The organism is Pseudomonas sp. GW821-FHT02H06 (assembly GCF_059421525.1).
The window spans coordinates 1-57,272 of the sequence record NZ_JBWKVD010000015.1; the positions used below are offsets into that span (position 1 = coordinate 1).

Below are 57,272 nucleotides of genomic sequence, written 5' to 3' on the forward strand. Positions count from 1 at the left end.
TTCCCCATGTGAGAGTAGGTCATCGTCAAGATTAAATTCCAGAACCCCATTTGCGAAAGCAGATGGGGTTTTGTTTTAAGTGAAGGTCATACATTTTTGCTGGAACGTTACATCAGTAACGGATCGGCTACAGAATTTCTTGACGACCATAGAGTGCTGGAACCACCTGATCCCATCCCGAACTCAGCAGTGAAACGGTGCATCGCCGATGGTAGTGTGGGGTTTCCCCATGTGAGAGTAGGTCATCGTCAAGATTGAATTCCGAAACCCCAGTCTGCTTACGCAGACTGGGGTTTTGTCGTTTAAACCGCCGGCACTGAAACGCAGCAGGCCTAGGCTATGAGCGCATCACAGCTCCGGGCACGTTCTTCATCGCATCATCAGCAAAGTCCTGTAAAAACTTTCTGAATCCCTCAGCGCTTATCGGGTTGGCATCTGTAGGCTCGGCTACGATGGTCCAAGTAGCGACGCAGCTTGCACGGCCTTTGGGGGCGACCGTCATCGCGGCCCAGAGCCTGCTGACACCTAGATTGTTGTAGATGGTCGTCCATGTCATAAACATCTCGTCGTCGTCACGAGAGTTGAGTTGCTCGACAACCCGCAGACCACCCTCCTTGAATTTCTTGTAACGTATCGACCCCGGACCTTCGCCAACCACTTCGATGCTTTCCAGTTGCGGTATGAAATGGGTGAAACCACCGAAATCGCCTACGATCTTCCAGACCTCACGCGCAGGTGCGTTGATCGAGATTGCAGAAACCACAGGTTCTCCTCCAGGATTGGTAACCAGTGTATCGGGCGAAAGGGAGCCAAGGGTGTTGAGCGGCTGAATAGCGTTCATGTTGTTCTCCATAACTTAAGGGGGAGTTGCGTTGGGGTGTATCAGATGAAGGCAATCTCTTTCAGGTACTCGCAGCCTTTGCGCAGCAGTGCCGGGGTTTTCGAGGGGTAGCTTTCGCCCATCCGTTGAACACCCGCATGGGCGTTCTGGTAGGCGATCATTGATATGTCTCCGATGTCTTCCTCAAACCCATCGAGGTAAAAGCCGAGCACGCCGAATAAAGCGTTGTCGCTGTCCACGCGGTTCAATTGGGTTTGCCACTCACTGACGCTGACCATCTCGAAATCACTGCCCGCTTCACGGAACGCGCTGACGTAATTGCTCCAGCTCAACGGCTCCGGGTTGTGGAGGTTGAAGACTGCGTGTGCCGGCTGGTAACGACTGGCGTGAAAGCCAATGAATCGGGCGAGGAAGTCGACAGGCATCAAGTCGAAGGTCATGGAGAAATCCGGGACCTGGCCCAGTTGCATCGACCCCTTAAGCATCAGCATCAGGCGATTCTTGTGCGGCTGGCAGACACCGGTCGTGCTGTTGAAGGCGATATTGCCGGGCCGGTAGATGTTCACCCATGCGCCTCGATCACGGGCTTGCTGCAGGATCCGCTCGGCGACCCACTTGGAGAGGTTGTAGCCGTTCTTGATGTAGATTGGCGGAGTCTCGGCAGCAGGCGCTTCGAGGACGCGACCGTCAGTCCCGACGGCGCTTGAAGCAGAGAGCGTAGATACGAAGTTGAGCACCTTCTTGCTGCGCCCTTCACACAGCTTCAGGCATTCGAAAATCGGCTCGACGTTATCCTTGGCCAGCGTCTCGTAGTCCTGAACGTGGTTGACGTTGGCAGCGTTGTGCACCAGCGCGCCAAACTCGCGATCAAGCCGCTCATATACCTGGTTACTCAGCCCGAGCTGTGGCCGCGTGACGTCGGCGGCATAAACCCGTACGCGCGCCAGATCCAGATGATCGAGACGGTTTTCGCGCAGTGCCTGGATAAAGCGGTCTTGGGCCGTCATCCCTGCGCTTTCACGTACCAGACACGCAACCTCGGTTGCGCCCCATGCCAACAGCGCTTCGACGATGTGAACACCGAGAAAACCATTGGCGCCGGTGACGATGACTTTGTGTACGTCGCCCATGCGCTCCACAGGCAGTACCGGCAGCTCGAAGGGCGCCGAAGCATCCCGGAAGGCTTGCGGGCTGACGGTCCATGAGGTGGTGCCGTCGCTGTCGAGCAGCGACGCCAGATTGGTCAGCGTTGGCGCCTCAATGAAGCGGTTGATCGGAATGCTGCGGCCGAACCGTTCGCGAATCCCCAGCAGCATTTGCGACAGCAGGATCGAATGGCCACCCAGATTGAAGAAGCTCTCGTCAGTTGATATTTCGTCAGGCGGAAGCTCAAGCAGATCGGCCCAAAACGTAAGAAGAAGCCTCTCGTTTTCGGTGTCGGGCAAACGGCGTGGGGCTTGCTCCAGCAGGTTCACTGGCAGCTGCAACAGCGCCTTGCGATCGACCTTGCCGTTGCTGGCAAACGGCATGCTCGCCAACTCCGTGTAGGCGGTCGGCCGCATATAGTCGGGCAACAACCCTGCGACATGGTCCTTGAGCAAATGCCGGGCGGCGTCCGGCTCCACGCCGTGTGGTTGCGCGAGAAAAGCCAGGATGCGTCGCTGGTCGTCAATCACCACCGCGACTTGTCGGTACAGCTGGCTGTCGCGCAGGCAGTGCTCGATCTCCTCAGGCTCTACCCTGAATCCACGGATCTTCACCTGGTTGTCACGTCGCCCGGACAACTCGATGCCCGCGCTCGTCCATTTGCCGATGTCCCCGGTGCGATAGGCGCGCACGCTTTGGCCATCACCCAGCGCGACATTCACGTAGCGCTCATCGGTAAGTCCAGGATTGTTGATGTAACCCAGGCACACGCCTGGGCCGACGATGTAGAGCTCGCCGGGTGTCTGGTCCGCGACGGGCTGCATATCCTCGTCGAGGATCAGGACTTGGCTGTTGGCGATCGGGCGACCCAGGTTGCGGTTGCTGCCGCCGGGTTGGAACCGGCCGGCGGTGATCAACACCGTGGCCTCAGTCGGGCCGTACAGGTTGTGGAAGTGACATTGCGCTGCCAGGCGCTCAATCACGTAGGGCTCGCAGACATCACCGCCGGTGCACAAGTGCTTGAGCTTCAGCGGTCGGTCAATCGGCAGGATGCTCAACAACGCTGGAGGCAGAAACGCGTGGCTGAGATTCTGATCCAGCAGCTCGAACAGTTGCAGCGGATCACGACGCTGATCGTCGTTCGCCACGATCAGTTCAGCGCCGCTGAGCAGGGTGGGGAATATGTCGATGACCGACGAATCGAAGCTCAGCGTCGAGAACTGCAGCACCCGGCTGTGTTCGGACAGCTCGACATAGTGGGCGTACCAGGCCGTGAAGTGGCTCAGGTTGCGCTGGCTGAGCATCACGCCTTTTGGGTGTCCGGTCGTGCCCGAGGTGTAGAGCGCCATGCACGGCGCGTCGGTCTCCGGGCGATAGCGCATCAGCGACTGCGCCGTCGGCACGATCTCGATGTGGCTGATATCCAGCCCCGGCACAGCAACCCCCGCCAGCGGGTGAGTCCCATCGTGCAACAGTAAACAGGCATGCGCGTTTTCGAGGATGTACTGCTGACGCTGGAGAGGCTGGCTGGGATCCAGCGGCAGATACACCGCTCCATTGCCCAGAATGGCAAGTATCCCGGCGAACAGCGCCGCAGATTTCGGCATACAAATGCCAATCACCACCGGTTCAACTGAAGCGCGCGGCAGCATGGCCTGAATCTGCGCCTGGATCGCGACGCCGTGTGCGCGGAGTTGGTCGTAGCTGATGCGCTCGCCGTCGATACTCAGCGCAGTGCGCCCTGCGAATTCGCTAAAGCTCCGATCCAGACGTGCGACCAGCGTCTCCTCGGCAACACGCAGCAACTCTGGCGCCGCAGTGAAGTTGAAGCAATGCTCGAAGGCCAGTCGGTCCAGTCGTAGCAGGCTTTCCTGGCGCTCCCCGTGCGGCGGATCGATGCGTTCGGCACGCGCGAAGTACTCCGTATCACGCGAGAACCGGCTGATCAGCAGCGCTACGTTGTCCACCAGCGTTGCGACCGCCGCGTCCCGCAACCCGCGGCCGTTGCCGGAAAGCGTGGCAGCCACGGCATGGCGTGCGATCAAGCGCTGCGCCGTAGCTGTGCCGAGCCAGCACACTATTTCCAGTTCAGGCAGTGCCCGCTCGCTCCCCGGTGTAAGTCCTACCCGGAGACCAAGATGCACGGCTGCCTTGAACGCGCCCCATTCTGCATGGGGCAGTTCCAGCGTGCCGTCCTCAATGATGATCGACGCGTCCTTCAGCGCTGTCAGCTCCGGCGGGGTCACATCGCGCAGGAGGTGAATCGAATGCCCATGGGCGTCCAGTTCTGCACTTAGCTCACTCATCGCCCGGCTGTGACCGATGAGCACAATCTCCAGGCGCTTCATTGCAAGCCTCCGGCCGGCAGATAGTCGGCAAGGGCGTGCTGGACGCAGAGGGAGTCGAGCATCGAGCTTGAGGTGAAGAAGCGCATGATGTTGCCCACCAGCGGATGGTGGCGATTGATCGGGAAGCACATCGCCCGTGTTTCTTGCTTCAGCGCCTGCTTGATCGGCTCGATGACCGGCAGGCTGTCGATCAGAACGAAGTCAAAAGACTTCTGGATGTCATTGGTCAAATACTGAGCAATGAACACGGGGAGGATCTGCGCGATCACTTCCTTGTCCTGTTGGGGCGCTGCGTGCCAGTAGATCCTGACCAGCCGCGACCAGAAGCCGGAGTGCCGTCCTTCATCAAGAAGGTGGTCGGCCATGAGGCCTTTGACGGACTGCTTCACCGTGTCGTCCTTGGCGAACGCGGCTACGTCGTTGGTCACGGTGTTCTCGGCAATCGCTACGCAGATAAGCTCGACCGCGCTGCGCAAGTGGTCTGGCGCCAATGCCAGTGCAGCGGGGATGGCTCTGCTGAGTTCGATTTCCTCCGGCAAAGGGATCGGCTGGATGCCGGTCAATGCGATGGTTTGCTGCATGAAGTCCATTGCCACCAGCGCGTGGTAATCCTCGTCGACGACCACGGTCATGGCGTCGTAGCGGCAAGCGAAGGGGAAGCGAATGGCGAAGTTGTCTTTGGCGATGCTTCGCGCGGTCTTGTCGACGATCTCGGTCTCGAAAATCACGACGTCGTTGATGAACTTGTACAGGCTCTGTACCAGCGCCAGATCGCGCAGATGAGCGCATTCGCGAGTGAACGTCTCGCTTAGCACCAGTGGCTGGCGGCTGAGCGGGTAGATCAGTTTTTCATCGTTTTCGACGATGCGGCGCGGGCGTGTCCGAATCGTCGCACGACCTTCCCAGGCATCAACGAATGACAAGTAGTCTTCGGCTTTCATGATGGCGTCCTTGTGTGGGTATCGAGTCGGTGGCGGAGGAGGGAAGGGCTCATGCGCTGACTTCCCGCGCCGTTTCACGCAGGGTCAGTTGCACGGCGTCCCACAGCGCGATGCGGCTGTCGACTGCGGCGACGGCGGCGGCATAGACCTCGTGCTGGTGCTGTTCATTGCCCGCGACTAGTCTGGTCAGCAACGATTCCGCAGCCGGGCCGTGGTCTTCGGAGTCCACCTCAATGTGGCGTTCCAGGTAGTAGCGAAAGGTCGGTGCCTTGTCGGCAGTGATGCCCCAGTCGTCAAGAATCCGCTGGAACATCTGTGGGATAACGCTTTCGCGACCGTGCAGGAACGCGGCAGCCACGCAATGCGCCGGCGCATTCAGCGCGATGTCGAGGGTGTCCCGGACGAAGTGTGTGGCCGCTCGGCCTGCGCCGACGCTATCGAGCGCGGTTTTGTAGTGAATGCCTTCGCGCAACAGTTCGACGAAATGCTCGATGCGCGCGGTGCTTGCGCCGATCTCGCGCATGGCATCCAGGTAGAGCTCGAAGTGGCTGTAATGATCGTGGCGTCCGGGGCGATCATCCGACTCCTCACCCAACACGATTTCGTTGATGAGCCGTGCTGCCTTCGGGTCTCGCGGCGGCAACCAGGGGAGTCGGGTGCAGGTCAGTTCCTGCTGCAGCCGTTTGGTCAGCGACATAAAGTCCCAGACCGCGAACACATGCACCTCCATGAACCGCTGCAGGGCGTGCAGCGAATCAATTTCGGAAAAAACAGGGTGCGCGCCGAGTACTAATTTCTTTGCGATAAGTTGCTGTTTTAACAGATCCATTTTTACGTCCTTGATGAGATTGAGTGCGTCACACACTCTTTTAATTGCCGAAATTAGCGGTCGTGTTAAGTGCCCGTATAAGAGCGGCCGAAATGGACTCCCGTAACTATCGGGCAATAAGAGGCTGCGAACGTTACTTCGTTAATGGTCAACAATCGTGCAGGATTTACTAAGGCATGCTCACGTGGTCTATGCCCTCGCTGACCAGCGTTTGTGGGTAAATGGCCCATAAGCGTTGGCGGCCAGAAAACGTTAGAACAGTTTCAAATGGTTTCGCAAATACTTTTTAATATAATTAACGGCCTATCTAAATCGCGCGCGAGCGTAGGCGATAAAACTTCTTAGTTAAGTTTTATTAGGGCTAACGCACCCCTTCCGGCTCATTAAAGCCAGAATTGAAATTAATGAACGAATACCTCGTTCAGCGTTGCGCTTTATCGGGCTAATACAGTTTTTTGAGATTTTTTGGTTTGGGCGACATTCGGGGTTTCACTTCAATGTCTCCGCCTAGGGCAATGCTCCTTTTGCCGCTCCATGAGAACTGCTTTCCCTGAACCGGCTGCAGACCGATTCGTCGTTCGAGTGTGCCTGAACACGGCGGTGCACCGCGTCAACGACGGCCAAGTTTTACGATAGGTGCATTAGCGACGGCCGAGTGTGGGACGGCCGGCTTTTAGTCGTAGGAGAGATCAGAAAGGAGGGCGTGAGGAGTCGATGCAGAAGGAGAGGGCGGCGATGTTTCTTCAGCCGCCCAGCAAGCCGAGGTGCGTATTGATGATGTGCAGCAGGCGGTCGCGTTGCGAGCTGAGAAAGTCATGAGTGCCGCGGACTTCGATCAACTCGAACTCGCGACGCGTGAACTCCCGCCATTTCATCATGCTGGCGGCTGTAGCGACCGGATCATCGCTGCCGTACAGACCGGTCAACGGGATGTCCAGGCCCTCATCGGCGCAGTGCGACCAGATCTCCGACAGCTTTACGTCGCTGCGCACGACAGGCTCCAGCAGCTTGAGGCGTTTCTTATCCTGCGCGAACGTGTTCGGGAGCACGCCCAACTTGATAAGCGCTTGAATGAAGTCGTCTTGCGGCAGCGTGTGCAGATACGGCCAGGGTTGTCGGCTGTCAGGGCTGCGGCAGCCGGACACGAACAGATGGCGTGTCAGATTCGGGTAATGATTCTGCGCCAGCCTGGCCATTTCATAAGCGACCCGACCGCCGAAGCTATGGCCGTAAAACGCGTGGGGTTCGCTCAGATAGGGCTGCAAGGCGAAGAAGGTGTCTTGCAACAAGGGCGCCCACTGATCGTAGGGCGTTTCCTTGAGCCGACTGCCGTGACCGGGCAGGCGCAGCGTTACCAGCTCGATGTGATCGGCAAGTCCTTCGGACCAGTCACGAAAATGCTCAGGATCGCCTCCTACGTGAGGACAGCAAATCAGGCGTGTTCTGACGGGTTGTCCGGAATTGACGACCATCAGCCATTTGTTCTTTTCGGCTTGCACTCAGCTTCCCCGAGCCTTGATAAAGGCGTCATAACCGTGGAGCCGGGTCCTTCGGCGCATACGCCGTCATGAACGGCGTTCGTTGATCCCTTGTGCTTCTCGGCCGATTAGCCGGTAGCAAGCAAGGTCAAGATTGGATACAGCGGTGAATGTTACTGGGTGACGGCACGTTTTCGTGAGGCCGCTGCAGGTTTTGCCTCTTCCGCCTTACGGGCGCTCAAGTAGGCATTGATGGCCTCAACACCCCGATTCAAGTGATGAGTCAGCGCCTCGATCGTGGCGTCCACGTCACCGGCACCGGCCATTTCCAGCAATTCGTAGTGGTCGTGCTGGGACACCTTGCCCAGGTTCATTTGCTTGAGATTGAAGCGCAGGAAACGCTCTTCCTCGTTCAAGCCGTCCTCGACCAGTTTGAGCAGGCGGGTGTTGTGCGCCCTGGAATACAGCGCCATGTGGAACTGGCGGTTGAGCGTGCCCATGATGCTGTAGTCGGTTTCGACCTCAAGCTGTTCGATGTACCCACGCGCAGTGCTGATGTCTTCGGCGGTCAGGAGCGGGATCGACTGGCGCAAGGCCTCGGACTCCAACAGGATGCGCAACGCATAGGCATCCGTAGCATCCTCGTTGATCAACGGGGCAACGACCGCACCTTTGTGGGTCTCGACGCGCAGCAACGATTGCGCTTCCAGCTGACGCAGCGCCTCGCGGACGGGCATGCGGCTGACACCGAAAAGCGTCGCCAGCTCTTGCTGGCGCAGTGCGATGCCTGCCGGGAGGCGTCCTTCAAGAATGGCGCTGCGCAGTTTTTCTTCGATGATTGCACGCGCCAGATGCGCAGGCGGCTGCTCAGCACCCAGGGTTTCCCGCAGAAATTGCTCTTTCTCAGTCCTGCGCATGCTTGATCTTCTTCGGCTGACCAGTTATTGGATCCAATGTAACACTAGAGACCGCTGCTGTTCTTGTCAAACTTTGATACAAGTTTAGCAGGCGGTCTCGGCGCGGCATTCTACAAGGGATTGAGCGTACAGGTATTGCCATCAATCGGGGATTGAGAACGGGATGCCCGGCCTCGATGACGCAAGTCCTTCGCGGCAACCGAGGCTGGCTTCACAGTCAATCTGTGTCAGATATAACGGCCCGTCACGAAATGCTGCACATCATTGAAACCCGGCGTGGACGCATGCCCGGGTGTCACGAGGGAGTCGATGAACGCTTCGTCCTCGCCAGTGATGTTCACGCTGAGCGCTTTGGTGTAACTGTCCCATTGGTCCTCGGTGCGTGGCCCGACAATGGCAGAGGTCACGGCCTGATTGTTCAGCACCCAAGCGATCGCGAACTCCACCAGACCTACGCCTTTGGCCTGGGTATACGCCTGCAGTTTCTGGGCGATGTGCAACGACTCGCTGCGCCATTCGGTTTCCAGAATGCGCTTGTCCTGACGGCCGGCGCGGGTGCTGCTGTCCGGCGTAACGTCGGGGGCGTACTTGCCACTCAACACGCCGCGGGCCAGCGGGCTGTAGGGCACAACACCCAAGCCGTAGAACTTCGCCGCAGTGATCTGTTCCAGCTCGGCCTGACGGTTGACGATGTTGTACAGCGGTTGGCTGATCACCGGTTTGTCGACGCCCAGGCGCAGAGCGACGCTGACCACCTCAGCGATGCGCCAGCCGCGGAAGTTCGACACGCCCCAGTAACGGATCTTGCCCTCGCGGATCAGATCGCCGATGGCAGACACGGTCACCTCGAGTGGCGTGTTGTGGTCTTCCTTGTGCAGGTAATGAATGTCGATGTAATCGGTGTCGAGACGGCGCAGGCTGGATTCAATTTCATTGAAGATGTGCTTGCGATTAAGTCCACTGGAGTTAGGGGCGGTATTGCCCGAACTGCTGCCGACTTTGGTGGCGAGTACCCACTCGCTGCGCCGTTTGGCGATGGCCTCGCCAACGATTTCCTCAGACCGGCCGGCGTTGTAGACGTTGGCCGTGTCGATGAAATTGACGCCTTCATCCCAGGCCTTGTCGATGATGCGCAGGGATTCTTCGGTGCCCGTCTGCACGCCGAACATCATGGAGCCCAGTGTCAGCGTTGAAACCTGGAGGCCGGATTGGCCAAGGGTGCGGTATTTCATTGCTCGATATCCTTTTCGTCGGGGAAGTGGAAATCAGGACAGTCTGGGACAGGCTTGCAAGGCGTCTCGTAAAGACCGATCAGACCGACAGCTCAAGGCCGGACATACTCACCTGTTTGGGCGGGTTTTGAAAAGTGACAAATTGACGGAACTGCGTGTGGCGAGCGCGGGCTCAGAGCGCGATGTCTGCGTGAGCGAGCTTCGCATGTCGCCCAGCCAGAAAGCACAACGTGCCGCCCATGGCGGTCAGGCACGCAAGGACGTAAAACATGGTCGGAGCCGGGCTATTGATCAATAAGTAGCCGCAGATCACTGGGCTCAACGCTCCGCCGAAGGCCGCCAGATTCTGCGCACCCAAGTAGCTGCCGCGAAGGTGATCGGGCGCAATGGTGTCGACGAACAGGTATTCCGCGGGATAAATGATCATCTCACCTAACGTGAAGACGAACATCGCAGCGCACCAGGCCAGGGTCGTTTCGGCAAAACTGAAGCCGATGAGCCCGATCGCAAATAAAGCTGTGCCGAGGCAGATCCAGTACCGCAGTTGCTCGCGCTTCAGAAAACGGCCGATCTGGTACTGCATCAGGATGACTGTTACCGCGTTGCACGCCAACACGGCTGACAGGATTTTCAACGCCTGTTCCGCCGTATGCGTGACCAGCAGAAACTGCGACAGGTACAACGTATACCGGCCATGCACGATGGTGCTGAGCAAGCTGCCGCCCGTGAACAGAATCAGTGTGCGGTCGTTTTTCAGCGTGATCAGGGTGTCGAGAAAGCTGCGCGGTGGGTGTTCGGTATCAGCGACTGTGCGCGGGATGCCAAGCATCAGAAAAAGGCTGCAGAACGCGATGGCGCTGGCGATGAAAAACGGCGCCAGCGGCAGGTGCCCGGCAATGACCACGCCGAGCATCGGGCCTGTGGCGTAGCCGATGTTGGTGAGGGTGTAGCGCAGCGAGAACACCTTCGCCCGCTGCCCGATGGGCAGGTTTTCGCTGATGATTGCTTTGGAGCCGATGAGAAACAGCGCCGACGCCGTCTCAGTGATCACCAGCGTGAGTGTCGTCAGGTAGACGTTGTGGGCGAAGGTCAGCAGCGAGAAGCCCACGGCACTGGACAGCATCGCCAGGATCAGCAATTTGCGCTTTTCCAGCCGGTCGATGATGTAACCACCGTACAGCCCCAGCAGCGTAGCGATGAACACCGCGATGCCCATCAGCAGCCCGACGTCTTGCTGGTTGAGTCCCAGTCTTGTGCTGAGGAACAGTGACAGCAACGGGCTGGTCATCGCCCGGCTCATGACGATGGTGAGCGAGCAGATCATCAACCGGCGGATGACGAGGGAGTAAGTGGCCACTGGTGTTTTTCCGTCCTTGTTCAAGCCTCGGTACAAATCCTTTGTGGGAGCACCGGTAAGGCGCTCCCACATGGGCGGCGTTCGCTGTCCGACCGTTTACTACTGACCTTGATTCATCCCGACCTTGGTCACCGCGCCCTGTTCCAGCTCCCACTTTTTGAGGATTTTGCCGTAGGTGCCATCGTCGACCATGGCCTGCATCGCTTCGGCGATGGCCGCCGCCAGTTCAGGGTTGGACTTGCTGACGCCCAGGCCGGTGAACTGTTTCGAGATCGCCAGACCGAGCGGCTTGTACGTGTCCTTCTCCTGGGACATCAGGTACGGAATGGTTTCGCTGCCCTGCATCGCGGCGTCAAGCCGGCCCTGACGCAGTTGCGCGCGGGCATCGGCGGAGCCTTCGGAGCCACTGACGATGATCGCCGGCTTGCCTTTCGCTTCGCAGTTTTCCTTGCTCCACGCTGCGATTTCCGCAGGCCAGCTGGTACGGCGGCTGGTGCCGACTTTCTTGCCGCACAAATCGGCCGGCTCGTTCAGATCAGCGTTTTTGGTCAGCGTGTACAGCTGCGGGCCGCTGGCGAAGTAGTCAATGAACGTTACCGACTTCTGCCGCTCGGCCGTGTCAGTCATGCCCGACAGAATGATATCGAAGCGCTTGGTGACCAGGCCGCTGACCATCTGCTCGAAGGCGGTTTCCTGCCATTTGATCTTGACGCCAAGGCGCTCGGCCAGGGCGTTGCCGAGATCCACATCCAGGCCGGTCAGCGTATTGGTGCTGGTGTCTTTGAAATCCATCGGCGGGTAGTTCGGCACGATGGCGGCGGTGATTTCGCCCTTTTCCTTGAGGCTGGCGGGCAGCGCGGCGAACACTGACGCGGACGCCATCAGGCCGGCGAGCAAACTGGGGATGAGGATCTTTTTCATGGTCGTTCTCGTTTGTTCTGGTTTAAGTGCGAACGGCAGAAATGAAGCTTTGGGTTCTTGGGTTTTGTGGGCTTATTAGTATGTCTTCCGGGGTGCCGGCCTCCACAATCTGGCCGCCGTCCATGAACACCATCCGGTTGGAAACTTCGCGGGCAAAGCCGAGTTCGTGTGTCACAACGATCATGGTCATGCCGCTGTGCGCCAGGTCCCGCATGACCGACAACACTTCGCCCACCAACTCCGGATCGAGGGCGGAAGTGGGTTCGTCGAACAGCATCAGCTTGGGCCGCATCGCCAGTGCGCGAGCGATGGCGACACGCTGTTGCTGACCGCCGGAAAGCTCGACGGGATAGGAATGACGCTTGTCCGCCAGCCCGACACGGGCCAGCAACTCGGTGGCTTCCTCGGTAGCCTCTTTGGGCGAGCGCTTGAGCACCTGGATCGGGCCTTCGATCACGTTCTGCAAAGCGGTCATGTGCGGGAAGAGATTGAAGCGCTGAAACACCATGCCGGTGCTCAAACGCTGACGGGCAATCTGAGCGTCCGTCAGCTCGTGCAGTTTGTTGCCGACGATGCGATAGCCCACCAGTTCGCCGTCGACCCACAAACCGCCCTTGTTGATTTTTTCGAGCTGATTGACGCACCGCAGCAGCGTGCTCTTGCCCGAGCCCGAGGGCCCGATAATGCACAAAACTTCGCCTTGCTCGACTTCAATGCTGACGTCTTTGAGGGCGTGGAACTGGTCGTAGTATTTGTTCAGGCCGACGGCTTTGACGATGCTTCTCATGCTGATTCTCCTGGGCCTGATTTACGAACGCTTGCCGGCGCCGCGGGCAAAGCGCAGCTCCAGCCGGCTTTGGCCGAATGACAGGACAGTCACCACCGCCAGGTACCAGATCCCCGCGACGATCAGCAGCTCCATGACCCGGGCGTTGGCGTAGTAGATGTTCTGCGCGTTGTGCAGCAATTCGGAATACTGGATGACGCTGGCCAGGCTGGTCATCTTCACCATGCCGATGAATTCGTTGCCGACCGGCGGGATGATTACGCGCATGGCCTGGGGCAGAATCACCCGGCGCAGAGCCTGCAGGCGCGGCATGCCGATCGACTTTGCGGCTTCGTACTGACCGGTGTCCACGGAGAGCAAGCCTGCGCGCACGACCTCTGCGGTATACGCGCCCTGATTGATGCTCAGGCCCAGCAGTGCGGCAACGAAGGGTGTCATCAGGCTGACCGTGTCGATCTCGAACACGCCGGGAATGCCGATGACCGGGAAGATAAGCGCCAGGTTGAACCACAGCAGCAACTGCAGAATCAACGGCGTGCCGCGAAACAGCCAGGTGTAGGTGATCGCGACGTAACGCAAAATCGGATTTGCCGACATGCGCATGATGGCCGTGACCACGCCGATCACCACCCCGAGCACCATCGCCAGAATCGACATGACGATCGTGTTCAGCAGTCCCCACAGAATGGCTTCGGAGGTCAGGAACTGGCCGATGTAACTCCACTCGATCTGCCCGTTGGCAAACGCGCGGGCCAGGCCGGCGAGGGCAATGATGATCAGGGCCGCGAAGAAAATGCGCCCGTAATAGCGGCGTGGGACGTGTTCGTACTGGGTGATGTCGAACGCGTTTTCGGTCTTCCTGCGCTCGGCTTGCAGCTGCTCCGCCTGATTCTGATTCATGTGTCTCTCCGAAGCTGTATGCAGACCGCGCCTGCCTGATCTGGGCAACCCTACCCAGCCCTACTGCCCCGACGTAGGCCCGCCGTTGCAGCATGGAATCGTCCTGGACAGAGGGCAGTTACAAATTGAAAGTCCTGATCAAAGTGTCAGGTTATTTAATGTTGGATCCGGTTTCGGCCTATGTAGCGGGGTACCTCGCGCGCGGTTGCCAATCAGGTTTTTCTGTGTTCATTATTATCAATCGGGCATGTAGTTGTTGTGAGTCAGAGCCTGTTGAATCCAATAGGCGAGGTCAATAAGCATTATGGAAACTCCACTTTCCAATTCTGGAAACGTGCCGCCTAAACCGGGAATACGCCCCCCTCTTACTCTCAGCGGAATGGACTTCAAGCTGTTGCGGGTATTCCAGGCCGTGGTAGAGGCGGGTGGCTTCAGCGCCGCCCAGAATGAGCTGAATGTGGGGCTTGCAGCCATCAGCAAGCAGATTTCGGACCTTGAAATCCGTATCGGCATGCGCCTCTGCACACGAGGCCGGGAAGGTTTTCACCTCACTGAAGAGGGCAAGCTGGTCTATCAGGCGGCTATCGAATTGTTCGCCTCGGTGGACAGTTTTCGCGACCGGATTAGTTCAGCGCAGAATGAATTGATTGGCGATTTGAGTATTGGCGTAATTGATAACACCCTGACCGACAAAAGTTCGCCGCTCATTGCCGCACTCAGACTAATGCACGATGAAGCGCCCAAAGTCAGACTGCGTCTGCAAGCGTCCCAACTGGATGAAGTCGAGCGTGCGATGGTCGAAGGACGCGTGAGTCTTGGCATCGTGCCGGTGTATCAGCGGCGCGAAGAGTTTGATTATTTCGAGCTGTATGAAGAGACCTCCCACGCGTATTGCGCAGTGGGTCATCCGCTGTTCGAGGCCGATGACAGCGCCCTGAGCATCGACAGCCTGCGCGCCTTCGACATCGTGAATCATCGCTATGCCATCCATCGCGACAAGGCGAGCTTCGTTAATTCGGACAGCCAAAGCGCTTCGGCCTCCCAAGTTGAAGCGGTGGCCATGATGATCCTGACCGGCCGCTTCATCGGCTTTCTCCCCGAGCACTACACGCGCAATCTGATCCGCGACGGCCTACTCCGCGCCTTGCGCCCCGACCTGATCTTCCTGCGCACACCCATCAACCTCATCCTGAGACACAACGCCCCACGAAGCCCGCTGGTCAAGGCGTTCGCGCGGGCGTTGGGGGTGGATTTGCGGGTTGGCCTGTAGCGTAACTATCACGCGATTGCCGCGAACGTGAGCCCGGTGGCGTGTACCACTTGGCGCATGGTTTTCAACGTGGGATTGCCTTTGGGGGATAGCGCTCGACGAAGGCTTTCATGAGGTATGCCGGCTTTCTCTGCTATGAATGCTATTCCGCCTCGAGCCTCAACAACATGTCTTAACGCTGCAAGAAAGCCGGCATCGCCGCCTTCTTCGTCCAATTCTTCAAATGCAATTCGCAAATACTCCGCTGCGAATGCGGGGTCGTCCCGAATCATCGCAATGACTGTTTCGTCGTGATCACGTGAGCTCGTCATGGCCTTCTCCGCTGATAGTCGTGCCCGCAATCAATGGCTTTAACAATGTCAGATCGCTGGTGGCGCTTATCGCCTCCCAGAAGCAGCAAGATTAGCTGCTTACCTGCCTGGGCGTAGTAAACCCGCCCAATGCGCCTGCAGCGACCCGGTTGATGCGCGTGGTGATTCTGGCTTTCGCGGATCGGTCTTTGAGCTCATCAAGCCATTGCTGATAAAGATCGTCGCCGTTTGCGCTGAGGTAATGTCTGACCTGATTCATGGGGCGAACAATAGCGTTGATGCAATCGATCAATATGCCCGTCTGAACGGATGTGCCCGGTAGGAATTTTCAGCGCGAACGCATGGCCTAGATTTTTCCCCTCCAAGAATCTAGGCCAACCGCGCCTCCGCATGCGCAGATAATCAGCTGCTAAACCCCGGCAAACCCCAATCCTCCAGCGGAAACTCGGTCAGCGAACCCAGTATCAAGTCGGCGTGCGCGTATTGCTCGATCGGCATGTGCGAATCCGGCACGGCCACGGCGTACATCCCTGCGGTCTTGGCAGCGGTGACGCCGAAAGGCGAGTCCTCGAACACCACACAATCCTTCGGGTCCACACCCAAGTGGCGCGCCGCAGCCAGGAAGATGTCCGGCGCAGGCTTGGCCGCTGTGACCTCGGCGTGATCCGCCGTCACCACGTCTTTAAACAGCTCAAACCAGGCGCGATGATTGCTCGTCTTCGCGTGGAAATAGTGAAGGGAAGAGCTGGTGCCCACCGCGATGGGGATGTTGTGCTCGGCAAGGTGACGCACCAGTGCCTCGGCGCCACGCATCGGCTTGGCGTACGGAAAACGCTCGTCCAGCATCGGTTGGCGAACGGTCAGGAACTCCTCGGGAGACATCGGCAGCTCGAGCGCGCGGATCACGTATTCGGCGAAATCCTGGGAGCCGCGGCCAATGGAGTGCTGCTTCACGGCCCAGTCGAACGTCTTGCCGTGCCACTTGGCGATGGTGTCGGTCACTTCGGTGTAGATGCCTTCGGTGTCCAGCAGCAGGCCGTCCATGTCGAAGATCACCGCCTTGACCGGACCCTTGGGCTTTTGCACTTCGCTCATCTCATCGATCCCGTTAGCAAATTGGCGTCCAGCCTAACGCTTCGGCGAACGTCGTGGCTAGGCGCAACGGCTGCAAAACGTTCTCGCCAAGTGCTAATCTCGCCGGGCTCTCGGCAGCGCAAGGTGCTGCACGGCCGCTCTGTGTGGCGCCGAAACCCTCCGGGGTCAAGGAAGGCAAGACCTCTCTTCAAGAACGGACATCTTCGAGTCGACACATGAAAAAATCAGTCAACATCGCCGTAGGCGTCATTGTGGTTGCGGGCGTCCTCGTCACCGCTGGCGCCTGGTACACCGGAAAACGGCTGGAAGGCGCGCTCAACGACGCCATCCAGCAAGGCAATCAGCAGCTTCAAGCCGCCTTCGTCGGGCATGAAGGCAAGGCGAGTGTTGAGCTCCTTTCTCTGGACCGCCACTTCTTCACCAGCACCGCGCACTACAAGCTGAACATCCAGGACCCCCAATTCAATGAGGGCAAGCCGGTCGAGCTGCTGTTTGTCGACAACATCGAGCACGGGCCATTGCCGTGGAGCCGCGTGAAGTCACTGCAACTGGTGCCGGTGATGGCCGCCAGCAACGTGCAGATCGAGAAGAACGCCTTCTCCGAAAAATGGTTTGCCATGACTAACGGCCAGCCACCGCTGACCGGCCACTTCAGCATGGGCTACGACCGCGCCGCGTTGGGGCGTGTGGAGTTGCTCCCCTTTGAATTCACCGACCAGACCGGCGCGTTCAAGTTTTCCGGTTTCACCCTGAATGCCTCTGGCTCGGGTGATGGCCAGAAGCTTGAAGCCAACGGTGTGCTGGGCAGCGTCGACGTCACCGCTACTTCTGAAGAAGGTCCGGTGCACCTGACGCTCAAGGATTTCACTTTCAACACCGGTGGCACCAAGGGCAAATCGGGTTTCTACCTGGGCCACACCGACGCGAAAATCGCCTCGGCCACGTTCCAGGCAGCGGGCCAGCCGGCCATTCAGCTCAAGGACTTCGTCAACACCAGTCTGTTGCAGGAAGTGGAAGGCAACCTGAATGCTCAGGTGAGCTACGACATCGGCAATATCAGCTTCAATGGCAACGACATCGGCGCCCTGCAGATGCTCTGGAAGTTCGGCAATTTCGACATCGCCTCAACCCAGGCGCTGATGAAGATCTATCAGGAGAAAGTGCAGCCTCAAGCCCAGGCCGCCGCGGCGGTGGGTGAAACCTACACGCCACATTTGAGCCCGGCTGATCAGGCGCTGGTGCAGGCCGAAGTCAGTAAGCTGCTGAGTGCCAAGCCACACATCGAGCTGGAAAAGCTTTCACTGAAAACAGCCAGCGGCGAGAGCCAGTTCAACCTGTCGATGGACTTGGGCAACCCTTCGGCGCTTGATCAGCCGGGCGCGGAATTGCTCAAGCAGTTGCTGACCCAGCTGGACGCCAAACTGCTGCTCTCCAAGCCGATGATCAAGGACCTCGCCGCACTGCGCGCCAAGGCTACCGGCCTGACCGATCCCGCCGCCATTACGCAACAGGCGCAGGCAGCAGCAGAGTCGGTGGGCGGCATGGCGGTCATGTTCCAGGTGGGCAAGGTCGAGGGCGACAACGTCGTGTCCAGCCTGCATTACGCCAACGATGTGGTGGACTTCAATGGCGTGAAGATGCCGGCGCAGCAGTTTGCCGCCATGATGATGGGCAAGTTCGTAATGTTCAGCGGCGGGCAGTGAGTCTGTTCCGGCCACCACTGGTGGCCGGGCAATTGGGTCTTATCTGTCTTCAGACTGGCGGCTGACGAGCAATTTCTGTCGGCGCTTCGTGGCCTTCGCGCTCTGGCTGTACGGTGCGCGAAGACATCTCCGCACGTAGTTGCGGCAGGCATTGTGGATATTGCCGGGCAACGAAACTGATCAAGCGCTCGCGCATGTGGCATCGCGCATCCCAACTGCGCGATGAATCCGCCGAGCTCAACAACACCCGCAATTGCATCGCCTTATCGGTGGTGTCCGTGACCTGCAGCACGCAGACGCGGCCATCCCAGAGGTGCGGGATTTCCTTGCAGATACGCTCCGCTTCCTCGCGCAACTCCTCCAGCGGCAACGCGTAATCCACCCAGAGAAACACCGAGCCAATCAGACTCGACGTGCTGCGCGTCCAGTTCTGGAAGGGCTTTTCGATGAAGTACTGCAACGGAATCACCATCCGCCGCTCATCCCAGATCTTCAGCACCACGTAGGTGCCGCTGATCTCTTCGATGCGTCCCCACTCGCCCTCAACGATCACCACGTCATCCAGGCGAATCGGCTGAGAGATTGCGATCTGCAGGCCCGCGATCAAGTTGCCGAGCACCGGCTTGGCGGCGAAACCGGCGGCAAGACCCGCGAGCCCTGCCGATGCCAGCAGGCTCGTACCAATCTGCCGCACCGGCGGGAAGCTCATCAGAATCAGACCCGTACCAAACAACAGCACCAGCACATTCAGGCAGCGTACCAGCACCCGCACTTGCGTCTGGATCCGGCGGGCTTGCAGGTTGTCTTCGATGTCCAGCGGGTTTCGGATCGCGACCGCTTCGCCAATGGCCTTCACGCAGCTCAGCGCCAGCCAGGTGAAACCGGCCACCACCAGCATGCCGTTCAAGTGCCGAATGCCTTTGATCAACATCAGATCATCGGGGGCAGAGGTCCAGACCGTTTGCAGGGCCAGCAGTGGAATTAGCCACAACGTCGGCGGCTCGGCGCGATGGAGAAGCTGCTGGGCGAAGACGAACGACTTGGCGACGCGCCGGAGCAAGATCAGCGCAATCCAGCGTCCCAACAGTGCGATGCCGATCGCGACGACGGCGGCCACGAGGGTATTGAGCCAGGGCAACGGCAGCGCGTTCAGCCAGGCTTCCGGGAGTACGTGTTCCATAGAGGGGGTCACCAACAGGACGGTTCAAAGGCAAGAGGTGTGAGCTCCCTCGTTGCTCAATGTTCCCTGATCCACCCGCCGCCGCTGAAATCGTGACGGGCTGGAATCAGCGAGCCAGAGCATCCGACACGTTTACTACATGTCGAATGCGCTGACCAGTTCAGGCTAATGTCGGGCGACGCCTGAATGTCTGGCTCATGCTGTAGCGGCCATGGCATTGCTTGCTCGCAACACCATGGCGAAGGCTCGTCTTTCACGCACGCTGAGCAATGAAAGTTACGACGCTCTTTGGTCTGTCTCAGCCTTAGCAGCCTTTGAACGGATTCCAGCCTTGTTCGCCTTTAATTTCCTTGAGGTAATAGGCGTAGTTTGTGGTCCTTGCATAAAAGGCGTTTATGGCGATACCTACAGCAAGATCCAACTGTTTGGCGTAGGCAAAGTCGGTGGCCGAATAGAAGATTTCCGACACGACACTGACGGCCAGCAAAATGCCGATTATCGTCAGGTTTTTTTTCCACAACCCCAGAACGAACAGGTAAATCGGGCCGAAAAAAAACGCAATGATGTTCGCGTTGATCTTGATCCTCTGCCGGAGAGGCAGCTTCAGCCATGCGGGCTTGAACGTTGGTGAATTCGGCGCGCCATGCTCGTCAAAAAATGCGAAACGTTGCTGCCATTTCTCGCTGTAGCCTTCACGGCTTTGTACCTGATCTGTCGTGCTCATTTGAGATCTCCTTATGGTCCTTGAGTGGTGTTTTTCTTCCCGGATATCCTGGATGTTGCTTGTTGTTATGCGTTGCTGACTCCTCGAAGTTCTTGAAGAGCGGGGAAACGCTCACGAGCGTGGCGAGGGCTTCATCGCGCGTCGCTGCAGCCTCATGGGTCGGAATATTCCTACAGGTGGGGAATTTTTTCTCATTTTTTTTACAGATTACAAAAGCGTCCAGACGCCGGCCAGGCGTGGCCCTCGCCGAAGCCCGCGAGGCCTTTACCGCAGCAGACGAAAGGTCTCACGCACATGCTCGGTGAGCGTTGCTGGGTTCTCCATGGCAGCGAAGTGCCCGCCGTGCTCGGCCTCAGCGAAGAATCGCAGGTCGTCGAACCAAGCCTCTGCCCAGCGCCGTGACAGGCGGAGCTGCTCGCCCGGGAACATGCTCACCGCCGCTGGGATGGGTACGGCGGTGACAGGGCCTTGCTGCTGCATTTCGCTCATCCCTTCCCCATGTGGGCCACGGCATTCTCGAACATGCGTTGCAACCCGATACCCTGGCAATGATGTGTTGGACCCCGCTGCTGGGTGGAGACCGGTTGAAGCTGGTGCAGGCCGCCGGTTTGCTGGACTAAGTGTTCTGGGCTCCTACGGCCGGTCAAGTAATGAGTCTGAACGGTAGAAACCGCGCGGGAGTTAAGGGGTGATCAACTAAAGGCGACCCGTTTTATGACTAATTTGTTCAACACTGACGGCACTAAATCTTTAAGTTAAAAGTTGCCATGTGGTGAGCGGTACCCACACTTACTGGAAAGAGTAAGTGTCTTTCGGGTCTGCTTAACTTGTCCCATCCACTGAATGGGAAAGTTTCCTGAGTCATCAGCCCTGAGAGGCGCAATCCTGCCGCCTCTGGCTTGGGCCGAGCGCTGGTCGAATCCGCCAAAGCCCGGCTGGATCCGAAGTCTCCGGCCCACACAGCCGTTCAGTGGGCTCACAAAAAAATGGCGAATAGGTTGAACTTATTCCCTGAAATAGTTTCGGCGATGAAAATAAATTATTAGTTCGATAGCCTCTTAAAAAGATGCTTTTTCACTAAAGTTTCTTTGCGGGTGGCCGAATGTTATGGGGTTAGGAATGGCATGGAGTGGCCCTCTCCTATGTGAATACCTATAACTTTCAGAGGGCGCCATGCTAAAGAATATTTTGATCAATATGACCGTCAGGTCAAAGCTCGTACTCGGCTTCACCCTGGTGATCATATTTACTGTCCTTATTGCCCTCACGGGTTGGACAGGAATCTCCTCACTCAGTGAGCGAAGCGAGCGCGTGTCTGATATTGCGAAGCTCACAACCCTGACCCGGGACATGCGCATCGCCCGGCTGGTCTACGGCCAGAATTCCGACGACGCCAACGCTGCCACCTGGCTAAAAGCCTATGACAACCTCGACAGTCATTTGGCGTATTTGCGCGAAATACTCGACTCCGAGCTCAATATTCCCCACGTTAAAACCGCGACCGCCGCGATGACGGTTTACAAGGGCTTTTACAACGACATCATCAATGCGACCCATACGCGCGAAACGAGCCGAGCCGTGTCTGGCAGCGCCGCTGATGAGGCATTGGAGGTGCTGCTGCGCTTAGACACGCTCTCCAATTCGCCCGAGGGCACGGCCGCACAGCGAGATGCAATCGGACAAGCGCTGACGCTTTTTCAGAAAATGCGCTTTGATGTGCGTGGGTACACCTTCACGCTAAAGCCTGACGCGCAGCAGCTGGCGAACGCTTCAATCGCTGCGGCCGTAAACAACGCCCAATCCCTGCAAGCCGCTGGATTTCAACCCGACGCCATCAAAGGCTTTCAGGCTTCACTGAATAGATACCAGGCTGCCATTGCCCAGTTTTCGGAAGCACAGGCCGCCATTAATCAGGGCCAGGCAGGTATTACCAAAAACATCGAAGTCCTGCTGGCCTCCGCCGATCAGTTGGCACAGAACCAGGTCTCGCTGCGTATTGAGGACGTGGGTCAAGCCAACAAGATGTTGATCATATGGCTCAGCATTGCGCTCATCATCAGCGCACTGGCTGCATGGGTCATCACCCGCCTCATCGTGGGTCCGCTTCGCGAAGCGCTGCAATTGGCTGATCGAGTCGCCAACGGCGATCTGACCTACAGCGAAGTAACGCAAAGGCGAGACGAGCTTGGCCTGCTGCAGACCAGCATGCACAGAATGACCACCAACCTGCGGCAATTGATTGGTGGCCTGCGTGATAGCGTCACTCAGATCGCGAGCGCTGCCGAACAGTTGTCGGCGGTGACCGAGCAGACCAGCGCGGGCGTTAACAGCCAGCGAACCGAAACTGATCAGGTCGCCACAGCCATGAATGAAATGGCCGCTACTGTTCAGGAAGTCGCCAGGAACGCAGAGCAGGCGTCAGATGCGGCGGTCAGCGCCTCGAAAGAAGCTCGCGATGGCGACGCAGTTGTGGCCAAGGCAGTGCTCCAGATTGAAAAGCTCGCAACCGAAGTGGGTCATTCGAAAATCGCCATGGATGAGCTCAAGCAAGAGAGCAACAAGATCGGCGGTGTGCTTGACGTGATCAAGGCTGTCGCCGAGCAAACCAACTTGCTGGCACTCAATGCGGCCATTGAAGCCGCGCGGGCTGGCGAAGCCGGACGAGGTTTTGCGGTTGTAGCGGATGAAGTAAGAAGTCTTGCGCAGCGCACCCAGGCGTCGACCGAAGAAATTGCGACGCTGATTGGTGGTCTGCACAGCCGAACCGCACAGGTTGCGACCACCCTGGAAAACAGTCGCCTGCTGACTGACAACAGCGTGGAGCTGGCGCGGGATGCAGGGGCTTCGATCGGCAACATCAGTCGCTCAATTTCAACCATCGAGTCGATGAACCAGCAAATCGCGGCGTCCGCTGAAGAGCAAAGCGCAGTGGCTGAAGAGATAAACCGCAGTGTTCTCAGTGTGAGGGACATCTCCGAGCAGACCGCTTCCGCGAGTGAACAGACTGCAGCGTCAAGCGTTGAGCTGGCGCGTTTGGGTGTCCATCTGCAGGGGTTGGTGAGTAAGTTTGTGGTGTGAGCGGCTGGGAAGATGATCATCCAGTCACTGGGGGATTAGATGCCTGATCGCTCGTAGAAATTGAGCTGTCGTTGCAGGCAGCCCGATGTTCTATTCGAGAGCGTGGACTTACGGTCGTCCATCGATCAGTTGATAGCTTCAGCCTATAACTCATCCATCGAAACCTTAACGCGCTGCGGCGCGGCAAGGCGCTCGCGCGCCACGGAGATCAACGCTTCGTCTTCTTGAGTGAGGAGGACCGGCCGGAACGGGAGTTGACCACGCTCGGCGACGTACTGCAGGGCTTGGCGCATAAGGTCGGACGGAGTAACGCCTAGACGCTCCAGCTCTCGGTAGGCGCGAGCCTTGAGTTCGTCGTCGACGCGAACATTAATGGAAGCCATAGTTTGAGCCCGTAAAGAAATGTGTCGTTACGTTAGATATATCGCCGTTCCACGGCAAGTCTGGGCTACGGATAGCGCGAGCCGCGATCACAGTTAGGGTCAACTTACGCCGAGCTTTCGAGGCTCATCCTTTAAGGCTCGGCGGCTATAAGATCTGGAGCGAGTGCATCCTTCCAGAGTAAACGCGATACTACTTTCGCCAACGCTCTATGACCTGTGAGAATACGACGTCACGCCACTGTGTTCTCCATTCATTATGAACTTTGACGCTCTGCGAATGCGGTTCTGGAACCGGTAGCGGCATTTTAATAACGGCAGGTAAGAGCACCGCGTCACCTACGACAACGCATTCGCCGGGAGCTAGGTTAGGTAGGATCTCAGTGATCGCATTAGCATTGTCAGGAAATAGACGCCGCACATATGTTTGATCTGCATCGTTCGTCAGGCGCAGCGATATAAAATTGCTGCACTGTGCGAAGATAGTTTCTGAGACTTCAGATGGCCGCTGGCTGACTACCATCAGGCTCAAGCCGTATTTCCTTCCTTCTTTAGCAATACGCTCGATAGACTTGCGGGACGCACGATAAGCCGCCTGATCGCTGCGTGGAACGTAATTATGCGCCTCTTCGCAAACCAGCATGACTGGGATGTCGTTAAGCAAGCCTTGCGCGTGCTGTAGTTTCGAGTAATGGAAACAAAAATCGAAGATCAGCCGGGAGATGAGGCTAACAGTGATGCTAAGAACCTCAAATGGTACACCGCTGAGGTCAACGACAGTCACGTTTGCCTTATCTAGGTAACCAATGAATTGCTTCATCAACGCCTCGAAATCTTCCGTGACATGAGCGTGTCCGTTTGATTTCTTTGCAGTCAACAAAAACCTAAGACGTTTATCCGTGAGTTTCGCCTCCAATCTTGAAACAAACCTGTTGAACTCACCATTGAAGGGCCCATTAGTGGCTTTTGTAGCCGCGGCGCTAGAGTTGGCAATGAAGTCGTGAATTTTGTCGAAGTATATGCTTTTGTCATCGACTAATTGTCCGCTAGTAAGCTTGGGCTTGTCTTCTCCCGGCAGTCGCCCGATAACTTCACGATTAAGATTCTCGATGAAGTTAAAAACCTCTTTGATTGAAAAGTAAACGGGTGTATCGTACGTAACCTCCGAAACTTTGGGATTGTGCTTTTCTTTATTTAGCACCACTGCATATTTAAACTGACTAACTTGATTGTGAGAATTTGCTTCGTTGCTTTCTATGAACATGCTCTCAAGTTCTTCAGAATTCATAAGCCAATACGGTAGCTGAAGAGTATCAATGTCCAATCGGCTCAGTGTAAAAGCTTCGTCCTTTCCTAAGGTGAAAGCAGCAGTGTATTCATCATGGATGTCAAAGATAACCACATGAGAGTTGTTTTGTTTCTCTTTGTTATTGTTTTTGTGCTGCGAAATTCCAACAATACCCTGCAGCACACTTGCGACTGTGCATGACTTGCCAGAACCGGTCGAACCCACGACTGCAATATGTTTGCTGAAAAATCTGTTTCCGTTGATCATCAGAGCGGTCGCTTTGTTTAATGAAAGCCTTCCGAGCGGGAAGTCGTGATCGCCATCTGCAGCAAATATCTTCTCGAGAGTGTCTTTTTCTACGACGAATGCGTGCTCTGTAGGCACTGGCAGAAGCAAGCTTCCACGGTCGAATGTCTGATCGTCTACCAATGTCCCGATCGCCTGGCATTCAATCTGAAAGGCCCAGACCGGTTTTCCGTCAGGCCCCGTAGTATTTGTGCCCTTTATGTTTCGGATGGTGGCAATTGTAAAGTCGTGATTGCCTTGTGCAATTTTCAGAAACCGGCCGACTTGCAACCCCTCCTTGTTTTTTTCGAAAACTTCGAGGTTGTCAACTGCCACTATCACAGCCTCTGGTGCACACGAAAGTACAGCTCCGATTTTAATAACCATTACTTAACCCCATCATGTACTTGATTTCGTCAATTTTCTCCGCAGATAGCGCTTCAAGATTGACGTCCTTTGTGTCTAGCGGTTGTATTTCTCCCTCACCAATTGCAAATAAGTCATCTGGCTTGACTGCCATCGTGAGCCCAAGATAGTCATCCCAGCAGATAAGTCTCAGTACAAACTCTTTCTTATCCCTCTGCACCATGGGGTCACGAAAAAAATTAGCCTCCAAAAAGGCTTTAACTGGCCGTCCCATGTTTGGAACTACGTCTTTGCCAATGAGACGCTCTGCTATTTCCTCCAACAATTCTTGGGGCACATCCAGCGCGAAAATTGGTGTTTGGGTATGAGCTAATTTAAAGTGATATTTGTCTATGTATGACTTTATAAAAAGTACAATCTGATCGTCGAACTGATCTATGAATTTAGGAAATATAACAAAGTGCCGTAATCTAACGTTTGAACTTAAGCACTCTTTAAGTTGCTTGCGTCTCGCTTCGATGATTTTTTGACGGCTCTGCAGCGCCAACGTCCACTGAGATATCGCGGTTGATCGAATTCTGCGTAATATTTCCAGAAAGTCGATTTTTGTAATTTTTCTAAGTTTCTCATCATGTTTGATGCTAAGGTCTGCAATTAGCTGTACTGCATTTGGATAAAATAGAGTTTCCACTTCTAATTTATGAAATCCGAGTGCTTCAAGTTGGGAGATATTATTCCCCATTAGTTCGGAATATTTGGGTGTGACGGTGATTGCAAATACCTTCAAAAAACCATTGATATCCACGCCTGTCGCTTCAATAACCAAATTCTTTAGCTTTTTGTCTTTTGAGCTTAGCGCGCCTTCAAGCTCAATGGACGATATCGCAATTGCTGGTGCGTTGGGGAAGTGGGCGAACAGATGGTATTCAATATTTGCGTGAGGGTTTGACTTGAAATGCTTCATCATTTGCAGTATGGGATCATAAAGTATGCTGGGAGCATAATTTTCCTGAGTCTCATGATACTTGCATTGAATGGCTTTAATTCCGGCGTAGGTCTCTACTTCGATGTCTTCAACAATACCCTCGATTGTAATAATTGCATCATCCGGAGCTTTCAGTAACTCAGAAAGAGTCTGGTTAAACTGATATAGAAATCCCTGTATCGTGTAGTCTGCAGAACGTCCCATGTCAATCTCTCCCTTTGTAATTTTCAATCTGCGCTAATGGCGTGATAAGACAGCTCCGAGCTGCGCTCCGGCTCGCTAGCCCACCAGCAGAGAACCAGAGACCTCTATCACGATTAAATCAGACATGTTTTTTCGCGCGTCAGGAGGCCGTTAACGAATGTAATCAAATGAGTGCTGGAATTAGTACTCGACTTAGCGTCCTCTTTCATCAGCATGGCCTAGACATGCTGTTTTGCCTCAGGGATGACGAGCTTACGCCCCTCAATTTGGTAGCCGGCAGGGATGCCATGAAATGCCGAATGAAAATCGGGTCGATGACTTCGTAATTTTCTTCTGCACCGTTTGAAGCCTTGCGAATAAGCAAATCGCGCAGCTCGGCCAAAATGCTGCTATCGAAAGTCTCTATCTTCCCCTTCTGTACGCTCCATTTTATCCAGAGCGTTCGCGCGCTATCTTGCTTCAGCCACTCCAGTGTGTCCGTTATCACGATTTCTAACGACATAATGTCCCGCCCCTGCTGGTGAAAGCTTAGCTTAGACGGATTTTGAAGAAGCGGCTGACCGTAGCCCGGGAGGGGCGTGATCGCTTAAGTAAAAAAAAGCCCCTCGGTGTAAACCAAGAGGCTTTCAGTTCAGGCCTGCATCCGTCATGCACCGTCAAGGTCGATACCTCGAGTTGCAGCGGAGGCTAGTTGCCCGATTTGTATGGTGCACCTGACGGGATTCGAACCCATGACCCCTGCCTTCGGAGGGCAGTACTCTATCCAGCTGAGCTACAGGTGCAACGCGGGCGCCATAATACTCATCTGGCTTGCACGCGTCCATGCCGATGACCCGCCGTTCACAATTTAGTGGGACCACATCCAACCGCTTAGGCACCCGCGCATGACGACCGCATACGCATGCTCCCGGTTACGCTCATCCGATTAACCCCCACCCCAAGCTCCAGCCGTTCTTTTTTTCGAACGCACTATTGTCCTTTAACCCTGTTGTCCCTAGGATTCGTTTGAGATTTCAAACGCCCCGCCCGGCCTTTCTTCTATTCTCCAATCAGGGCCGGCGACAGTCTTATCCGGCGGCGGCCTCGGTCGAGGCGCCCGCACACAACCATTCGCCCCGCCGCGCGCGGTGCTGTTCAGGAGGCCGCAATGCAGCTCAAAGACTCGAAGTTGTTCCGCCAGCAGGCGTACATCAATGGCGCCTGGGCTGATGCCGACAGTGGCCAGACCATCAAGGTCAACAATCCGTCGACCAACGAGATTCTCGGCACTGTGCCGAAGATGGGCGCTGCTGAAACCCGTCGCGCCATCGAGGCCGCCGACAAGGCGCTGCCGGCCTGGCGTGCGCTGACTGCCAAAGAGCGTGGCGCCAAGCTGCGTCGCTGGTTCGAGCTGATGATTGAAAACCAGGACGACCTCGGTCGCCTGATGACCCTGGAGCAGGGCAAGCCGCTGGCCGAGGCTAAAGGCGAAATCACCTACGCTGCTTCCTTTATCGAGTGGTTCTCTGAAGAGGCCAAGCGTATTTATGGCGACGTGATTCCGGGCCATCAGCCGGACAAGCGCCTGATCGTGCTCAAGCAGCCGATCGGCGTGACTGCAGCGATCACGCCGTGGAACTTCCCCGCGGCCATGATCACCCGCAAAGCCGGCCCGGCGCTGGCGGCAGGCTGCACCATGGTGCTCAAGCCTGCTTCGCAAACCCCGTATTCCGCACTGGCACTGGCTGAACTGGCCGAGCGCGCGGGCATCCCGGCTGGCGTGTTCAGCGTGGTGACCGGCAGCGCCGGCGATATCGGTAGCGAGCTGACCAGCAACCCCATCGTGCGCAAGCTGTCGTTCACCGGCTCGACCGAGATCGGTCGCCAGTTGATGGCTGAATGCGCCCACGACATCAAGAAGGTGTCGCTGGAACTGGGTGGCAACGCGCCGTTCATCGTGTTCGACGACGCTGACCTGGATAAGGCCGTTGAAGGCGCGATCATTTCCAAGTACCGCAACAACGGCCAGACCTGCGTGTGCGCCAACCGCATTTATGTGCAGGACGCGGTCTACGACGCGTTCGCCGAGAAGCTGCAGGTTGCCGTCGCCAAGCTGAAAGTAGGCGATGGCCTGGCTGAAGGCACCACCACCGGTCCCCTGATCGATGAAAAAGCCGTGGCCAAGGTCAAGGAACACATCGCTGATGCCTTGAGCAAAGGCGCGAAAGTGTTGAGCGGCGGCAACAGCCTGGAAGGCAACTTCTTCGAACCGACTATCCTCGTCAACGTGCCGAAAAACGCAGCCGTCGCCAAGGAAGAAACCTTCGGTCCGCTGGCTCCGCTGTTCCGCTTCAAAGACGAAGCCGAAGTGATCGCCATGGCCAACGATACCGAGTTCGGGCTGGCGTCGTACTTTTACGCGCAGAACCTGAGCCGTGTGTTCCGCGTGGCGGAAGCGCTTGAGTACGGCATGGTGGGCATCAACACCGGCCTGATCTCCAACGAAGTCGCGCCGTTCGGTGGCATCAAGGCGTCCGGTCTTGGCCGTGAAGGCTCCAAGTACGGCATCGAAGATTATCTGGAAATCAAATACCTCTGCCTCAGCATTTGAACCGGCTGAGTGGCAGAGTGAAGTAACTGTTCTACAACCTGCGGGACGCGAGAGCGCCGTTTCGTAGGTTTCAGTGGCACCAACCTATGGGTGGCCGGGAGGCCGCGACAGTCGATCATCGTATGCTGTCGCTGTTGACCCCCGCTGCTTGATCCTTGAACCGCGCCGCCCGATGAGCGGCGAATGAGGAAATGATGAGCAAAACTAACGCATCCCTGATGAAACGCCGCGAAGCTGCTGTCCCACGCGGCGTTGGTCAAATTCACCCGATCTTCGCTGAGTCTGCGAAGAACGCCACCGTTACCGACGTCGAAGGCAATGAGTTCATCGACTTCGCGGGCGGCATCGCGGTCCTGAACACCGGTCACCTGCACCCGAAAATCGTCGCCGCCGTTCAAGAGCAACTGACCAAGCTGACCCACACCTGCTTCCAGGTGCTGGCGTACGAGCCCTATGTAGAGCTGTGCGAGAAGGTCAACGCCAAGGTCCCGGGCGATTTCGCCAAGAAAACCCTGTTGGTCACCACCGGTTCCGAAGCGGTTGAAAACGCCGTCAAGATCGCCCGCGCCGCGACAGGCCGTGCAGGCGTCATCGCCTTCACCGGCGCCTACCACGGCCGCACCATGATGACCCTGGGTCTGACCGGTAAAGTCGTGCCGTACTCGGCCGGCATGGGCCTGATGCCGGGCGGTATCTTCCGCGCCATCTACCCGAACGAGCTGCACGGTGTCAGCGTTGACGATTCGATCGCCAGCATCGAGCGCATCTTCAAGAACGACGCCGAGCCGAAAGACATCGCCGCGATCATCATCGAGCCGGTGCAGGGCGAGGGCGGTTTCTATGTCGCGCCGAAGGCGTTCATGGCGCGTCTGCGTGAACTGTGCGACAAGCACGGCATTCTGCTGATCGCTGACGAAGTGCAGACTGGCGCTGGCCGTACCGGCACCTTCTTCGCCATGGAACAGATGGGCGTGAGCGCCGACCTGACCACCTTCGCCAAATCCATCGCCGGTGGTTTCCCGTTGGCCGGCGTGTGCGGCAAGGCCGAGTACATGGACGCCATCGCCCCGGGCGGTCTGGGCGGCACGTACGCGGGTAGCCCGATCGCATGCGCGGCTGCGCTGGCGGTCATGGAAGTGTTCGAGGAAGAGCACCTGCTGGATCGTTGCAAAGCGGTTGGCGAGCGTCTGGTCACTGGCCTGCGCGCCATCCAGGCCAAGTACCCGGTCATCGGCGAAGTCCGCGCGCTGGGCGCCATGATCGCCGTCGAGTGCTTCGAGAATGGCGACACCCACAAGCCGAACGCTGCTGCCGTCGCACAAGTGATCGCGAAGGCCCGTGACAAGGGGCTCATCCTGCTGTCCTGCGGCACCTATGGCAACGTATTGCGCGTGCTGGTCCCGCTGACCTCGCCGGACGAGCAGTTGGACAAAGGCCTGAAGATCATCGAAGAATGCTTCGCTGAAATCGCCTGACTTCATGCCGATGAGCTGCGGCACGTTTGATCAAATGTGACCGCTTCGTCAGAAAAAACCTGCTTCGGCAGGTTTTTTTGTTTTTGACGTCAGGAAATTCTCTTTCGGTTTGTATCCCTGCGCAGTCTTTGACTATGGTGAAGAGACTGATGCCGGAGAGTCATGATGACCGTTGTAGAGGCGCTAGCCGTTCCCCGCGTGTTGATCGCTGAATCGGACCCTTGGGCCCGCGAGATGCTCAACGAATTGGTCCTGGATGTGCGTTGTGACGCGCAGCTGGACATCTGTTCCAACGGCCGGGAGGCCATCGAGCGGATGAGCGGGTACATCCCCGACCTGGTCATCGCCTCCCGCGAGTTGCCGGGCGTCGATGGGCTGAGCCTGCTGCGCGGGCTGCGGCAGTTGCGTCGTCAGCCTCCGGTTCGTTTCATTCTGCTGAGCAGTCGCAGCGACAGCGTCAGCGTGCGTGAAGCTGTGCAGCTGGCGCCCACGGCCTACCTCACCAAACCCCTGAACCTGGAAGGCCTGCGCCAACGGCTGGAAACGCTGCTGTTGCAGGACGGTGCGCAGGTTGCCTGTGCGGTGCCAGGTCTGGCGCCGGGCGTCGGGCTGGATGCGTTTCTGGAACAGCGCCGGGAAGTCGCAGACGGCGGACCCCTGTTCGTTGACGTGGCCGCGGCGGCGGCCAGCAGTCGCGGGGCGTCGGGCGTTGATCTGACGTTGCTGGAACAGGCGTTGACTCACGATCCCCACGTCACCGCGCTTTTGATTGCCGCCGCCAACAGCGCGTCCCACCATCAAGGCAAGCCCGTGCAGACGCTGGCGCAGGCGCTCGCCGTATTGGGCGGTACCCAGAGCGTCAATCTGGTTCAGGGTCTCGCTCTCAAGCGTGGCGCGGTGCTCACGGATGCAGCGTTGCTGCTGCAAGCCAGCGAAATCTGGGATGTCTCGCAACGCACCGCCGAATGTGCGCGGACGCTGGCGCTCAAGCTGGATCTGAATCACGAGCGCTGTTACTGCGCCGGCTTGCTCAGGGGCTTGGGCGAATTGACGGTGTTGCGCTGTTTGCAGGACTGGCTGATCGCCGGCGGCGCGCTGGATGAGGCCACCATTCGCCGCGCGTTGGCGCAGTATTCGGCCTCGTTTGGCTCGGCACTACGGACGCGCTGGCGCCTGCCGTTGGAGCTGCGTGAGCTGATTGCGGCGGTGTACCAATACAACACCGGCGTGTTCACGCGCGAGGTCTTGGCAATGAATGTGGCAGGGCAGATGGGCTCGCTAGGGCTCGAAGACCCGCTGGAGGCACTGGCGAAAAGCAAATCGGCGCGGCTCTTGAAGGTCAGCAGGTCAGATCTGGAAGGGGTGCGCAGCAAGACGGTGGCTTAGCCGGGATGTGCATTCGGAAAAGCAGGCTTACACCAGCACGATCTGATTCTTGCCCTGGCGCTTGGCCTGGTACATCGCAGCGTCCGAGCGTGCGTAAAGCGCTTCGAGGCTCTGGTCCTGGTCGCCGAGGTTGGTCAGCCCCTGGCTGGCAGTGATGCCGAAGGTTTTGTCATTGCACTGAAAGCTCAGGCGCTGAATCTCCCGCTGCAACCGCTCGGCAATCTGCTGGGCCATTTCCGGCGCACAGCCCGGGAACACGGCGGCAAATTCCTCACCGCCAATTCGTCCGAACAGATCACCACGACGGAGCGTCTTGCGCCCGCATTCGGCAATGCGCTGCAGCACCAGATCGCCTTCCTGGTGGCCGTAGGTGTCGTTGACCAGCTTGAAGTCATCCACGTCCAGCAACAGGAATGCCATCGGCGTGCCCTGTAAACGGGCCTGCTCGAATTCCCGCTGGGCGCATTCGAAGAAGTGCCGGCGGTTACTGCTCTGGGTCAGAACGTCGGTGGTGGCCAGGCGCTGCAGCTCGTCTTCGAGGTGCTTCTTCTCGGTGATGTCTTCGGCGATGCCGACTACGATCAGGCGCTGGCTGTGCTCGGCCTGATGACTGACGAAGCACTTATCGCTCAGCCAACGGACCTGGCCGTCGGCGCGAATGATGCGGTACTCGCGGTCTTCGATGGAGCCCTTCTCAAGCACTTCGCTCAGGCTGCGCTCGGCGTAGTCCAGATCGTCGGGGTAGATGCTGTCGCGCCACTCGCTGTAATCGGCGAGCAACAAACCGGCGGAACGGCCGAAAATGCGCTCGTAGGCGGGGCTGACATAGATCATGCGTTGCGTCTGCCAGTCGAACGCCCACAACACGGCGTTCACGCTGACCAGCAGAGAACTGAACAACTGCTCGCGCTCGCTGAGACGCGCCACTTCCGCCTGGGCATGCATCAGCGCCAGAAGGGTTTCTGCTGCGGCGGGGGTCTCAACGTGGGGAGTCTGGTTGTCCATGAGCACTGCATCTCGGAATAAGGTGCGGCGCATGCCACAACATGTCACACAGCATAGTGCGAAGGTGTTAATGAGATAGGAGTAATGGCACTAAGTTCCGATCGGTGCCACTCGGACGAATGGTCACCGATCAACGGCATCAGGCGTGATGAGGCCGCAGCGAGTAGGTTTTCAGCTGATCGGCGAAGTCACGCAGCGACTGAATGCCGCTGGCTTCCGCCTCGTGGACCCAGTCCTTGATGGCCGCCAGCATGTCGTGACCATTGCTGCTGGTCTTCGCCCAGATCTGCTGCAGCGCCAGGCGTTTTTCGTAGATCACTTTCAGTGCTTGACTGTGCTCCAGCATGGTCTGGATGCGCGCTTGATGCTTGTCTTCCAGCAGGCTTGGCTCGCGGGAAAGCAGGCGTTTGGCGCGGCGGAACTGGTGACGCACGGAGGCATCGGCTTTGGCCAGCTCCTGTGCCACCAACGGCGCGATCACCAGCTTGCGGTACTGAGCCATGATCTGGAAACGGTTGTTGAGGATGGCCATCGCCGTGTCCATGTCCAGATGGCCTTTGCCTTCCACACGGTGCGCGATCGGCGCAACCCGCTGCACCTTCGCCAGGCGCAACCAGCTGAACACTTTGATCCACGCCCAGCCCATGTCGAACTCCCAGCGCTTGACCGACAGCTTGGCCGAGTTGGGGTAGGTGTGGTGATTGTTATGCAGCTCTTCGCCGCCGATCAAAATGCCCCAGGGCACCAGATTGGTGGCAGCGTCGCGGCATTCGAAGTTGCGATAGCCGACCGCGTGGCCGAGGCCATTGACCACGCCCGCCGCCCACACAGGAATCCACATCATCTGGATCGCCCAGACGGTGATGCCGATGACGCCAAACAGCGCCAGATCGATCACGCCCATGAGCGCGACGCCTAGCAGTGGATAGCGCGAATACAGGTTGCGCTCGATCCAGTCCTCGGGGCAGTTTTTGCCGTAGATGCGCAGCGTCTCGGGGTTCTCCGCTTCGGCGCGGTACAGCTCGGCGCCTTTGCGCAGCACGGTCGACAGACCCTTGATGACCGGGCTGTGGGGGTCATCGACGGTTTCGCATTTGGCGTGGTGCTTGCGGTGGATAGCGGTCCACTCGCGGGTGTTCTGCGCCGTGGTGAGCCACAGCCAGAAACGGAAAAAGTGCTTGAGCCCTGCGTTGAGTTCCAGGGAGCGATGCGCTGAATAGCGATGGAGATAGACCGTGACGCCGACGATGGTGACGTGTGTCATCGCCAGGGTGACTGCGACCAATTGCCAGACGGAAAGGTCGAGCAGACCGTTGTTCCACATAGGCTGAGTTGCCCTCGGTTGTTACGCGTGCAATGTACGGATCCGCCTGAGCAGACCCTGAGACAGAAGCGAGCATTATCACTTAGCTCACAGATAAAAACAGTCGGTCTTTCAGAGAAGCGTCGCAAGATGTTTCTTGTTCTATAATTTCCAACTTTCGCAAGGTTGTTTCTTTCTATGTCGAGCATCACCCGGGATGCGCTACGCACCGCAACGTTGTACGGGCTTTTGTCGATGGTGTGGCTGGCGATCAGTGACTATTTACTGCCGCGGCTGATCGAGGACGCGACCGTGCTGACGCGAGCGCAACAGACCGGCGGTTATCTCTGGCTGGCCGTCAGCGCAGTGCTGATCTATCTGGCTCGCTCGCGGCTGCTGCGATTCATGGGCGTCACCGAGCTGGCGCGCCGGCATGAGGACATGCAGCGTCTGCGACTGGCAGCGGCCGTATTCGACACCACGCTGGAAGGCGTGCTGGTCACCGATGCCACGGGCGTGATCGTCCACGTGAACCGCGCTTTCAGCGAGATCACCGGGTATCAGCAGGACGAAGTGGTGGGTTTGCGGCCGAGCACGTTCAAGTCAGGCCGCCATGGCCCCGAGTTCTACGAACGGATGTTCAAGACCATCCTCAGCGCCGGGCAGTGGAGCGGCGAGATCTGGAACCGGCGTAAAAGCGGCGAGATCTACCCGCAGTGGCAGAGCATTCGTCCGATCCGGGACGAGGAAGGCGAAATCACACAGTTCGTCGCCGTGTTTTCCGATATTTCTTCGATCAAGCATTCCGAGCGAGAGCTGGCGCATCTGGCCCATTACGATCCTTTGACCGGTCTGCCCAATCGCCTGCTGTTCACCGACCGTGCCGAGCAGGCTCACACCCACGCACGCCGCAATAAGCGCACCCTGGCGCTTCTGCTCGTCGATCTCGATCACTTCAAGCACATCAACGAAAGCCTCGGCCACAACGCCGGGGACGAAGTGCTGAAAGCCGCCGCCGAGCGGCTGCAAATCCATCTGGAAAAGGGCGTCACGCTGGCGCGGCTGGGCGGCGACGAATTCGCGATTCTGCTCGAAAATGCCCAGCAGGTCGCGCAATCCGCCGAACTGGCGCAGAGCATTCTGGAAGGGCTGCGCGAGCCTTTTCTGGTCAGCGGGCAATCTCTGTTTCTGACAGCAAGCGTCGGCATCAGCATCTTTCCCCAGGATGCGCTGACCGCCGAACAGTTGCTGCGCAATGCCGACGCCGCGCTTTCACAGGCCAAGCATCAAGGGCGGGAAAGCTACGCGATGTACACCGCTGAACTGACCGCCCACGCCCAGCGCCGCGTCGAATTGGCGGCCGAGCTGCGACAGGCCGTCGAGGAAAACGAGCTGCGGGTGTTTTATCAGCCGATCCATAACCTCCACAGCCGCTGCATCGAGGGCGTCGAGGCACTGGTGCGCTGGCAGCACCCCGCGCGCGGCATGGTCTCGCCGGGTGAATTCATCCCCATCGCCGAGCAAAGCGGGCTGATCGCCGACATCGACAACTGGGTGCTGACCCAAGCCTGCCGGCAGATGGGCGAGTGGCTGGCGGAGGGTGTAAATATCGCCTTCGTCGCCGTCAACGTGTCCAGCCGATTGTTCGGTCGCGGTGATCTTGATCGCCGGGTGGCCAAGGTGCTGAACGAAACTGGTCTGGCACCGGAGTTTCTGGAGCTTGAGGTGACCGAAAGCGCGATCATGGACGACCCTGATCAGGCCATCGAGCAGATGCACCGTCTGCGGGATCTGGGTCTGAAACTGTCCATCGACGATTTCGGCACGGGGTACTCGTCACTGCTGCGGCTCAAGCGCATGCCGGTGCAGAAACTGAAAATCGATCAAGGGTTTGTGGCCGGGTTGCCGGACGACGATGACGACATCGCGATCGTCAACGCCATCATTGCCCTGGCCCGTGCCATGGGCATGCGCGTGCTGGCAGAAGGCATTGAGCAGGCCAGTCAGGCCGGTTTTCTGCTGAAGCACAACTGCGAACTGGGGCAGGGCTATTGGTTCGCGCGCCCCATGCCGGCGGAACAGATCAACTGGCAGCATGCGCCGGTGTTTGTCTCTGCCTGACACAGCCGTGTGGCGCGCGCCACACGTTCAGAACCGCTTTATCGGTCGTTCCCGGCCAACCTCAGGCGCAAATGCCTTTTGGTTATATCTGCATTCTTAAATAGTATTTTTAAGAATATCTCTGCCTCTCTACTATCGCGCTCACGCCACAAGCAGCGTTTGCCCCCACGCTGCGGCAAATCTTTCAAGGAGCACGAACATGAGCGCATCTCTACGTAGCGTTGACGGCCAGGACGAAGCAAGCATTTTGCGTGAAATTCAAAGCGCGCTGCGTGACCTGCGTTTTGGCGCGGTTGAAATCACGGTGCACAACGCGCAAGTGGTCCAGATCGAGCGCAAGGAGAAATTCCGTCTGCAAAACCCGAGCAACAAGCAGGGCTGAGGCACGCTCCCGCATAACGAACACCGCATGACCTAAAACTAGAAAAAGCCAACAACACACATTTGTCCAGGAGCCTGATTCATGTCCATTCGTCGTTATGCGCTGGCCGCGCTCGCCAGTGCGGTGTTTGCCGGTTCTGCTGTCGCCAAGGATTTCACCCTGCTGAACGTCTCGTACGACCCGACGCGCGAGCTGTATCAGGACTACAACGCCGAATTCATCAACTTCTGGAAAAAATCCCATCCGGGCGACACCGTGAAGATCAACCAGTCCCACGGTGGCTCGGGCAAGCAGGGCCGCTCGGTGATCGACGGCTCGCCTGCCGACGTGGTCACCCTGGCCCTGGCCGGCGACATCGACGAAATCGCCAAGCTGGGCAAGACCATTCCTGAGAACTGGCAGACCAAGTTGCCGGACGCCAGCACCCCGTACACCTCGACCATCGTGTTCCTGGTGCGCAAGGGCAACCCGAAAGGCATCCATGACTGGGGCGACCTGATCAAGGACGGAGTATCGGTGATCACGCCAAACCCGAAAACCTCGGGCGGCGCGCGCTGGAATTTCCTGGCGGCTTACGGTTACGGTCTGAAATCCAATGGCGGGGATGAAACCAAGGCCAAGGATTACATCGGCAAACTGTTCAAGCACGTTCCGGTGCTGGATACCGGCGCACGCGGTTCGACCATCACTTTCGTCAACAACGGTCAGGGTGACGTGTTGCTGGCGTGGGAAAACGAAGCGTTCCTGGCGTTGAAAGAAGACGGCGGCGCGGACAAGTTCGACATCGTCGTCCCTTCGCTGTCGATTCTGGCCGAGCCTCCAGTGGCCGTCGTCGAGAAGAACGCCGAGAAGCACGGCACCACCGAAATCGCCACCGAATACCTGAAGCACCTGTACAGCAAGGAAGGTCAGGAAATCGCGGCGAAAAACTTCTATCGTCCTCGCGATACGGAAGTGGCCGCCAAGTACGAGAAGCAGTTTCCTAAACTCAATTTGCTGACCATCGACAAAGACTTCGGTGGCTGGAAATCGGCTCAGCCCAAGTTCTTTGATGACGGTGGTGTGTTCGATCAGATCTACATTCCGCAGTAACCGCAGCCCCCCACGGAAAAAATGGACCCGGACTTGTTCCGGGTAACGTGTGTAAACCAAGGACTTTTATGTCTCGACGCATATCCCCCGTCATACCCGGCTTCGGGCTGACGCTGGGCTACACATTGGTGTACCTCAGTCTGATTGTGCTGATACCGCTTGCGGTCATGTTCATCCACGCCTCCCAACTGAGCGCCGTTCAGTTCTGGAACGTCGTCACGGCGCCTCGCGTGCTTGCAGCGCTCAAGCTGAGTTTCGGCACGGCGTTCTTCGCGGCGATCATCAACGGCATCATCGGCACCCTGCTGGCCTGGGTGCTGGTGCGTTACACCTTCCCCGGTCGCAAGATCATCGACGCGATGATCGATCTGCCCTTCGCATTGCCCACCGCCGTTGCCGGTATCGCGCTGACTGCGCTGTACACGCCGACGGGTTTCATCGGCCAGTTCGCTGCCGATATGGGCATCAAGATTGCCTACACCCCCTTCGGTATCACCCTGGCGTTGACCTTCGTCACCATGCCCTTTGTGGTGCGCACGGTTCAGCCGGTGCTGGCGGACATTCCGCGTGAAGTTGAAGAAGCCGCGGCGTGCCTTGGCGCCAAACCTCTTCAGGTGTTCCGTCACATCCTCGTCCCGGCCTTGTTGCCTGCCTGGCTGACCGGCTTTGCGCTGGCCTTCGCCCGGGGCGTGGGTGAATACGGCTCGGTGATTTTCATCGCCGGCAACATGCCGATGAAGACCGAGATCCTGCCGCTGCTGATCATGGTCAAGCTCGACCAGTACGACTACACCGGCGCCACGGCGATTGGCGTGATGATGCTGCTGGTGTCGTTCGTGCTGTTGCTGCTGATCAATCTGTTGCAGCGACGCATCGAAACCCCTAACTGAGGAGGCGCACGTATGTCTGGTTCATCGCTCATTGCTGCGTCCTCCGCCAATGCTGCCCGTCGTGGCAGCGCGGTGTCGCGGCGCATTCTGATCGGCCTTGGCTGGCTGGTCTTCGCGTTCTTCCTGCTACTGCCGCTGGTGGTGGTGATCGGCCAGGGCTTGAGTAACGGCCTCGGCGGATTCTTCGCGGCTATCCTGGAGCCCGATGCGCTGTCGGCCCTCAAGCTCACGGTGTTCGCAGTGCTGATTTCGGTGCCGCTCAACGTCGTCTTCGGCGTCGCGGCGGCCTGGTGCGTAAGTAAATACTCGTTCCGCGGCAAGGCGATTCTGGTCACCCTGATCGACCTGCCGTTCTCGGTCTCGCCGGTCATCGCCGGTCTGATTTACGTGCTGATGTTCGGCGCCCGTGGCGTGTTCGGCCCCTGGCTGCAGGAGCACGACATCCAGATCGTCTTCGCCCTGCCGGGCATCGTGCTGGCGACCATCTTCGTGACCGTGCCGTTCGTGGCCCGCGAGCTGATCCCGCTGATGCAGGAGCAGGGCACCCAGGAAGAAGAAGCCGCGCGCCTGCTCGGTGCCAATGGCTGGCAGATGTTCTGGCATGTGACCGTCCCCAACATCAAATGGGGCCTGATCTACGGCGTGGTGCTGTGTACCGCGCGGGCCATGGGTGAGTTCGGTGCGGTGTCTGTGGTCTCGGGCCACATTCGCGGCGTGACCAACACCCTGCCGTTGCATGTCGAGATTCTCTACAACGAGTACAACCACGTGGCTGCATTTGCCGTGGCGAGCCTGTTATTGATCCTTGCGCTGTTCATCCTGCTGCTCAAGCAGTGGAGCGAAGCGCGCATTAGCCGTCTGCGCAAAAACGCGGCGGAGGAATAACTCATGTCGATCGAAGTCCGTAACGTCAGCAAGAATTTCAACGCCTTCAAGGCCCTCGACGGCATCAGTCTGGATATCCAGAGTGGCGAGCTCGTGGCGCTGTTGGGCCCGTCCGGCTGTGGCAAGACCACGCTGCTGCGCATCATTGCCGGGCTGGAAACGCCGGACAAAGGCAGCATTGTGTTCCACGGCGAGGATGTCTCCGGCCACGACGTGCGCGATCGCAACGTGGGGTTCGTCTTCCAGCATTACGCGCTGTTCCGCCACATGACGGTGTTCGACAACGTCGCCTTCGGCCTGCGCATGAAGCCGAAGAACCAGCGCCCGAACGAAAGCCAGATCGCGGTCAAAGTGCATGAGCTGCTGAACATGGTGCAGCTGGACTGGCTGTCGGATCGCTATCCGGAGCAATTGTCGGGCGGTCAGCGTCAGCGGATTGCCTTGGCCCGCGCCTTGGCGGTGGAACCCAAAGTGTTACTGCTTGACGAACCGTTTGGCGCGCTGGACGCCAAGGTACGCAAGGAGCTGCGTCGCTGGCTGGCGCGGCTGCACGAAGACATCAACCTGACTTCTGTATTCGTGACCCACGACCAGGAAGAGGCGATGGAAGTCGCGGACCGCATCGTGGTGATGAACAAGGGCGTGATCGAGCAGATCGGTTCGCCCGGCGATGTCTATGAGAACCCGGCGAGCGATTTCGTGTATCACTTTCTGGGTGACTCGAACCGCCTGCATCTGGGCGAAGATAACCACGTGTTGTTCCGCCCGCACGAGGTGTCGTTGTCACGGCATGAAGTGGAAGGGCACCACGCGGCGGAAGTGCGGGACATTCGTCCGTTGGGCGCCACGACGCGGGTGACGCTGAAGGTCGAAGGGCAACCCGAACTGATCGAAGCGGAAGTGGTAAAAGACCATGACAGCCTGACAGGGCTGGCGCGGGGAGAAACGCTGTTCTTCAAGCCGAAGGTCTGGCAGAAGCGGGAGAGTATTTAGGGCGCTCTCTGATCAAGAGTATTTAAGCGCTCTCTAATCAAATGGACAGCTCGGCCACCGCGCTGTCTGGGGATAAATACACATCTTGTGGGAGCGAGCTTGCTCGCGAAGAGGCCATTACATCCGCTAGATTTTCAGCGGCTGGAATCCAGCCTTCGTGAGCAAGGTGGAGCGCCACCCCGGTCACTCCCACATTCCTTCATCCGCAGGGAAATCAGCGATGTCCTTCGACGATCGATCTGATTGGTTGTTAAAACACAGTTCTAGACCGCAGCCTTCTTCAAATCCCGCCGGTGCGTCTTGCCCACCCGCGCCTCGATGGCGTGTTGCAACTTCTTTCGCATTCCCAGCAAAAAAGCCGCTTCGGCAACGACAAACAGCGGGCCGATGATCAGGCCTGTGAGGTCGTCGACAAACGCCGGCTTGCGACCCTCGTAATAATGGCCCACAAACTGAATCGCCCAACCGAGCACGAACAGCCCGACGCCGGCGCTGAGCCAGACCATGGTGGTCTGTTGCGCCAGGCTTGCGCCGAGCCACAGGCACAGCGCGAGCAGAACGCCCATCAGCACGCCGAAGAAGGCGTCCAGCCGCAGGTAGAAAAACGTCGCCGCCAGACTCACCAGCAAGGCCGGCGACACCCAAAGCCCGCCGAGGGACCAACTGGTCCAGCCGGGGCGTGACAACAGCACGGCCACGGCGATCACGATCAGGGGAATGCCGACGAAGTGGGTAACGATATTACGGGTGTCGCGGTGGTAGGCCGCGTACTGGCTGAGGTGATCGACGAGGTTTTTCATTGTTATTCCTCTCTGGATACATGGATCATGCCGCTGATTTTTTTTGGCTGAGGCCGCTGCACGGCTCAGCCTGCAACAAAACGCCGGCTATCAAAAGGAGATTCACATGACGAATGGAACCCAATGGCGCTCATGGTTTATCAACGACCGATGGTTCCGCGATCTGCCTGCGCTGTTGCAGGATAGCTTGCTGATCGGCATGCGACAGCGCCGGGTGACGCCCGGCAAATCGATCTTCCAGCGCGGCGATCCCTCGCCCGGCCTGTATGCGTTGCTCACCGGTTCGTTACGCATTAATCCTCTCAAGCCGCAGCAAACAGACATCCCCCCGGCAGAAGGCTATCGGCCCTTCTGGTTTGGCGAAGCCTCGCTGTTCGACAGCCTGCCCGCGACCCACGATGTCTTCGCTCAAGGCGCGGTCATTCTCCTGCACATGCCCCATGCGCCACTCAAGCAACTGCTGGCTGAACACCCGGCCTTGTGGCGGCATTTCCGTGATTTGCTGGGGCGCAAGCTCGGGCTCGCCGTCCCCGCCCTTGAAGACATCACCCTGATGCCCACCGAGGAACGCGTGGCGTTTCGGCTGCTGATGCTGGCCGAGGCCTACGGCGAGATGGATCGTTCGGTGCGCAGCGTGCCTCTGTCCGACATGGCCTCCAATCGCTGCCTCGGGCTGAGCGCTGAGGTGGTCGAACGGGTACTTGGGGAGTTCGCCGAACGGCAAATCGTGCGCCGCGATCACGACCTGATCCATGTGCTGGACACCGAATGGCTGCGCGAGACGGCGCTTCATCGCCTGACCGGCGCAGGCGCGTGATGGCGTCACCGGTCAGCGATTCATCCCTTCGCGGTACTGGCTGGGCGTCATGCCGGTCCAGCGCTTGAACGCGCGGCTGAAACTGCTGGTGTCAGCGAAGCCGAGCAGGTAGGCCACTTCACTGAGCGAGCAGCCGGGGTCGCGCATGTGTTGCAGCGCCAGATTCTGCCGGCACTGATTGAGCAGCAGATCGTAGCGACAACCCTCGTCGGCCAAATGGCGCTGAAGGCTGCGCAGGCTCAGGTGCAGGGTGTGGGCGATGTGCTCGGCGGACGGCTCGCCTTCCGGCAATTGAGTTTCGATGGCGCCGCGCACCTTGCGCTCCCAGGTCAGCGCGCTGAGTTGTTCGAGGGTGCGGTTGAGCACGGCCTCGTTATGCTCGGCCAACTCGGGATTGGCGTCGTCCAGATGGCTGTCGAAATCCTCACAGGAGAAGAGCAGCAGATTCTCCGCCGCACCAAAGAACAGCGGCGCACGGAAGACGGCATGCCAGGGCTGCGGATCTTCCGGTTGCGGCCGCATCAGGTGAACGGCCAGCGGCGCGTAATGACGGCCCAGGCGATTGCGGCAAGTGCGCACATAGATTGCGGCGAAGGCGTCCATCGCCTCATTGGCCGGCATCGGGCTGCCGTCGGGCACGCGGAAACGAAACTCGTAATGCTCGTCCACGCGTTCAAAACTCATGACCAGCGCGTCGCTCACCACCGGGTGATAACGCACGATGCGCTCGAACACCTCACGCAACGACCCGCTGGCAACCAGCGCATAACCGAGCGCATGAAAGGTCGTCGGGCTGACGAACCGCGACACTCGCAAGCCCAGCGCCGGATCGCCGCTGGCCTGCACGGCCAGTTCCCAAAAACGGGTGGTGACCGTCACCGGGTATCGCGCGTTGGGGTCATCCATCAGCTGGGGATCCAGGCCCGCAGCCCGGCTCAGTGCGAGGCTGTCGAGGCCGAGGGCATCGAGTTGCTTGCGCAGGGCGCGGGTCCAGCTGGCGAGGATGCTCGGCTCAGACATACAAGTTGGCGCTTCCGGTCTACAGATTGGCGTTCACGGTCAGGCAGCATCCGGGCTTAAGCGGCAAAGTGGTGCCACGTTTTTTCATCCTGAAACCGGAGAATGGAAGCATGCACGACACTTCTGCAAGTGCTGCCGGACTGAATGCACAACAACGATCAGCGCATATTCGTGCGGTGGTTTCCGCCCATGGTGCCGCGCTGCGAGAGCGCTATCCGATGCTGCGGCACCAGGATGCCATCGGCGCCGGCATCCTGTGCTTCGCACTCGCCGGCATGATTGGCAGCGCGACGCTCTATATCGGGGGTTACCTGGCCTGGTGGGCGTGCCTGCTGCTGAATGCGTTCTTTGCGTCGCTGACCCATGAGCTTGAACACGACCTGATCCACAGCATGTATTTCCGCAAGCAGCGGGTGCCCCACAATCTGATGCTTGCATTGGTCTGGATGGCGCGGCCGAGCACGATCAATCCCTGGATTCGTCGGCACTTGCACCTCAATCATCACAAGGTCTCCGGCACCGAGGCAGATATGGAAGAGCGCGCCATTACCAATGGCGAGCCGTGGGGCCTGGCGCGGTTGCTGATGGTCGGCGATAACGTGATGTCGTCGCTGATCCGCATGCTGCGGGCGAAAACCTGGGCGCATAAATTCAGCATTCTCAAGCGCACCCTGCGCGTCTATGCGCCGCTGGCGCTGCTGAATTGGGGCGCGTGGTACGTGTTTCTTGGCTTCCATGCCGCCAATGGCATTGCCGGTCTGATGGGCAGCTCGATTGACTGGTCGGCGAACACGCTGGCGGTCATGCACGTCATCGACGTCGCTGTCGTGGTCCTCGTCGGTCCGAACGTGCTGCGTACGTTCTGTCTGCATTTCGTCAGTTCCAACATGCATTACTACGGCGACGTCGAACTGGGCAATGTCATGCAGCAGACCCAAGTGCTCAATCCGTGGTGGATGTGGCCGATGCAGGCGTTCTGCTTTAACTTCGGCAGCACCCATGGCATTCATCACTTCGTGGTGAAGGAGCCGTTCTATATCCGCCAGATGACGGCACCCGTTGCGCACAAAGTGATGGCTGAAATGGGGGTGCGGTTCAATGATTTCGGCACCTTCGGGCGGGCCAACCGCTTTGAACGAACGACTGAAAACGACGCGGTCCTCAAGCCTGCACGCGGTTGATACCTGGCGGCCCATTGCGCCAGTCTCGCCGGCTTGTGGGAAATTTCTCCGGATAAAAATTTCTGTAACAACCGCCCCTTAATCTCTGCTCATCCCCGGCGAGCTGGGGGCAGACAGCGTGATTCTCAGGGTCACCCCTTTAAGGCAGGGGGTGGCCCTCTTTTTTTTGCGCCTTTCCCTGAGGCTGCTGCATATATTTTCGAGCTATTAATAAATAGCTTCTTATTCTTTTTCGAATATATGTCCGATCCCTATACTCGCCCCCATGAACGCAACATGCAGGAGGCGAAGGCCATGCATAACGAATCGATCCGTTACCTGATCGTGCCAGGCTGGCAAGGATCTGCCGACGACCATTGGCAAACCCATTGGCAGAACAGTCTGCCCAATAGCGTGCGTGTGGAGCAGGCCGACTGGCTCAAGCCGCGCCGAGAAGATTGGGTGGGTGAGCTGCAACGCGCTATCGCCTCTGACAGCACCCCGGTGATTCTCATCGCCCACAGCCTGGGTTGCGTGACCGTTGCCCATTGGGCGCAGCTGGCGCCACTGGCGAGTTTGCGTCAGGTGCGCGGGGCCCTGCTGGTGGCGCCCGCTGACGTCGAGCGCCCCAATTGCCCGCCGGCGATCCGCAATTTCGCGCCGATTCCCGAGCACCTGCTGCCGTTCCCGACCCAAGTGGTCAGCTCCGATAACGATTCCGCCGTCAGCGCATTGCGCGCGATGGAAATGGCCCGCAACTGGGGCGCCGAAATCGGCATTCTCAGCGGCGCGGGCCATATCAATGTGAAGTCCGGGCATCAACGCTGGGAACAGGGTTTCGCTTATCTGTACCGGCTGCAAGGGCGCATCGAGCATTTCAACCGCCGCCGCGCATGACCATCGCATTTGCAACGGTCGTTGCGCCTGAGACCTCTTTTCTCACGATCACTTTCGCCGCAGTGAACCGACAGGCGCTGCGGCCTTTTTTTTAAAAACGCTTCGGTCAATGGATGGCCGGGGCGGGAGCCTGCCATGAGCCTTTCCGACCTATCGAGCAACCCGCTGTTGACCTTCCCTGATGCTGAAAAAAGCCCGCTGAGCATCCGCGCCAAGGCCCTAGTGTTCATCGATCCACGATCGCGGCAATTGCGCGAAGAGATGGAACTGCTGGCGCCGCTGGACTTGCCCGTGTTGATCCGCGGCGAATCCGGCACGGGAAAGGAATTGCTGGCGCGTCATATTCATCGAGGTAGCGACCGGGCCGGGTTATTCGTGTCGGTCAACTGCGGCGCCATCAGCTCGACCTACGCCGACGCCGAGCTGTTCGGTTACGCCGCCGGCGCCTACAGCGGGTCCGCCAGCAGTCGGGCAGGCTGGTTCGGCTCGGCAACGGGCGGCACGTTGTACCTGGATGAAATCGCCGACCTGCCGATGGCGATCCAGATCAAGTTGCTGGCAGCGCTGGAAAACCACGAAGTCACCCGCGTCGGCGCCACGCAGCCCAGCCAGGTCGACGTCAGACTGGTCGCCGCGACCAGCATCGATCTGCGCCTGTCAGTCGCCGCTGGCAAATTCCACGAGCGGCTTTATCGCTACCTGAACGAAGGGCGCCTCGACCTGCCGGCGTTGCGCGAACAGCCCGGCAACATCCTGCCGTTGGCCGAGTACTTCCTGGGGATTTACAGCCAGCGCTTCGATTTTGAGATGCCGCTGATCAGCGAAGACGCGCAACGAGTGCTCGAAGCCCATTACTGGCCGGGCAACACACGGGAGCTGGAGAACGTCATTCACTTCGCGTTGCTGGTGAGCAGCGGCGCGGAGATCCTGCCTGAGCACCTGAATCTGCCGGTCCGGTAATGGCTCTTGAGCTCACTGAGCAGGTAGCCGGGTGGCAAAATGCCCGCTGATAGCGAAAAGGCATAACCATCCGACTAAAAAGTATTGTCTCGGAATAAAAAATCTCGGTACTGTCCGCATCAGCCGCTCCCCTGCCAAGGGTCGATCCCGCGGCAGACCGAAAACAAGTCGCCCACGAGGCGACCCGATTTCTATTAAGGACATCGCATGAAGAAGACGTTTTTGTTCACCGCACTGGCGGCTGCTCTCTCCCTGGGCATCAGCGCTGCACAAGCTGCCGAGAAGCTCGTCGTGGGCGCCACCGCTGTTCCGCACGCCGAGATCCTCGAGCTGATCAAGCCTGAACTGGCCAAAGAAGGCGTGGACCTGCAAATCAAGGTCTTCACCGACTACGTGCAGCCGAACGTGCAACTGAACGAGAAGCGTCTGGACGCCAACTACTTCCAGACCAAGCCTTACCTGGACGGCTTCAACAAAGGCAAGGGCGCTACCCTGGTGACCGGCGTCGGCGTACACGTCGAACCGTTCGGCGGCTACTCGAAGAAGTGGAAGTCCATTGACCAGTTGCCTGAAGGCGCAACCGTTGCCATTCCGAACGAAGGCAGCAACGCCGGTCGCGCTCTGCTGCTGTTGCAGAAGAACGGCCTGATCACCCTGAAAGACCCGACCAACGCCTTGTCGACGCCGAAAGACATCGCCACCAATCCGAAGAAACTGAAGTTCCGCGAACTGGAATCGGCTCTGCTGCCCCGCGCGCTGGATCAGGTCGACCTGGATCTGATCAACACCAACTACGCGCTGGAAGCCAAGCTCAGCCCTAAAAAGGATGCGCTGATTCTGGAAGGCTCCGACTCGCCGTACGTGAACTACCTGGTCACCCGCACCGACAACGCTCACACCGACGCGATCGAGAAGCTGTCCAAGGCGCTGACCAGCCAGCAGGTCAAAGACTTCATCAACAAGAAGTACGACGGCGCAGTTATCCCGGCGTTCTGATGAAGGCTTGAATGCGCGATTGCAGCGCATTCGTATACAAAACGCGCTTGCCCGCCGTTGCTCCCGCTCCGCTGACGTACTGTCATCGGGTGCATGGAAGTGACGGCGGGCAAGTGCGTTTTTGCGTTTCGAGCGTAGCGCCTATGCATAAGTCGGCTTTTAGGCGCCTCGCTCATCAGTAATGGCCAACGGCCGTCGCTAGGTCGTTCGGCGCTATGCATATGCTCTAACGATATTTAAACTTCGCTTCTTATAGCTTTAAAGTCCTCCCTCCTCAGCCACACCTTTTGGAGTCGGAGTTCTCATGCCAGCAGCCTCCCACGCTTCGTCCGCGCAAGCGCCCGGTCAGCAGTTCGATGTGCGTCCATTCGCCGAAAAGGTGGGCGCGGAAATCGTCGGTCTGGATCTGTCCCGTCCGCTCAACGACGCCGATTTTGCCCGTGTGCACCAAGCGCATCTCGATTACCACGTGGTTGTTTTCCGCGATCAGCACATCACCCCGCAGCAGCAGATCGATTTCAGTCGCCGTTTTGGCGTCCTGCAGATTCATGTGCTCAAGCAATTCCTGCTCGCCAATCATCCCGAGATTTTGATCGTCTCCAATATCGTCGAAAACGGCCAGCCGGTCGGGCTGGGCGATGCCGGCAAATACTGGCACTCGGACCTGTCCTACAAAGAACTGCCGAGCCTGGGCTCGATGCTCTACGCCCAGGAGCTGCCAAGCGAAGGCGGTGACACCCTGTTCGCTGACATGCATTTGGCCTGGAACACGCTGCCCGAGCATCTGCGCAAAGCCGTCGAAGGTCGCAATGCGGTGCACAGCTATACCTCCCGCTACAGCCATGGGCATAACGCTGATAACTGGCGCCCAACCCTGAGCGCTGAACAGTTGGCCCAAGTCGCAGTGGTCAGCCATCCGATCGTGCGGACCCACCCGGAAAACGGGCGCAAGGCGCTGTTCGTCAGCGAAGGCTTCACCACCCACATCGTCGGCCTGCCGGAAGACGAGAGTCAGGCAATTCTCACAGAGCTGTACGCCCACAGCGTTCGCCCGGAAGGCGTTTACCGCCACAAGTGGCAGGAGAACGACATGGTGTTCTGGGACAACCGCTCGCTGATTCATCTAGCCGGCGGCACGCCCGATCACCTGCGCCGTCGCTTGCACCGCACCACCATTCAGGGCGATGCGCCGTTCTGATCCAGGAGAGCTCCATGAATGCTGTTCTGCAAAGCCACACGGCTAGCGATCGCTTGAACGCGCACCAGGCCAATCAGCCCACCGCTGAAGCGCTGCTGCAAGTACAAGGCGTCAGCCTTGAATACCGCACGCCGGAACGCGTGGTGCGGGCCACCCATCAAGTCAGTTTTGAAATCGATTTTGCCGACCGTTTTGTCCTGCTCGGCCCGTCGGGCTGCGGCAAGTCAACGCTGCTCAAGGCCGTGGCCGGGTTTATCCAGCCCAGCGAAGGGCAGATTCGTCTGGCCGGCCAAGAGGTAAAGGAGCCGGGGCCCGACCGCATCGTGGTGTTTCAGGAATTCGACCAGTTGCCGCCGTGGAAGACGGTGATCCAGAACGTCATGTTTCCGCTGCTGGCCTCGCGCACCCTCAAGCGTCGTGAGGCCGAGGAGCGCGCACGGTATTACCTGGAGAAAGTCGGCCTGAGCGCTTTCGCTGACGCTTACCCGCACACCTTGTCCGGCGGCATGAAGGCGCGCGTGGCAATTGCCCGGGCGCTGGCGATGCAGCCCAAGATCCTGTTGATGGACGAGCCCTTCGCCGCGCTCGACGCGTTGACCCGCCGCAAGATGCAGGAAGAGCTGCTGGAGCTGTGGGAAGAGGTGCGCTTCACGCTGCTGTTCGTGACCCACTCCATCGAGGAAGCGCTGGTGGTGGGCAATCGGATTCTGCTGTTGTCGCCCCATCCGGGCCGCGTGCGCGCCGAGATCAACAGCCATCAGTACAACTTGAAAAGCCTCGGCGGCGTCGAGTTCCAGGCGTCTGCCCAGCGGATTCACCGGCTGTTGTTCGACGAGGGCGAAGCGCCTGCAGTCGAGCCGGATCTGCGGTTTCAGGATGTTCGAATTGCCTACTGATCGCGGTTCGCCGAGCTGCCCCCTCAAGAGATTGCACCCATGAGCCTTTCACCCCCTCTGCGGGAAGAATACGAAGTCGTGCTGGAGCCTTTCACTCAGGAAGATCTGGCCCGCGACATTCCCCTCGCGCAACGCATCTGGCAGGTGAGCTGGGTGCGTAAAGCCGTCATCCTTGTCGCCCTAGCGATCATCTGGGAAATCGCCGCGCGCATTCAGGGCAACGACCTGCTGCTGCCGAGCTTTCTGCAAACCGCTTCGGCGTTTATCGACGGCATCGCCAGTGGCGAATTGCTGACCAAGGTCTGGATCTCCCTGACGGTCCTGGTCAAGGGTTACCTGATCGGCATCGTCCTGGCGTTTGGTCTGACCACGCTGGCGGTGTCGACCCAACTGGGTCGCGACCTGCTCGGCACGCTGACGGCGATGTTCAACCCGTTGCCGGCCATCGCGCTGCTGCCGCTGTCGCTGCTGTGGTTTGGCCTCGGTGAAAACAGCCTGATTTTCGTGCTGGTGCATTCGGTGCTCTGGGCGTTGGCATTGAACACCTACGCGGGGTTTCTCGGTGTTTCGGAAACCCAGCGCATGGCCGGGCGCAATTACGGCCTCAAGGGCCTGCGGTTCGTCTGGTACATCCTGATTCCGGCGGCGCTGCCTTCGATTCTCGCGGGCCTGAAAATCGGCTGGGCCTTTGCGTGGCGAACCCTCATTGCCGCAGAACTGGTGTTCGGCGCGTCCTCGGGCAAGGGCGGTCTGGGCTGGTACATCTTCCAGAACCGCAACGAGCTGTACACCGACAAGGTATTCGCGGGTCTGGCGGCGGTGATCATCATTGGTCTGCTGGTGGAAAACCTGCTGTTCAGTAACGTCGAGCGCCTGACCGTGAAGCGGTGGGGCATGCAGCGCTGATCTGCTTTATCAAACGAACGCTCCGCCTTGTGGCCGCTGAATGGGCCATGAGTCCGTCACCCCTTTCGCCTTCATCGTGAGAAATGTATGGAATTTCTGAAAACAGCTGCACCTTTCAAGCGCCCGACACTGACCGCGCTCGCCGCCGCCCTGGGTCTGGCTGGCGCTTTGTTGAGCAGCGGCGCTCACGCTGAAGGCAAGATCAGCATCGCCCAGCAGTTCGGCATCGGTTATCTGATTCTGGACGTCGTTCAGCAGCAGAAGCTGATCGAGAAGCACGGCAAGGAGCAGGGCCTGGACATCAAGGTCGACTGGAACAGCATCTCCGGCGCCACCGCGATGAATGAAGCCCTGCTGGCTGGCGCGCTGGACGTGGTGTCGGCGGGCGTACCGCCGATGCTGACCATCTGGGACCGGACCAAGGGCAAGCAGAACGTCAAGGCCATCGCCTCGCTGGGCTCGATGCCCAACTACCTGCTCAGCAACAACCCCAACGTGAAGACCCTCAACGACTTCACTGAAAAGGACCGCATCGCGGTGCCGGCCGCGGGCGTAGGGTTCCAGTCGCGTACGTTGCAGATCGAAACCGCCAAGCTGTTCGGGAACGACAATTTCAAGAAATTCGACAACATCTCCGTCAGCCTGCCGCACCCGGACGCCACGTCGGCGCTGATTGCCGGCGGGTCGGAGATCAGCGCGCACTTCTCCAGTCCTCCGTTTCAGTATCAGGAGCTGGAAAACCCCAACGTGCATAAAGTGCTGAGTTCTTACGATGTGCTGGGCGGCCAGGCAACGTTCAACGTGCTCTACACCACTCAGAAATTCCACGACGAAAATCCGAAGACCTACAAAGCGTTCTACGACGCACTGGCCGAGGCCGAGAAGATCATCAAGGCTGACAAGCCTGCGGCGGCGAAGACCTACATCGACGTCGAGAAATCGAAACTGCCGTTGCCGCTGGTGGAGAAGATCGTCTCCGACCCGGAAATCGACTTCACCGTCGTGCCCCAGCGCACGTTCATCTACGCCGAAAAGCTCCATGAGCTGGGTGTGCTGAAAAACAAGGCTGACAGCTGGAAGGACTTCTTCTTCGAAGAAGCCCACGGTGGTGCGGGTAGTTGATCCTCAACGTTGGTCGGTCTGTTTAGACCGGCTTGATGGGGGGCGGTGTGTCAGCCACACCGCCTTCGCGACCGTCGTAACCTCCGATTGCTCCTACAGTGGATTTGCGTGCGACCCAGATATTTGGCGCGCCGCGAACCTGTGGCATATCCCGTCGTCCAGACGACGCGCTGTCTGGCATCAAACACACCCCCTGTGGGAGCGAGCTTGCTCGCGAAGGCGGCGATTCAGGCGCTAAAGATGCAGCGGGGTGTCTCGACCCCTTCGCGAGCAAGCTCGCTCCCACAATTTTTGTGTCCACAGGTAGAACTGCGGCGTTGTCATGTTCATGAGAGTGAGCTTGCTCACGAAGGCAGTGTGTCTGCCAACATCGATGTCACAGACTCCCCCCATCGCGAACAGGCGTGCTCTAGCGTAGATTGGCGTGCGCTGTAGATGCCGGCAGAGTTCGGTGCCTCAAGGAACCCTGATGTAAGCTCACAGTCGCATGATCACATCGCAACGGCGTCCGGCGGCGCGGTGTCGCAACGGCATTGGCACAAGGAGCTTGCATGCCCGCCCAACCCCTCTTTTTTCATGGTCGTCTGACCGTTCTTTCCCTCGGTCTGTGCCTGGCCATGCTTGCTGGCTGCGAGAAGGAAAAGCCCCAGGAACCGGTGCGCGCACGCGTGCAGGCCCAGGAGGTCAAGACGGCCGATTTCTCTGCGGACGTCGCGCTGACCGGTGATGTCCAGGCGCGGGTGCAGACCCAGCTTTCATTCCGGGTGGGCGGCAAGATCATTCAGCGCACGGTCGACGTGGGCGATCGGGTGTCGGCCAAACAAGTGCTGGCCAAACTCGACCCCAAAGACCTGCAGACCAATGTCGATTCCGCCCTCGCTGCCGTTGCCGCCGAGCAGGCGCGCGTGAAACAGACTTCCGCCGCCTTCGTGCGTCAGGAAAAGCTCTTGCCCAAGGGCTACACCAGCCGCAGTGAATACGATTCCGCCCAAGCCCAGCTTCGTGGCAGTCAGAGCGCGCTCAAAGCCGCCCAGGCGCAACTGGCCAACGCCCGCGAGCAACTGGGCTACACCGCATTGATCGCCGATGCGCCGGGCATCATTACCGCGCGGCAGGCCGAAGTCGGCCAGGTCGTACAGCCCACCGCGCCGATCTTCAGCCTGGCCCGCGATGGCGAGCGCGACGCCGTGTTCAACGTTTACGAGTCGCTGTTCGTCAACCCGCCGACCGACCAGCCGGTCGAAGTGACGCTGCTGGACAACCCGAAGGTCAAGGCCGTCGGCAAGGTGCGCGAAGTCACGCCAGCCGTATCGGCGCAAACCGGCACACTGCAAGTGAAGATCGCCCTCACCTCGCTGCCGCCGGGCATGGATCTGGGTTCGGTGGTCAGTGCCGCGCTGAGCGTGCCGGCCAGGACCAGCGTGGAGCTGCCGTGGTCCGCGCTGACCAAAGGCCTGGGCGATCAGCTCGGCAAGCCGGCGGTGTGGGTGGTCGATGGCGACAACAAGGTCAGCCTGCGCGGCGTCACGGTCGGGCGCTACCTGACCGGCAAAGTGATCATTGTCGACGGTCTGAAGAATGGTGAAAAAGTGGTCGTTGCCGGTAACCAGTTGCTGCACCCGGACATGCAGGTGGAGCTCGCCGACGTGTACCCCAATGCCTCGAAACAGCCGACAGGAGCCCAGCAATGAAGCGCTTTTCGGGGGTTGTGCTGGCGGGCCTGTTGTTGAGCGCATGCAGCAAGGAAGAGCCGGCACCCGAGCCGGTTCGGCCGGTGCTGTTCATTGAGGTGAAACCCCAGGCTCAGGAAAGCCTGGGCCGTTTCGCCGGCAACATCGCCGCGCGCTATGAAAGCACTCTGGGCTTTCGCGTCTCGGGTCGCATTGCCCAGCGCAGCGTCGATGTCGGCGCACAGGTCAAGAAGGGCGACATGCTCGCCGTGCTCGACCCGACGGACCAACAGAATCAGGTGCGCTCGACCCAGGGCGATCTGGCCCGGGTCGAAGCCCAGTTGATCAACGCCCAGGCTAACGCCCGTCGGCAACAAGAATTGTTTGATCGCGGCGTTGGCGCCCAAGCCGCGCTGGATGTCGCAGTCACCGACCTGAAAACCACGCAGTCTTCCTACGATCAGGCCAAGGCCGCGATGCAACAGGCCAAGGATCAGCTGAGCTACAGCGAGCTGCGCGCCGATCACGATGCCGTCGTCACCGAATGGAAAGTCGAGGCCGGCCAGGTGGTCAGCGCGGGCGAGCAGGTGGTGACACTGGCGCGCCCGGACATCAAAGAGGCGGTCATTGATTTGCCGGCGCAACTGAGTGATCAACTGCCCAGCGACGTCGTGTTCAAAGTCGCCAGCCAGCTGGAGCCAGAGATCAACACCACCGCAACCGTGCGAGAACTCGAGCCCCAGGCCGAAAGCACCACCCGCACCCGTCGCGCACGTTTGACCCTGGCGGATACACCGGCGGCCTTCCGTCTGGGCACAGCGATCAGCGTCACCCTGAGCTCGGCGATCAAACCGCGCATCGAATTGCCCGCCACGACCGTTCAGGAGATCGACGGCAAGACGCAGATCTGGGTCATCGACATGCAGAACCAGACCGTTTCCCCACGCGTCGTCACGGTCGTCAGCCGCAGTGATGATTCAGTGGTACTGGCCGGGGGGGTCAATAACGGCGATCGAGTTGTGACCGCCGGGGTCAATAGCCTCAAGCCGGGGCAGAAAATCAAAGTCGATAAGGAAAGCCCGCGATGAAAGGGAAGTTCAACCTCTCCGATTGGGCGATCAAGCATCAGTCTTTCGTTTGGTACCTGATGTTCGTCGGCCTGCTGATGGGCGTGTTTTCCTACATGAACCTGGGTCGTGAAGAAGACCCTTCGTTCACCATCAAGACCATGGTCATACAAACCCGTTGGCCGGGCGCGACTGTGGATGAAACCCTGGAGCAGGTCACCGACCGCATCGAGAAAAAGCTCGAAGAGCTCGACTCCCTCGATTACGTGAAGAGCTACACCCGGCCGGGCGAGTCCACTGTTATGGTTTACCTGCGCGACACCACCAGCGCTGAGGCCATTCCTGAAATCTGGTACCAGGTTCGCAAGAAGATCGATGACATTCGCGGGCAGTTTCCCCAAGGTATTCAGGGCCCGGCGTTCAACGATGAGTTCGGCGACGTTTACGGATCGATTTACGCCTTCACCTCCGACGGCCTGACCCTGCGCCAGTTACGCGACTACGTGGAGCAAGTGCGCGTCCAGATTCGCGACGTGCCGGGTCTGGGCAAAGTCGAAATGATCGGCGAGCAGGACGAAGTGCTGTACCTCAACTTCTCCACTCGCAAACTGGCGGCACTGGGCCTTGATCAGCGCCAGGTCGTGCAGAGCCTGCAATCGCAAAACACCGTGACGCCCGCCGGGGTCATCGAGGCCGGTCCGGAGCGCATTTCCGTGCGCACCTCCGGCCAGTTCGCCTCGGAAAAAGACCTCGAAAACGTCAACCTGCGCCTCAACGATCGTTTCTATCGATTGAGCGACATCGCCGAAATCACCCGCGGCTACGTGGATCCGCCCAAGCCGTTGTTCCGCTTCGACGGCAAGCCTGCCATCGGCCTGGCCATCGCCATGAAGAAGGGCGGCAACGTTCAGGAGTTCGGCAAACAGCTGCACGAACGCATGAGCGCCGCGACCGCCGACCTGCCGATTGGCGTCGGCGTGCATGTGGTGTCCGATCAGGCGCAGGTGGTCGAGAAGGCCGTCGGCGGCTTCACCAGCGCGCTGTTTGAAGCGGTGGTGATCGTGCTGATCGTCAGCTTCATCAGCCTTGGCATGCGTGCGGGGCTGGTGGTGGCCTGCTCGATTCCGCTGGTGCTGGCGATGGTCTTCGTGTTCATGGAGTACAGCGGCATCACCATGCAGCGTATTTCCCTGGGCGCCCTGATTATTGCCCTTGGCCTGTTGGTCGATGACGCGATGATTACGGTGGAGATGATGGTGTCGCGCCTTGAAAAAGGCGAAACCAAAGCCCAGGCCGCGACCTACGCCTACACCTCGACGGCCTTCCCGATGCTCACCGGTACGCTGGTGACGGTTGCGGGCTTCGTGCCGATCGGCCTGAACGCCAGCTCGGCGGGGGAATACACCTTCACCCTGTTCGCGGTGATTGCCGTCGCCATGCTGGTGTCGTGGGTCGTTGCCGTGCTGTTCGCCCCGGTGATCGGCGTGCACATCCTTAGCGAAAACGTGAAGAAGCACGACGAAAACGCCAAGCCCGGACGCATCGCCAGAGCCTTCAACGGCTCGATGTTCTGGGCCATGCGCCATCGCTGGCTGACCATCATCATTACGATTTTGCTATTTGCCACGTCGCTGTTCTGCATGCGCTTCGTGCAGAACCAATTCTTCCCGTCATCGGACCGCCCGGAGATTCTGGTCGACCTCAACCTGCCGCAGAACGCATCGATCAACGAGACGCGCCGCGCGGTGGACAAGCTCGAGGCGACCCTCAAGGACGATCCGGACATCGTCAGCTGGAGCACCTACATCGGCGAAGGCGCGGTGCGTTTCTACCTGCCGCTGGATCAGCAGCTGGAAAACCCGTATTACGCACAGTTGGTGATCGTCAGCAAAGGGCTGGAAGAGCGCGGCGCGTTGACCGAGCGCTTGCAAAAACGCTTGCGTGACGACTTCGTCGGCATCGGCACTTATGTGCAGGCGCTGGAAATGGGGCCGCCGGTAGGGCGCCCGATTCAGTACCGGGTCAGCGGCGAGAACATTGATGAAGTGCGCCAGCACGCCATCGAACTCGCCACCCTGCTCGACAAGAATCAGCACATCGGCGAGATGATCTACGACTGGAACGAGCCCGGGAAAGTCCTGCGCATCGACATCAATCAGGACAAGGCGCGGCAACTGGGCTTGTCGTCCGAGGACGTTGCGCAACTGATGAACAGCGTCGTGACCGGCTCGGCGGTGACCCAGGTGCGCGATGACATCTACCTGATCAACGTCGTTGGTCGCGCGGTGGATGCCGAGCGAGGGTCACCGGAAACCCTGCAAAACCTGCAGATCGTTACGCCCCAAGGCACGTCGATTCCGCTGCTGGCCTTCGCCAATGTGCGCTACGAACTGGAACAGCCGCTGGTGTGGCGTCGCGATCGTAAACCGACGATCACGCTCAAGGCCGCCGTGAGCGACGACATGCAGCCAACCGATCTGGTGAAAGAGCTTAAGCCCGAGATCGACAAATTCGCCGCCGGTTTGCCGGTGGGCTACAAGGTCGCCACGGGCGGCACGGTGGAGGAGAGCGGCAAGGCCCAAGGGCCGATCGCCAAGGTCGTGCCGTTGATGATCTTCCTGATGGCGACCTTCCTGATGATCCAGCTGCACAGCGTGCAGAAGATGTTCATCGTCGCCAGTGTGGCGCCGTTGGGATTGATCGGCGTGGTGCTCGCGCTGGTGCCGACCGGAACGCCGATGGGCTTTGTGGCGATCCTCGGGATTCTGGCGCTGATCGGCATCATCATCCGCAACTCGGTGATTCTGGTGACCCAGATTCATGAGTACGAGGTGGCGGGCTATCTGCCGTGGGATGCGGTGGCGGAAGCCACGGAACACCGGCGCCGGCCGATCCTGCTGACCGCTGCGGCGGCGAGCCTGGGCATGATCCCGATCGCCCGCGAAGTGTTCTGGGGGCCAATGGCTTACGCAATGATCGGCGGGATCATCATCGCGACCCTGCTGACGTTGCTGTTCCTGCCGGCGCTGTACGTGGCCTGGTACAAGATCAAGGAGCCGAGTGAGGAGGAGCGGC

The 57,272-nt window shown here is 58.7% G+C and carries 46 protein-coding genes, 1 tRNA gene, 1 rRNA gene and 2 pseudogenes (1 of these 50 running past the window's edge); 26 read left to right on the forward strand and 24 right to left on the reverse strand.

All coding sequences use genetic code 11. The features are described from left to right. Positions 1-138 precede the first annotated feature (138 nt). A 5S ribosomal RNA gene (gene rrf / locus AC07VF_RS20775) occupies positions 139-254 on the forward strand. 83 nt (positions 255-337) lie between these two features. On the opposite strand, the gene AC07VF_RS20780 is transcribed toward rrf, so the two are convergent. The 11 genes from AC07VF_RS20780 to AC07VF_RS20830 all read right to left on the reverse strand — a co-directional run bounded on the left by AC07VF_RS20780 (position 338) and on the right by AC07VF_RS20830 (position 13,697). Next, the gene (locus AC07VF_RS20780; protein ID WP_495009628.1) at positions 338-841 is read right to left on the reverse strand and encodes an SRPBCC family protein; all 504 of its coding nucleotides are present in this window, start codon (positions 839-841) and stop codon (positions 338-340) included. A 41-nt stretch (positions 842-882) separates the two neighbouring features. Further along, positions 883-4,335, reverse strand: coding sequence for a thioester reductase domain-containing protein (locus tag AC07VF_RS20785; protein WP_495009629.1), 3,453 nt, complete (start codon positions 4,333-4,335; stop codon positions 883-885). Then, on the reverse strand, positions 4,332-5,276 hold the full coding sequence (locus AC07VF_RS20790; RefSeq protein WP_495009630.1) for a diiron oxygenase: 945 nt from the start codon (positions 5,274-5,276) through the stop codon (positions 4,332-4,334). The genes AC07VF_RS20785 and AC07VF_RS20790 overlap by 4 nt, the downstream gene beginning before the upstream one ends. 49 nt (positions 5,277-5,325) lie before the next feature. Further along, a complete protein-coding gene (locus AC07VF_RS20795) occupies positions 5,326-6,105 on the reverse strand; it encodes a DUF3050 domain-containing protein (RefSeq protein WP_495009631.1) in 780 nt (259 codons plus the stop codon). Positions 6,106-6,848: 743 nt separating this feature from the next. Then, a complete protein-coding gene (locus tag AC07VF_RS20800; RefSeq protein ID WP_346627305.1) occupies positions 6,849-7,604 on the reverse strand; it encodes a thioesterase II family protein in 756 nt (251 codons plus the stop codon). A 152-nt stretch (positions 7,605-7,756) separates the two neighbouring features. Then, complete coding sequence (locus tag AC07VF_RS20805; protein WP_495009632.1) at positions 7,757-8,500, reverse strand: GntR family transcriptional regulator; 744 nt, start codon at positions 8,498-8,500, stop codon at positions 7,757-7,759. 227 nt (positions 8,501-8,727) lie between these two features. Next, on the reverse strand, positions 8,728-9,732 hold the full coding sequence (locus AC07VF_RS20810) for an aldo/keto reductase (RefSeq protein WP_495009633.1): 1,005 nt from the start codon (positions 9,730-9,732) through the stop codon (positions 8,728-8,730). A gap of 172 nt (positions 9,733-9,904) precedes the next feature. Beyond that, positions 9,905-11,089: an MFS transporter gene (locus AC07VF_RS20815; protein ID WP_192173070.1), complete on the reverse strand. Its 1,185-nt coding sequence runs from the start codon at positions 11,087-11,089 to the stop codon at positions 9,905-9,907. Between the two features lie 99 nt (positions 11,090-11,188). Continuing rightward, a complete protein-coding gene (locus tag AC07VF_RS20820) occupies positions 11,189-12,010 on the reverse strand; it encodes an ABC transporter substrate-binding protein (RefSeq protein WP_495009634.1) in 822 nt (273 codons plus the stop codon). 22 nt (positions 12,011-12,032) lie between these two features. Continuing rightward, entirely contained in the window at positions 12,033-12,797 is a 765-nt protein-coding gene (locus tag AC07VF_RS20825) for an amino acid ABC transporter ATP-binding protein (protein WP_423573851.1), read from the reverse strand. Positions 12,798-12,818: 21 nt separating this feature from the next. Next, entirely contained in the window at positions 12,819-13,697 is an 879-nt protein-coding gene (locus tag AC07VF_RS20830; RefSeq protein ID WP_192173067.1) for an amino acid ABC transporter permease, read from the reverse strand. A 304-nt stretch (positions 13,698-14,001) separates the two neighbouring features. Between AC07VF_RS20830 and AC07VF_RS20835 the strand changes: the two genes are divergently transcribed. Next, positions 14,002-14,967 carry a LysR family transcriptional regulator gene (locus tag AC07VF_RS20835; protein WP_495009635.1) on the forward strand — a complete coding sequence of 322 codons (966 nt, stop codon included), beginning with the start codon at positions 14,002-14,004 and terminating at the stop codon, positions 14,965-14,967. A gap of 8 nt (positions 14,968-14,975) precedes the next feature. Here the strand turns inward: AC07VF_RS20835 and AC07VF_RS20840 are convergent, their stop codons facing one another. Together AC07VF_RS20840 and AC07VF_RS20845 are read right to left on the reverse strand one after the other, a co-directional pair. After that, positions 14,976-15,278, reverse strand: a complete 303-nt coding sequence (locus AC07VF_RS20840) for a helix-turn-helix domain-containing transcriptional regulator (protein WP_065990926.1) — start codon at positions 15,276-15,278, stop codon at positions 14,976-14,978. A 402-nt stretch (positions 15,279-15,680) separates the two neighbouring features. Continuing rightward, positions 15,681-16,373 carry an HAD-IA family hydrolase gene (locus AC07VF_RS20845; RefSeq protein WP_495009636.1) on the reverse strand — a complete coding sequence of 231 codons (693 nt, stop codon included), beginning with the start codon at positions 16,371-16,373 and terminating at the stop codon, positions 15,681-15,683. 215 nt (positions 16,374-16,588) lie between these two features. On the opposite strand from AC07VF_RS20845, the gene AC07VF_RS20850 reads away from it, so the two are divergent. Then, positions 16,589-18,076 carry a YdgA family protein gene (locus AC07VF_RS20850; protein WP_495009637.1) on the forward strand — a complete coding sequence of 496 codons (1,488 nt, stop codon included), beginning with the start codon at positions 16,589-16,591 and terminating at the stop codon, positions 18,074-18,076. A gap of 49 nt (positions 18,077-18,125) precedes the next feature. On the opposite strand, the gene AC07VF_RS20855 is transcribed toward AC07VF_RS20850, so the two are convergent. The 3 genes from AC07VF_RS20855 to AC07VF_RS20865 form a co-directional block, all read right to left on the reverse strand. After that, positions 18,126-19,256: a mechanosensitive ion channel family protein gene (locus tag AC07VF_RS20855; protein ID WP_495009638.1), complete on the reverse strand. Its 1,131-nt coding sequence runs from the start codon at positions 19,254-19,256 to the stop codon at positions 18,126-18,128. A gap of 304 nt (positions 19,257-19,560) precedes the next feature. Next, positions 19,561-19,980 (reverse strand): DUF2628 domain-containing protein, encoded by a 420-nt coding sequence (locus AC07VF_RS20860; protein WP_495009639.1) that lies wholly within the window; start codon positions 19,978-19,980, stop codon positions 19,561-19,563. Between the two features lie 264 nt (positions 19,981-20,244). Continuing rightward, positions 20,245-20,469 (reverse strand): hypothetical protein, encoded by a 225-nt coding sequence (locus AC07VF_RS20865; protein ID WP_244655953.1) that lies wholly within the window; start codon positions 20,467-20,469, stop codon positions 20,245-20,247. 708 nt (positions 20,470-21,177) lie between these two features. On the opposite strand from AC07VF_RS20865, the pseudogene AC07VF_RS20870 reads away from it, so the two are divergent. Further along, positions 21,178-22,203: pseudogene (locus tag AC07VF_RS20870) on the forward strand (methyl-accepting chemotaxis protein); the annotation flags it as partial. A gap of 141 nt (positions 22,204-22,344) precedes the next feature. Beyond that, entirely contained in the window at positions 22,345-23,058 is a 714-nt protein-coding gene (locus tag AC07VF_RS20875; protein ID WP_446731160.1) for a methyl-accepting chemotaxis protein, read from the forward strand. 143 nt (positions 23,059-23,201) lie between these two features. On the opposite strand, the gene AC07VF_RS20880 is transcribed toward AC07VF_RS20875, so the two are convergent. The 4 genes from AC07VF_RS20880 to AC07VF_RS20895 all read right to left on the reverse strand — a co-directional run bounded on the left by AC07VF_RS20880 (position 23,202) and on the right by AC07VF_RS20895 (position 27,348). Then, on the reverse strand, positions 23,202-23,441 hold the full coding sequence (locus AC07VF_RS20880; RefSeq protein WP_495009640.1) for a type II toxin-antitoxin system RelB/DinJ family antitoxin: 240 nt from the start codon (positions 23,439-23,441) through the stop codon (positions 23,202-23,204). Between the two features lie 190 nt (positions 23,442-23,631). After that, the gene (locus tag AC07VF_RS20885) at positions 23,632-25,398 is read right to left on the reverse strand and encodes an ATP-binding protein (RefSeq protein WP_495009641.1); all 1,767 of its coding nucleotides are present in this window, start codon (positions 25,396-25,398) and stop codon (positions 23,632-23,634) included. Beyond that, on the reverse strand, positions 25,388-26,566 hold the full coding sequence (locus AC07VF_RS20890) for a hypothetical protein (RefSeq protein WP_495009642.1): 1,179 nt from the start codon (positions 26,564-26,566) through the stop codon (positions 25,388-25,390). Before AC07VF_RS20890 ends, AC07VF_RS20885 begins: the two co-directional genes overlap by 11 nt. Before the next feature lie 705 nt (positions 26,567-27,271). Beyond that, positions 27,272-27,348, reverse strand: a tRNA-Arg gene (locus tag AC07VF_RS20895). A 365-nt stretch (positions 27,349-27,713) separates the two neighbouring features. Between AC07VF_RS20895 and gabD the strand changes: the two genes are divergently transcribed. The 3 genes from gabD (at position 27,714) to AC07VF_RS20910 (ending at position 32,017) form a co-directional block, all read left to right on the forward strand. Beyond that, the gene (gene gabD, locus AC07VF_RS20900; RefSeq protein WP_369306586.1) at positions 27,714-29,156 is read left to right on the forward strand and encodes an NADP-dependent succinate-semialdehyde dehydrogenase; all 1,443 of its coding nucleotides are present in this window, start codon (positions 27,714-27,716) and stop codon (positions 29,154-29,156) included. Positions 29,157-29,350: 194 nt separating this feature from the next. Then, entirely contained in the window at positions 29,351-30,631 is a 1,281-nt protein-coding gene (gene gabT, locus AC07VF_RS20905; protein WP_192135860.1) for a 4-aminobutyrate--2-oxoglutarate transaminase, read from the forward strand. Between the two features lie 162 nt (positions 30,632-30,793). Continuing rightward, on the forward strand, positions 30,794-32,017 hold the full coding sequence (locus tag AC07VF_RS20910) for an HDOD domain-containing protein (protein ID WP_495009643.1): 1,224 nt from the start codon (positions 30,794-30,796) through the stop codon (positions 32,015-32,017). A 27-nt stretch (positions 32,018-32,044) separates the two neighbouring features. Here the strand turns inward: AC07VF_RS20910 and AC07VF_RS20915 are convergent, their stop codons facing one another. Then, positions 32,045-33,022: a GGDEF domain-containing protein gene (locus AC07VF_RS20915; RefSeq protein WP_065990974.1), complete on the reverse strand. Its 978-nt coding sequence runs from the start codon at positions 33,020-33,022 to the stop codon at positions 32,045-32,047. A gap of 139 nt (positions 33,023-33,161) precedes the next feature. Beyond that, a complete protein-coding gene (gene desA, locus AC07VF_RS20920; RefSeq protein WP_133775675.1) occupies positions 33,162-34,346 on the reverse strand; it encodes a delta-9 fatty acid desaturase DesA in 1,185 nt (394 codons plus the stop codon). A gap of 177 nt (positions 34,347-34,523) precedes the next feature. Between desA and dibA the strand changes: the two genes are divergently transcribed. The 6 genes from dibA to AC07VF_RS20950 all read left to right on the forward strand — a co-directional run bounded on the left by dibA (position 34,524) and on the right by AC07VF_RS20950 (position 40,688). Further along, a complete protein-coding gene (gene dibA, locus AC07VF_RS20925; RefSeq protein ID WP_282372097.1) occupies positions 34,524-36,446 on the forward strand; it encodes a phosphodiesterase DibA in 1,923 nt (640 codons plus the stop codon). 199 nt (positions 36,447-36,645) lie between these two features. Continuing rightward, complete coding sequence (gene oscA, locus AC07VF_RS20930) at positions 36,646-36,828, forward strand: sulfur starvation response protein OscA (RefSeq protein WP_065990977.1); 183 nt, start codon at positions 36,646-36,648, stop codon at positions 36,826-36,828. A gap of 81 nt (positions 36,829-36,909) precedes the next feature. Beyond that, positions 36,910-37,920 (forward strand): sulfate ABC transporter substrate-binding protein, encoded by a 1,011-nt coding sequence (locus AC07VF_RS20935; protein ID WP_192173045.1) that lies wholly within the window; start codon positions 36,910-36,912, stop codon positions 37,918-37,920. Positions 37,921-37,988: 68 nt separating this feature from the next. Further along, entirely contained in the window at positions 37,989-38,810 is an 822-nt protein-coding gene (gene cysT, locus AC07VF_RS20940; RefSeq protein WP_192173044.1) for a sulfate ABC transporter permease subunit CysT, read from the forward strand. A gap of 12 nt (positions 38,811-38,822) precedes the next feature. Further along, positions 38,823-39,695 carry a sulfate ABC transporter permease subunit CysW gene (gene cysW / locus AC07VF_RS20945; protein WP_192173043.1) on the forward strand — a complete coding sequence of 291 codons (873 nt, stop codon included), beginning with the start codon at positions 38,823-38,825 and terminating at the stop codon, positions 39,693-39,695. 3 nt (positions 39,696-39,698) lie between these two features. Continuing rightward, entirely contained in the window at positions 39,699-40,688 is a 990-nt protein-coding gene (locus AC07VF_RS20950; RefSeq protein WP_172610084.1) for a sulfate/molybdate ABC transporter ATP-binding protein, read from the forward strand. 263 nt (positions 40,689-40,951) lie between these two features. Here the strand turns inward: AC07VF_RS20950 and AC07VF_RS20955 are convergent, their stop codons facing one another. Further along, positions 40,952-41,488: an Mpo1 family 2-hydroxy fatty acid dioxygenase gene (locus AC07VF_RS20955; protein ID WP_282371870.1), complete on the reverse strand. Its 537-nt coding sequence runs from the start codon at positions 41,486-41,488 to the stop codon at positions 40,952-40,954. Positions 41,489-41,594: 106 nt separating this feature from the next. Here AC07VF_RS20955 and AC07VF_RS20960 point away from each other — a divergent pair, with 106 nt between their 5' ends. Continuing rightward, on the forward strand, positions 41,595-42,305 hold the full coding sequence (locus AC07VF_RS20960; RefSeq protein WP_423573834.1) for a Crp/Fnr family transcriptional regulator: 711 nt from the start codon (positions 41,595-41,597) through the stop codon (positions 42,303-42,305). A 12-nt stretch (positions 42,306-42,317) separates the two neighbouring features. Here AC07VF_RS20960 and AC07VF_RS20965 read toward each other — a convergent pair whose 3' ends face one another. Continuing rightward, complete coding sequence (locus AC07VF_RS20965) at positions 42,318-43,325, reverse strand: AraC family transcriptional regulator (protein ID WP_423573833.1); 1,008 nt, start codon at positions 43,323-43,325, stop codon at positions 42,318-42,320. Between the two features lie 110 nt (positions 43,326-43,435). Between AC07VF_RS20965 and AC07VF_RS20970 the strand changes: the two genes are divergently transcribed. The 11 genes and pseudogenes from AC07VF_RS20970 to AC07VF_RS21020 form a co-directional block, all read left to right on the forward strand. Further along, complete coding sequence (locus AC07VF_RS20970; RefSeq protein WP_346627283.1) at positions 43,436-44,506, forward strand: fatty acid desaturase; 1,071 nt, start codon at positions 43,436-43,438, stop codon at positions 44,504-44,506. Positions 44,507-44,800: 294 nt separating this feature from the next. Further along, positions 44,801-45,382, forward strand: a complete 582-nt coding sequence (locus AC07VF_RS20975; RefSeq protein ID WP_133775665.1) for an alpha/beta hydrolase — start codon at positions 44,801-44,803, stop codon at positions 45,380-45,382. Between the two features lie 135 nt (positions 45,383-45,517). Next, a pseudogene (locus AC07VF_RS20980) lies at positions 45,518-46,333 on the forward strand (sigma 54-interacting transcriptional regulator); the annotation flags it as partial. Between the two features lie 216 nt (positions 46,334-46,549). Further along, entirely contained in the window at positions 46,550-47,338 is a 789-nt protein-coding gene (locus AC07VF_RS20985; RefSeq protein ID WP_192173035.1) for a MetQ/NlpA family ABC transporter substrate-binding protein, read from the forward strand. Between the two features lie 304 nt (positions 47,339-47,642). Further along, a complete protein-coding gene (locus AC07VF_RS20990; RefSeq protein WP_495009644.1) occupies positions 47,643-48,536 on the forward strand; it encodes a TauD/TfdA dioxygenase family protein in 894 nt (297 codons plus the stop codon). 14 nt (positions 48,537-48,550) lie between these two features. After that, a complete protein-coding gene (locus AC07VF_RS20995; protein ID WP_495009645.1) occupies positions 48,551-49,432 on the forward strand; it encodes an ABC transporter ATP-binding protein in 882 nt (293 codons plus the stop codon). 39 nt (positions 49,433-49,471) lie between these two features. Next, on the forward strand, positions 49,472-50,338 hold the full coding sequence (locus AC07VF_RS21000) for an ABC transporter permease (RefSeq protein WP_122536747.1): 867 nt from the start codon (positions 49,472-49,474) through the stop codon (positions 50,336-50,338). Between the two features lie 87 nt (positions 50,339-50,425). After that, positions 50,426-51,460 carry an ABC transporter substrate-binding protein gene (locus tag AC07VF_RS21005; RefSeq protein WP_282371876.1) on the forward strand — a complete coding sequence of 345 codons (1,035 nt, stop codon included), beginning with the start codon at positions 50,426-50,428 and terminating at the stop codon, positions 51,458-51,460. A gap of 551 nt (positions 51,461-52,011) precedes the next feature. After that, the gene (locus AC07VF_RS21010) at positions 52,012-53,151 is read left to right on the forward strand and encodes an efflux RND transporter periplasmic adaptor subunit (protein WP_495009646.1); all 1,140 of its coding nucleotides are present in this window, start codon (positions 52,012-52,014) and stop codon (positions 53,149-53,151) included. Beyond that, positions 53,148-54,218 (forward strand): efflux RND transporter periplasmic adaptor subunit, encoded by a 1,071-nt coding sequence (locus AC07VF_RS21015; protein ID WP_346627280.1) that lies wholly within the window; start codon positions 53,148-53,150, stop codon positions 54,216-54,218. Before AC07VF_RS21010 ends, AC07VF_RS21015 begins: the two co-directional genes overlap by 4 nt. Next, positions 54,215-57,272, forward strand: partial view of an efflux RND transporter permease subunit gene (locus tag AC07VF_RS21020; protein WP_192173030.1) — the 5' portion only. 83 nt of this gene lie beyond the right edge of the window; the window shows 3,058 of its 3,141 coding nt (coding positions 1-3,058); its start codon is at positions 54,215-54,217; its stop codon lies beyond the right edge, outside the window. Before AC07VF_RS21015 ends, AC07VF_RS21020 begins: the two co-directional genes overlap by 4 nt.

What these genes read in the sequence shown, in the direction of transcription:
- oscA (WP_065990977.1), top strand. Translation starts at nt 36,646, where the DNA reads ATGAGCGCATCTCTACGTAGCGTTGACGGCCAGGACGAAGCAAGCATT.
- AC07VF_RS20950 (WP_172610084.1), top strand. Translation starts at nt 39,699, where the DNA reads ATGTCGATCGAAGTCCGTAACGTCAGCAAGAATTTCAACGCCTTCAAG.
- AC07VF_RS20970 (WP_346627283.1), top strand. Translation starts at nt 43,436, where the DNA reads ATGCACGACACTTCTGCAAGTGCTGCCGGACTGAATGCACAACAACGA.
- AC07VF_RS20850 (WP_495009637.1), top strand. Translation starts at nt 16,589, where the DNA reads ATGAAAAAATCAGTCAACATCGCCGTAGGCGTCATTGTGGTTGCGGGC.
- AC07VF_RS20990 (WP_495009644.1), top strand. Translation starts at nt 47,643, where the DNA reads ATGCCAGCAGCCTCCCACGCTTCGTCCGCGCAAGCGCCCGGTCAGCAG.
- AC07VF_RS20840 (WP_065990926.1), bottom strand. Translation starts at nt 15,278, where the DNA reads ATGACGAGCTCACGTGATCACGACGAAACAGTCATTGCGATGATTCGG.
- AC07VF_RS20985 (WP_192173035.1), top strand. Translation starts at nt 46,550, where the DNA reads ATGAAGAAGACGTTTTTGTTCACCGCACTGGCGGCTGCTCTCTCCCTG.
- AC07VF_RS20790 (WP_495009630.1), bottom strand. Translation starts at nt 5,276, where the DNA reads ATGAAAGCCGAAGACTACTTGTCATTCGTTGATGCCTGGGAAGGTCGT.
- AC07VF_RS20885 (WP_495009641.1), bottom strand. Translation starts at nt 25,398, where the DNA reads ATGGTTATTAAAATCGGAGCTGTACTTTCGTGTGCACCAGAGGCTGTG.
- AC07VF_RS20830 (WP_192173067.1), bottom strand. Translation starts at nt 13,697, where the DNA reads ATGAATCAGAATCAGGCGGAGCAGCTGCAAGCCGAGCGCAGGAAGACC.
- AC07VF_RS21010 (WP_495009646.1), top strand. Translation starts at nt 52,012, where the DNA reads ATGCCCGCCCAACCCCTCTTTTTTCATGGTCGTCTGACCGTTCTTTCC.
- AC07VF_RS21000 (WP_122536747.1), top strand. Translation starts at nt 49,472, where the DNA reads ATGAGCCTTTCACCCCCTCTGCGGGAAGAATACGAAGTCGTGCTGGAG.
- AC07VF_RS21005 (WP_282371876.1), top strand. Translation starts at nt 50,426, where the DNA reads ATGGAATTTCTGAAAACAGCTGCACCTTTCAAGCGCCCGACACTGACC.
- AC07VF_RS20915 (WP_065990974.1), bottom strand. Translation starts at nt 33,022, where the DNA reads ATGGACAACCAGACTCCCCACGTTGAGACCCCCGCCGCAGCAGAAACC.
- AC07VF_RS20785 (WP_495009629.1), bottom strand. Translation starts at nt 4,335, where the DNA reads ATGAAGCGCCTGGAGATTGTGCTCATCGGTCACAGCCGGGCGATGAGT.
- gabD (WP_369306586.1), top strand. Translation starts at nt 27,714, where the DNA reads ATGCAGCTCAAAGACTCGAAGTTGTTCCGCCAGCAGGCGTACATCAAT.
- AC07VF_RS20965 (WP_423573833.1), bottom strand. Translation starts at nt 43,325, where the DNA reads ATGTCTGAGCCGAGCATCCTCGCCAGCTGGACCCGCGCCCTGCGCAAG.
- AC07VF_RS20820 (WP_495009634.1), bottom strand. Translation starts at nt 12,010, where the DNA reads ATGAAAAAGATCCTCATCCCCAGTTTGCTCGCCGGCCTGATGGCGTCC.
- AC07VF_RS20910 (WP_495009643.1), top strand. Translation starts at nt 30,794, where the DNA reads ATGATGACCGTTGTAGAGGCGCTAGCCGTTCCCCGCGTGTTGATCGCT.
- AC07VF_RS20960 (WP_423573834.1), top strand. Translation starts at nt 41,595, where the DNA reads ATGACGAATGGAACCCAATGGCGCTCATGGTTTATCAACGACCGATGG.
- cysT (WP_192173044.1), top strand. Translation starts at nt 37,989, where the DNA reads ATGTCTCGACGCATATCCCCCGTCATACCCGGCTTCGGGCTGACGCTG.
- AC07VF_RS20975 (WP_133775665.1), top strand. Translation starts at nt 44,801, where the DNA reads ATGCATAACGAATCGATCCGTTACCTGATCGTGCCAGGCTGGCAAGGA.
- AC07VF_RS20855 (WP_495009638.1), bottom strand. Translation starts at nt 19,256, where the DNA reads ATGGAACACGTACTCCCGGAAGCCTGGCTGAACGCGCTGCCGTTGCCC.
- AC07VF_RS20880 (WP_495009640.1), bottom strand. Translation starts at nt 23,441, where the DNA reads ATGGCTTCCATTAATGTTCGCGTCGACGACGAACTCAAGGCTCGCGCC.
- AC07VF_RS20845 (WP_495009636.1), bottom strand. Translation starts at nt 16,373, where the DNA reads ATGAGCGAAGTGCAAAAGCCCAAGGGTCCGGTCAAGGCGGTGATCTTC.
- AC07VF_RS21015 (WP_346627280.1), top strand. Translation starts at nt 53,148, where the DNA reads ATGAAGCGCTTTTCGGGGGTTGTGCTGGCGGGCCTGTTGTTGAGCGCA.
- AC07VF_RS20835 (WP_495009635.1), top strand. Translation starts at nt 14,002, where the DNA reads ATGGAAACTCCACTTTCCAATTCTGGAAACGTGCCGCCTAAACCGGGA.
- desA (WP_133775675.1), bottom strand. Translation starts at nt 34,346, where the DNA reads ATGTGGAACAACGGTCTGCTCGACCTTTCCGTCTGGCAATTGGTCGCA.
- AC07VF_RS20875 (WP_446731160.1), top strand. Translation starts at nt 22,345, where the DNA reads ATGAATGAAATGGCCGCTACTGTTCAGGAAGTCGCCAGGAACGCAGAG.
- AC07VF_RS20795 (WP_495009631.1), bottom strand. Translation starts at nt 6,105, where the DNA reads ATGGATCTGTTAAAACAGCAACTTATCGCAAAGAAATTAGTACTCGGC.
- AC07VF_RS20780 (WP_495009628.1), bottom strand. Translation starts at nt 841, where the DNA reads ATGAACGCTATTCAGCCGCTCAACACCCTTGGCTCCCTTTCGCCCGAT.
- AC07VF_RS20865 (WP_244655953.1), bottom strand. Translation starts at nt 20,469, where the DNA reads ATGAGCGAAATGCAGCAGCAAGGCCCTGTCACCGCCGTACCCATCCCA.
- AC07VF_RS20860 (WP_495009639.1), bottom strand. Translation starts at nt 19,980, where the DNA reads ATGAGCACGACAGATCAGGTACAAAGCCGTGAAGGCTACAGCGAGAAA.
- dibA (WP_282372097.1), top strand. Translation starts at nt 34,524, where the DNA reads ATGTCGAGCATCACCCGGGATGCGCTACGCACCGCAACGTTGTACGGG.
- AC07VF_RS20890 (WP_495009642.1), bottom strand. Translation starts at nt 26,566, where the DNA reads ATGGGACGTTCTGCAGACTACACGATACAGGGATTTCTATATCAGTTT.
- AC07VF_RS20805 (WP_495009632.1), bottom strand. Translation starts at nt 8,500, where the DNA reads ATGCGCAGGACTGAGAAAGAGCAATTTCTGCGGGAAACCCTGGGTGCT.
- AC07VF_RS20810 (WP_495009633.1), bottom strand. Translation starts at nt 9,732, where the DNA reads ATGAAATACCGCACCCTTGGCCAATCCGGCCTCCAGGTTTCAACGCTG.
- AC07VF_RS20935 (WP_192173045.1), top strand. Translation starts at nt 36,910, where the DNA reads ATGTCCATTCGTCGTTATGCGCTGGCCGCGCTCGCCAGTGCGGTGTTT.
- AC07VF_RS20825 (WP_423573851.1), bottom strand. Translation starts at nt 12,797, where the DNA reads ATGAGAAGCATCGTCAAAGCCGTCGGCCTGAACAAATACTACGACCAG.
- AC07VF_RS20995 (WP_495009645.1), top strand. Translation starts at nt 48,551, where the DNA reads ATGAATGCTGTTCTGCAAAGCCACACGGCTAGCGATCGCTTGAACGCG.
- AC07VF_RS20955 (WP_282371870.1), bottom strand. Translation starts at nt 41,488, where the DNA reads ATGAAAAACCTCGTCGATCACCTCAGCCAGTACGCGGCCTACCACCGC.
- gabT (WP_192135860.1), top strand. Translation starts at nt 29,351, where the DNA reads ATGAGCAAAACTAACGCATCCCTGATGAAACGCCGCGAAGCTGCTGTC.
- cysW (WP_192173043.1), top strand. Translation starts at nt 38,823, where the DNA reads ATGTCTGGTTCATCGCTCATTGCTGCGTCCTCCGCCAATGCTGCCCGT.